Source organism: Megasphaera sp. AM44-1BH (genome assembly GCF_003467125.1).
Lineage (GTDB): Bacteria > Bacillota > Negativicutes > Veillonellales > Megasphaeraceae > Megasphaera.
Window position 1 is genome coordinate 1 of sequence record NZ_QSFA01000007.1, and the last position, 57,671, is coordinate 57,671.

General features: G+C 52.6%; 54 protein-coding genes, 1 tRNA gene and 1 other annotated feature (1 of these 56 running past the window's edge). Of the genes, 32 read left to right on the forward strand and 23 right to left on the reverse strand.

Features of this window, described 5'->3' with window-relative positions:
- The first annotated feature begins 63 nt into the window (after positions 1-63).
- The 8 genes from DW949_RS06240 (at position 64) to DW949_RS06270 (ending at position 5,817) form a co-directional block, all read left to right on the forward strand.
- On the forward strand, positions 64-489 hold the full coding sequence (locus DW949_RS06240) for a GNAT family N-acetyltransferase (protein WP_118022384.1): 426 nt from the start codon (positions 64-66) through the stop codon (positions 487-489).
- Positions 486-908, forward strand: a complete 423-nt coding sequence (locus tag DW949_RS06245; RefSeq protein WP_118022385.1) for a hypothetical protein — start codon at positions 486-488, stop codon at positions 906-908. The genes DW949_RS06240 and DW949_RS06245 overlap by 4 nt, the downstream gene beginning before the upstream one ends.
- 180 nt (positions 909-1,088) lie before the next feature.
- Positions 1,089-1,766, forward strand: a complete 678-nt coding sequence (locus DW949_RS06250) for a TVP38/TMEM64 family protein (RefSeq protein WP_118022386.1) — start codon at positions 1,089-1,091, stop codon at positions 1,764-1,766.
- A gap of 182 nt (positions 1,767-1,948) precedes the next feature.
- A complete protein-coding gene (locus tag DW949_RS06255) occupies positions 1,949-3,427 on the forward strand; it encodes an aldehyde dehydrogenase family protein (protein WP_118022387.1) in 1,479 nt (492 codons plus the stop codon).
- Between the two features lie 15 nt (positions 3,428-3,442).
- Positions 3,443-3,580, forward strand: coding sequence for a hypothetical protein (locus DW949_RS13625; protein WP_158570647.1), 138 nt, complete (start codon positions 3,443-3,445; stop codon positions 3,578-3,580).
- 124 nt (positions 3,581-3,704) lie between these two features.
- Entirely contained in the window at positions 3,705-4,253 is a 549-nt protein-coding gene (locus DW949_RS06260) for a methylated-DNA--[protein]-cysteine S-methyltransferase (protein WP_118022388.1), read from the forward strand.
- Between the two features lie 77 nt (positions 4,254-4,330).
- A complete protein-coding gene (locus tag DW949_RS06265; RefSeq protein ID WP_118022389.1) occupies positions 4,331-5,500 on the forward strand; it encodes a DNA polymerase IV in 1,170 nt (389 codons plus the stop codon).
- A 23-nt stretch (positions 5,501-5,523) separates the two neighbouring features.
- Positions 5,524-5,817 carry a hypothetical protein gene (locus DW949_RS06270; RefSeq protein WP_118022390.1) on the forward strand — a complete coding sequence of 98 codons (294 nt, stop codon included), beginning with the start codon at positions 5,524-5,526 and terminating at the stop codon, positions 5,815-5,817.
- Positions 5,818-6,255: 438 nt separating this feature from the next.
- Here DW949_RS06270 and nagB read toward each other — a convergent pair whose 3' ends face one another.
- From nagB to DW949_RS06305, 7 genes are all read right to left on the reverse strand, one after another.
- Positions 6,256-7,011, reverse strand: a complete 756-nt coding sequence (gene nagB / locus DW949_RS06275) for a glucosamine-6-phosphate deaminase (protein WP_118022391.1) — start codon at positions 7,009-7,011, stop codon at positions 6,256-6,258.
- A gap of 26 nt (positions 7,012-7,037) precedes the next feature.
- Positions 7,038-7,892, reverse strand: coding sequence for a MurR/RpiR family transcriptional regulator (locus DW949_RS06280; protein ID WP_118022392.1), 855 nt, complete (start codon positions 7,890-7,892; stop codon positions 7,038-7,040).
- Between the two features lie 5 nt (positions 7,893-7,897).
- Entirely contained in the window at positions 7,898-8,788 is an 891-nt protein-coding gene (locus DW949_RS06285) for an ROK family protein (protein WP_118022393.1), read from the reverse strand.
- Positions 8,789-8,797: 9 nt separating this feature from the next.
- Positions 8,798-9,934 carry a cyclically-permuted mutarotase family protein gene (locus DW949_RS06290; protein WP_199595779.1) on the reverse strand — a complete coding sequence of 379 codons (1,137 nt, stop codon included), beginning with the start codon at positions 9,932-9,934 and terminating at the stop codon, positions 8,798-8,800.
- Positions 9,935-9,974: 40 nt separating this feature from the next.
- Complete coding sequence (locus DW949_RS06295) at positions 9,975-11,459, reverse strand: sodium:solute symporter (RefSeq protein ID WP_118022394.1); 1,485 nt, start codon at positions 11,457-11,459, stop codon at positions 9,975-9,977.
- 100 nt (positions 11,460-11,559) lie between these two features.
- Positions 11,560-12,441 (reverse strand): N-acetylneuraminate lyase, encoded by an 882-nt coding sequence (locus DW949_RS06300; RefSeq protein ID WP_118022395.1) that lies wholly within the window; start codon positions 12,439-12,441, stop codon positions 11,560-11,562.
- Positions 12,442-12,501: 60 nt separating this feature from the next.
- Positions 12,502-13,167 carry an N-acetylmannosamine-6-phosphate 2-epimerase gene (locus tag DW949_RS06305; RefSeq protein WP_118022396.1) on the reverse strand — a complete coding sequence of 222 codons (666 nt, stop codon included), beginning with the start codon at positions 13,165-13,167 and terminating at the stop codon, positions 12,502-12,504.
- A gap of 263 nt (positions 13,168-13,430) precedes the next feature.
- On the opposite strand from DW949_RS06305, the gene nagA reads away from it, so the two are divergent.
- The 8 genes from nagA (at position 13,431) to DW949_RS06345 (ending at position 22,808) form a co-directional block, all read left to right on the forward strand.
- Positions 13,431-14,597: an N-acetylglucosamine-6-phosphate deacetylase gene (gene nagA / locus DW949_RS06310; RefSeq protein WP_233539509.1), complete on the forward strand. Its 1,167-nt coding sequence runs from the start codon at positions 13,431-13,433 to the stop codon at positions 14,595-14,597.
- Positions 14,572-15,765: a glycoside hydrolase family 3 N-terminal domain-containing protein gene (locus DW949_RS06315; RefSeq protein ID WP_118022398.1), complete on the forward strand. Its 1,194-nt coding sequence runs from the start codon at positions 14,572-14,574 to the stop codon at positions 15,763-15,765. Before nagA ends, DW949_RS06315 begins: the two co-directional genes overlap by 26 nt.
- Before the next feature lie 187 nt (positions 15,766-15,952).
- A complete protein-coding gene (locus tag DW949_RS06320; protein WP_233539510.1) occupies positions 15,953-17,797 on the forward strand; it encodes an alkaline phosphatase in 1,845 nt (614 codons plus the stop codon).
- 236 nt (positions 17,798-18,033) lie between these two features.
- Positions 18,034-18,231: a binding site (T-box leader), on the forward strand.
- Between the two features lie 68 nt (positions 18,232-18,299).
- Positions 18,300-19,448, forward strand: a complete 1,149-nt coding sequence (locus DW949_RS06325) for an ABC transporter substrate-binding protein (protein WP_118022399.1) — start codon at positions 18,300-18,302, stop codon at positions 19,446-19,448.
- Positions 19,449-19,484: 36 nt separating this feature from the next.
- The gene (locus DW949_RS06330) at positions 19,485-20,366 is read left to right on the forward strand and encodes a branched-chain amino acid ABC transporter permease (RefSeq protein WP_118022400.1); all 882 of its coding nucleotides are present in this window, start codon (positions 19,485-19,487) and stop codon (positions 20,364-20,366) included.
- The gene (locus DW949_RS06335) at positions 20,366-21,328 is read left to right on the forward strand and encodes a branched-chain amino acid ABC transporter permease (RefSeq protein ID WP_118022401.1); all 963 of its coding nucleotides are present in this window, start codon (positions 20,366-20,368) and stop codon (positions 21,326-21,328) included. Before DW949_RS06330 ends, DW949_RS06335 begins: the two co-directional genes overlap by 1 nt.
- On the forward strand, positions 21,328-22,095 hold the full coding sequence (locus tag DW949_RS06340) for an ABC transporter ATP-binding protein (protein ID WP_118022402.1): 768 nt from the start codon (positions 21,328-21,330) through the stop codon (positions 22,093-22,095). The genes DW949_RS06335 and DW949_RS06340 overlap by 1 nt, the downstream gene beginning before the upstream one ends.
- A complete protein-coding gene (locus tag DW949_RS06345) occupies positions 22,095-22,808 on the forward strand; it encodes an ABC transporter ATP-binding protein (RefSeq protein ID WP_118022403.1) in 714 nt (237 codons plus the stop codon). The genes DW949_RS06340 and DW949_RS06345 overlap by 1 nt, the downstream gene beginning before the upstream one ends.
- 130 nt (positions 22,809-22,938) lie before the next feature.
- Here DW949_RS06345 and DW949_RS06350 read toward each other — a convergent pair whose 3' ends face one another.
- From DW949_RS06350 to DW949_RS06365, 4 genes are all read right to left on the reverse strand, one after another.
- Positions 22,939-23,775 (reverse strand): Mrp/NBP35 family ATP-binding protein, encoded by an 837-nt coding sequence (locus DW949_RS06350; protein ID WP_118022404.1) that lies wholly within the window; start codon positions 23,773-23,775, stop codon positions 22,939-22,941.
- Positions 23,772-24,149 carry a DUF134 domain-containing protein gene (locus DW949_RS06355; RefSeq protein WP_118022405.1) on the reverse strand — a complete coding sequence of 126 codons (378 nt, stop codon included), beginning with the start codon at positions 24,147-24,149 and terminating at the stop codon, positions 23,772-23,774. The genes DW949_RS06350 and DW949_RS06355 overlap by 4 nt, the downstream gene beginning before the upstream one ends.
- A 179-nt stretch (positions 24,150-24,328) precedes the next feature.
- The gene (locus tag DW949_RS06360) at positions 24,329-24,850 is read right to left on the reverse strand and encodes a cysteine hydrolase family protein (protein ID WP_118022406.1); all 522 of its coding nucleotides are present in this window, start codon (positions 24,848-24,850) and stop codon (positions 24,329-24,331) included.
- A gap of 17 nt (positions 24,851-24,867) precedes the next feature.
- Positions 24,868-25,467: a thiamine phosphate synthase gene (locus DW949_RS06365; protein WP_118022407.1), complete on the reverse strand. Its 600-nt coding sequence runs from the start codon at positions 25,465-25,467 to the stop codon at positions 24,868-24,870.
- 377 nt (positions 25,468-25,844) lie between these two features.
- Between DW949_RS06365 and DW949_RS06370 the strand changes: the two genes are divergently transcribed.
- The 4 genes from DW949_RS06370 (at position 25,845) to DW949_RS06385 (ending at position 30,732) form a co-directional block, all read left to right on the forward strand.
- Positions 25,845-26,630 (forward strand): LuxR C-terminal-related transcriptional regulator, encoded by a 786-nt coding sequence (locus DW949_RS06370; protein WP_158570648.1) that lies wholly within the window; start codon positions 25,845-25,847, stop codon positions 26,628-26,630.
- A gap of 261 nt (positions 26,631-26,891) precedes the next feature.
- Positions 26,892-28,085, forward strand: coding sequence for a PLP-dependent aspartate aminotransferase family protein (locus DW949_RS06375; RefSeq protein WP_118022409.1), 1,194 nt, complete (start codon positions 26,892-26,894; stop codon positions 28,083-28,085).
- Between the two features lie 72 nt (positions 28,086-28,157).
- Complete coding sequence (locus tag DW949_RS06380) at positions 28,158-29,486, forward strand: branched-chain amino acid transport system II carrier protein (protein ID WP_233539511.1); 1,329 nt, start codon at positions 28,158-28,160, stop codon at positions 29,484-29,486.
- A gap of 31 nt (positions 29,487-29,517) precedes the next feature.
- The gene (locus DW949_RS06385; RefSeq protein WP_233539512.1) at positions 29,518-30,732 is read left to right on the forward strand and encodes a PLP-dependent aspartate aminotransferase family protein; all 1,215 of its coding nucleotides are present in this window, start codon (positions 29,518-29,520) and stop codon (positions 30,730-30,732) included.
- Positions 30,733-30,938: 206 nt separating this feature from the next.
- Here the strand turns inward: DW949_RS06385 and thiH are convergent, their stop codons facing one another.
- Genes thiH through thiS form a run of 3 tightly spaced genes read right to left on the reverse strand, consistent with a single transcriptional unit; the run spans position 30,939 to position 33,136 of the window.
- Entirely contained in the window at positions 30,939-32,102 is a 1,164-nt protein-coding gene (gene thiH, locus DW949_RS06390) for a 2-iminoacetate synthase ThiH (protein ID WP_118022412.1), read from the reverse strand.
- A 13-nt stretch (positions 32,103-32,115) separates the two neighbouring features.
- Complete coding sequence (locus DW949_RS06395; protein ID WP_118022413.1) at positions 32,116-32,886, reverse strand: thiazole synthase; 771 nt, start codon at positions 32,884-32,886, stop codon at positions 32,116-32,118.
- A gap of 55 nt (positions 32,887-32,941) precedes the next feature.
- Positions 32,942-33,136 (reverse strand): sulfur carrier protein ThiS, encoded by a 195-nt coding sequence (thiS, locus tag DW949_RS06400; RefSeq protein ID WP_118022414.1) that lies wholly within the window; start codon positions 33,134-33,136, stop codon positions 32,942-32,944.
- Positions 33,137-33,393: 257 nt separating this feature from the next.
- On the opposite strand from thiS, the gene DW949_RS06405 reads away from it, so the two are divergent.
- The 7 genes from DW949_RS06405 to DW949_RS06435 all read left to right on the forward strand — a co-directional run bounded on the left by DW949_RS06405 (position 33,394) and on the right by DW949_RS06435 (position 44,200).
- The gene (locus DW949_RS06405; protein ID WP_118022415.1) at positions 33,394-34,671 is read left to right on the forward strand and encodes a hexokinase; all 1,278 of its coding nucleotides are present in this window, start codon (positions 33,394-33,396) and stop codon (positions 34,669-34,671) included.
- Positions 34,672-34,799: 128 nt separating this feature from the next.
- Positions 34,800-36,197 carry a PLP-dependent aminotransferase family protein gene (locus DW949_RS06410; RefSeq protein ID WP_118022416.1) on the forward strand — a complete coding sequence of 466 codons (1,398 nt, stop codon included), beginning with the start codon at positions 34,800-34,802 and terminating at the stop codon, positions 36,195-36,197.
- Positions 36,197-37,462 (forward strand): DNA repair exonuclease, encoded by a 1,266-nt coding sequence (locus DW949_RS06415; protein ID WP_118022417.1) that lies wholly within the window; start codon positions 36,197-36,199, stop codon positions 37,460-37,462. Before DW949_RS06410 ends, DW949_RS06415 begins: the two co-directional genes overlap by 1 nt.
- A gap of 3 nt (positions 37,463-37,465) precedes the next feature.
- The gene (locus DW949_RS06420) at positions 37,466-40,453 is read left to right on the forward strand and encodes an AAA family ATPase (RefSeq protein WP_118022418.1); all 2,988 of its coding nucleotides are present in this window, start codon (positions 37,466-37,468) and stop codon (positions 40,451-40,453) included.
- Positions 40,454-40,782: 329 nt separating this feature from the next.
- On the forward strand, positions 40,783-41,751 hold the full coding sequence (locus DW949_RS06425) for a TAXI family TRAP transporter solute-binding subunit (protein ID WP_118022419.1): 969 nt from the start codon (positions 40,783-40,785) through the stop codon (positions 41,749-41,751).
- Between the two features lie 6 nt (positions 41,752-41,757).
- Positions 41,758-42,249, forward strand: a complete 492-nt coding sequence (locus DW949_RS06430; protein WP_118022420.1) for a DUF1850 domain-containing protein — start codon at positions 41,758-41,760, stop codon at positions 42,247-42,249.
- Between the two features lie 13 nt (positions 42,250-42,262).
- Positions 42,263-44,200, forward strand: coding sequence for a TRAP transporter permease (locus DW949_RS06435; protein WP_118022421.1), 1,938 nt, complete (start codon positions 42,263-42,265; stop codon positions 44,198-44,200).
- 97 nt (positions 44,201-44,297) lie between these two features.
- On the opposite strand, the gene murI is transcribed toward DW949_RS06435, so the two are convergent.
- A complete protein-coding gene (murI, locus tag DW949_RS06440) occupies positions 44,298-45,083 on the reverse strand; it encodes a glutamate racemase (RefSeq protein ID WP_118022422.1) in 786 nt (261 codons plus the stop codon).
- A gap of 225 nt (positions 45,084-45,308) precedes the next feature.
- On the opposite strand from murI, the gene DW949_RS06445 reads away from it, so the two are divergent.
- Positions 45,309-45,731 (forward strand): GNAT family N-acetyltransferase, encoded by a 423-nt coding sequence (locus DW949_RS06445; protein ID WP_118022423.1) that lies wholly within the window; start codon positions 45,309-45,311, stop codon positions 45,729-45,731.
- 76 nt (positions 45,732-45,807) lie between these two features.
- On the opposite strand, the gene DW949_RS06450 is transcribed toward DW949_RS06445, so the two are convergent.
- From DW949_RS06450 to DW949_RS06460, 3 genes are all read right to left on the reverse strand, one after another.
- Positions 45,808-46,731: a transketolase family protein gene (locus tag DW949_RS06450; protein WP_118022424.1), complete on the reverse strand. Its 924-nt coding sequence runs from the start codon at positions 46,729-46,731 to the stop codon at positions 45,808-45,810.
- A complete protein-coding gene (locus DW949_RS06455) occupies positions 46,731-47,549 on the reverse strand; it encodes a transketolase (RefSeq protein WP_118022425.1) in 819 nt (272 codons plus the stop codon). Before DW949_RS06455 ends, DW949_RS06450 begins: the two co-directional genes overlap by 1 nt.
- A 220-nt stretch (positions 47,550-47,769) precedes the next feature.
- Positions 47,770-47,845: transfer RNA gene (locus tag DW949_RS06460), tRNA-Thr, on the reverse strand.
- A gap of 224 nt (positions 47,846-48,069) precedes the next feature.
- Here DW949_RS06460 and DW949_RS06465 point away from each other — a divergent pair.
- Positions 48,070-48,255: a ferredoxin gene (locus DW949_RS06465; protein ID WP_118022426.1), complete on the forward strand. Its 186-nt coding sequence runs from the start codon at positions 48,070-48,072 to the stop codon at positions 48,253-48,255.
- Between the two features lie 178 nt (positions 48,256-48,433).
- On the opposite strand, the gene DW949_RS06470 is transcribed toward DW949_RS06465, so the two are convergent.
- The 4 genes from DW949_RS06470 to DW949_RS06485 all read right to left on the reverse strand — a co-directional run bounded on the left by DW949_RS06470 (position 48,434) and on the right by DW949_RS06485 (position 53,561).
- Entirely contained in the window at positions 48,434-49,945 is a 1,512-nt protein-coding gene (locus tag DW949_RS06470) for an NAD(P)/FAD-dependent oxidoreductase (RefSeq protein ID WP_118022427.1), read from the reverse strand.
- A gap of 92 nt (positions 49,946-50,037) precedes the next feature.
- The gene (locus DW949_RS06475; RefSeq protein WP_118022428.1) at positions 50,038-51,342 is read right to left on the reverse strand and encodes a hypothetical protein; all 1,305 of its coding nucleotides are present in this window, start codon (positions 51,340-51,342) and stop codon (positions 50,038-50,040) included.
- 136 nt (positions 51,343-51,478) lie between these two features.
- Positions 51,479-52,144 (reverse strand): HD domain-containing protein, encoded by a 666-nt coding sequence (locus DW949_RS06480; protein WP_118022429.1) that lies wholly within the window; start codon positions 52,142-52,144, stop codon positions 51,479-51,481.
- A 49-nt stretch (positions 52,145-52,193) separates the two neighbouring features.
- Positions 52,194-53,561, reverse strand: coding sequence for a PhoH family protein (locus DW949_RS06485; protein ID WP_118022430.1), 1,368 nt, complete (start codon positions 53,559-53,561; stop codon positions 52,194-52,196).
- 269 nt (positions 53,562-53,830) lie between these two features.
- On the opposite strand from DW949_RS06485, the gene DW949_RS06490 reads away from it, so the two are divergent.
- Positions 53,831-54,445, forward strand: a complete 615-nt coding sequence (locus tag DW949_RS06490) for a LysE/ArgO family amino acid transporter (protein ID WP_118022431.1) — start codon at positions 53,831-53,833, stop codon at positions 54,443-54,445.
- Positions 54,446-54,569: 124 nt separating this feature from the next.
- On the opposite strand, the gene DW949_RS06495 is transcribed toward DW949_RS06490, so the two are convergent.
- Positions 54,570-55,874 (reverse strand): hypothetical protein, encoded by a 1,305-nt coding sequence (locus DW949_RS06495; RefSeq protein WP_118022432.1) that lies wholly within the window; start codon positions 55,872-55,874, stop codon positions 54,570-54,572.
- Positions 55,875-56,290: 416 nt separating this feature from the next.
- Here DW949_RS06495 and DW949_RS06500 point away from each other — a divergent pair, with 416 nt between their 5' ends.
- Both DW949_RS06500 and DW949_RS06505 read left to right on the forward strand, forming a co-directional pair.
- Positions 56,291-57,418 (forward strand): hypothetical protein, encoded by a 1,128-nt coding sequence (locus DW949_RS06500; protein WP_118022433.1) that lies wholly within the window; start codon positions 56,291-56,293, stop codon positions 57,416-57,418.
- Between the two features lie 36 nt (positions 57,419-57,454).
- A protein-coding gene (locus tag DW949_RS06505) for an aspartate aminotransferase family protein (RefSeq protein ID WP_118022434.1) crosses the window boundary here: on the forward strand, positions 57,455-57,671 show its 5' portion. It continues 1,124 nt past the right edge of the window; the window shows 217 of its 1,341 coding nt (coding positions 1-217); its start codon is at positions 57,455-57,457; the stop codon falls past the right edge of the window.

Genomic DNA, 57,671 nt, shown 5'->3' on the forward strand with positions numbered 1-57,671 from the left:
TTGGACTAGGGGTGACCACACCACAAAATCTGGACTAATACCTTTTTTTTAGAAGGGAATATCATGATTCAAATACGTATGCAGCAGGGACTTTCACAAGACGCCCGGATTATCCGGCAGGAGGTATTTGTAGAAGAACAGGGATTTCATCATGAATTTGATGAAACCGATCAGACGGCATGGCATCTGGTGTTATATGAAAATGGGCATGCCGCTGGCTGCTGCCGGCTCTTTTCATCAGACAATCCCGATGTGTATATACTGGGCCGCCTGGCCGTACGGAAATCCTGCCGGGGCCGGCAGTACGGGGAGCGCCTGGTACGGGAAGCAGAGGCATGGCTGCGCGGCCGCCATGTGAAACGGCTGGCTCTGTCGGCACAGGTCCGGGTGCGCCCGTTTTATGAAAAACTGGGATATACCGCATCGGGTGACGAATATCTGGACGAGTATTGTCCTCATATCCACATGGAAAAGGAGTTGACAGAATGAGCCTGATATACTGGATCCCTTTTTTTATCATCGTCATTGGCAATATAGGTTATCACATGGTAGCAAAGGCAACGCCATCGGCAGCCCCGCCTTTCCTGGCCCTCAGTGTCACCTATCTGGTCAGTTTCCTCCTGTGTGCCGCTGCGTACGTGGTGACGGGAACTTCGCTGCGGCAGGATCTGCATACATTGAACTGGGCGAGCGCTGCCTGGGGACTGACGCTGGTGGCTGTCGAATTTGGTTATATCCTGTTATACCGGACTGGCTGGAAAATCAGTACAGCCTCACTCCTGGCCAATGTCAGCGTGGCGCTCCTTTTGGCAGGTATAGGCGTCCTGTTTTATAAAGACGTTCTGCTGCCCCGGCAGATCATCGGCATCATCCTGTGCCTGGCCGGCGTTTTTTTCCTGCGTCCATAAAGAAGGGGGACTCCACTAACCGCCAGCTGCCAGCCACTAACTGCTGTTCTTTCATCAAACATCAAACTGCAAACTATCTTTCCCCGGCCTGCGTGCCATCTATCCTTGCAGACCGGTGCTATTTAGTGTACAATTTTCTGTACAGAATAGTACTAGTAGTCAGAGAAATGAGAAGATAGCATGAATCAGGTACGGGCAGAAAAGGTAATCAAGCCGCTCATGGCGGTCGTCATCACCGGGATTTTTCTCGGGATCTACGTGATGATCCCGGCATTTTACAGTACGTTGTGGCAGCTCATGGTCAGCCGGGATATACAGGGTCTCTCGGCGTATATTGCCTCCTTTGGCAGTGCCGCCGTGCTGCTCATGATCCTGCTCATCGTCCTGACTAATATGACCGGCCTGCCGTCGGTGCAGTTCGTGACTGTCAATGGCATCCTCTTCGGTCTTCTTCCGGGGATCGTCATTTCCTGGATCGGCCAGGTGGCAGGCAATGTGCTGGCCTTTGTCGTCATGCGCTATGTGTTCCGCCGTACGGCCCGCCGTCTCGTGGCGCGGAGCCGCTTCATTGCCCGGCTCAACCGGCACATTACAGCCCGGACAGCCTTCTTCCTGCGGGCCATTCCCTATTCGCCCAATTTTGCCATTACGGCCTTGTGCGCCCTGAGCCGCATCGGCTTTACGGAGCATGGCATAGCGACTATAGCCGGAAAATTTCTGGCTATCTGCATCGAGGTCTGGATGGGATATGGCCTCATCCGTTTTGACTGGCATGACCTGCGGCTGGCCGCTGTCGCTGTCCTGCTCATGATGATTTTCATGGGTTACAAATGGTATGTGTGGAAACATAAAAACTAAATAGATTACATAATTAAGAAAAATAAGTCAATGTGATTTAAATGAATAAACACATTGACTTATTTTTATATGTATGATATTCTTGTTACATAACAAATAATTGTTTTCTAATTAAAATGATTATCATAAAACGTTTAACAGGATATCCCGGCATATTCCTGTTAAGAAAGGAAGTGTTTCTTATGTATACTGTTCCGCACTCCTCGTATGATTTATATATTGGTGGCAAATGGGTCCCTGCCAGCGATGGCGCCCGGTTCACGGCGTATAATCCTGCTGACGGGACGAAGCTGGCAGAGTGTGCCGAAGCGACAAAAGACGATGTCAACATGGCCGTAGCGGCAGCTCATAAAGCGTTCCCGGCATGGAAGATCACATCGCCCCAGAAACGGCAGGATCTGCTCCTTGCCATTGCTGATATCATCGAACAGAATGCCGATATGCTGGCTATGGTGGAAACGCTGGACAACGGCAAGCCCATCAGGGAAACGAAGAATATCGACATCCCCCTGGCAGTCGATCATTTCCGCTATTTTGCCGGCGTCGTCCGCAGTGAAGACGGCCGGGCGACGGTCATCGACGACCATACGCTGAGTCTCGTCATCCACGAGCCGATCGGTGTCGTCGGCCAGATCATCCCCTGGAATTTCCCCTTCCTCATGGCAGCGTGGAAACTGGCTCCGGCCCTGGCGGCAGGCTGCACCATCGTCCTCAAGCCGTCGAGTTCGACGTCCCTGAGCGTCCTCGAACTGATGCATCTCATCGGCGATGTCCTGCCGCCGGGCGTGGTCAACGTCATTACCGGCAAGGGCTCGCGGGCTGGCCAGTATATCCTCGATCATCCCGATATCCAGAAGCTGGCCTTTACGGGATCGACGGAAATCGGCCGCGACGTCTATGATGCGGCTATGAAGAAGCTGATTCCGGCTACGCTGGAACTGGGCGGCAAATCGGCCAATATTTACTTTGACGACTGCGACTGGGATATGGCTATGGATGGGGCCCAGCTGGGCATCCTGTTCAACCAGGGCCAGGTATGCTGCGCCGGATCGCGGATTTTCGTCCAGAAAGGCATTTATGACAAGTTCGTCTCGGATCTGGCTGACCGCTTCCGCCGCATCCGCGTAGGCCTGCCCTGGGAAGAAACGACCCAGATGGGCGCCCAGATAGACGAACGGCAGGTGAAGAAAATCCTCGATTATATCGAAATCGGGAAGCAGGAAGGAGCGCGCCTCGTCTGTGGCGGCAGGAAAGCGGCGGCTCCGGGGCTGGAAAAGGGAAGTTTCGTCGAACCGACTATATTTGCCGATGTCAGGAACGATATGCGCATTGCCCAGGAAGAGATCTTCGGGCCCGTCGTGTGCATCATCCCCTTTACCGATGAAGCAGAAGTCATCGCCATGGCCAACGACAGCGTATACGGACTGGGCGGCGCCGTCTGGACCCGTGATATCAACCGGGCCCTGCGGGTAGCCAAAGCGGTGGAAACGGGCCGTATGTGGGTCAATACGTACAATGCCCTGCCGGCAGGCACGCCCTTTGGCGGCTACAAGCTTTCCGGCATCGGTCGTGAAACGGACAAGACGACCATGCGGCACTATATGCAGACCAAGAACATCTATATCAACCTTGCGGAAACACCGTCGGGATTATATGAGTAACAGGAAAGGAGTATTATGGGCATACGAAATACGATTGTAGCACTATTGTTTGTCTGTCTGGCCTGCACGGCCGTATACGGGTTCATGACCGTAGAACGGCCGGGCGTACAGGCTGCGGCGCAGGCCAGTACCAAAGCGGATAAATCGAAATAACGGCATAGCCGGAACCGGGGCTGTCCCATGAAGTGTCATCTGTCATGGGGCAGCCCTCGTTGTCGTGTCCGCCGTGAAGTATGATATAATATGGGGTATAAAAGGCATGAAGGAGGTATACCTCATGGATTATACGACAGTATACGATTCCCCTTTGGGAACGATTCAGCTGGCAAGCGACGGAACACATCTCATCGGGCTCTGGCTCTGCGGGCAGAAATATGACCGGGCGACTCTTTCAGAGGAGTCCTGCCGGAACGATGACCTGCCCGTTTTTATACAGGTCCGGGACTGGCTGGACCGCTACTTTGCCGGAAAACGGCCGGCACCGTCGGAATTGCCGCTGAACCCCCGGGGCAGCGCCTTCCGCCAGCACGTGTGGCAGCTGCTGTGCCAGGTGCCGTACGGGCAGACGACGACTTACAGTGATCTGGCAGAACGCCTGGGGCAGATGACGGGGAAAAAAGAGAATCCTCACGCCGTCGGTGGCGCCGTAGGGCATAATCCCATTTCCCTGATCATTCCCTGTCACCGCGCCGTCGGTAAGAGCGGCAGTCTGACGGGCTATGCCGGCGGTCTCGATAAAAAAGTCTGGCTTCTGCGCCACGAAGGGGCCGATATGACCCGTCTCTTCCGGCCGGGGCAGAGAAAAAAGGCCGGTTCTGAGAAATAGGGAAATTTTTCACTTTTCCCCTATATTTCTGGAGTGGACTCGTTGTATAATGGTACCAGTAAAGGGAGGGAATGACATTGGCAAGGCGCTGGATTATGCACGTGGATATGGATGCTTTTTATGCCTCTGTCGAACAACGGGACAATCCGGCTCTGCGCGGTCATCCCGTCATCGTCGGGGGACTCGGTGAACGGGGAGTCGTGGCTACGGCCTCGTACGAAGCCCGGCGGTTCGGCGTCCATTCGGCTATGAGCACCCGCCAGGCACGGCGTCTCTGTCCTGACGGTATTTTCCTGCCTGTGCGCATGGCCCATTACCGGCGCATTTCTCATCAGATCCGCCTTATCTTATCTCACTATTCGCCCTTCATCGAACCGCTGGCACTGGATGAAGCCTTCCTGGATGTGTCGGGCATGAATCTCCAGTACCCGGATATCGTCGATATCGGCCGGGCCGTCAAGGAGGACATTCTGCGCATTACGGGCCTTGTGGCATCGGCAGGGATTGCGCCCAACAAGTTCCTGGCTAAATTGGCATCGGATCTGAAAAAGCCCGACGGCTTGATGTGGATTCCCTACGGAAAGGAACAGGAAATCCTGGCGCCCCTTCCCGTATCCCGTCTCTGGGGTGTCGGCCGGGTGACGGCGGGCCAGCTGGAAAAAGCCGGGTTCCATACCATCGGCGATATCATCCACGCCGGGCCTGATGCGCTCATCCCCATTGCCGGCCGGCAGGCACACCGCCTGTATGAGCTGGCCTGCGGCCGTGACAACCGCCAGCTGGAAGTGAGCCGCCGCCCCCAGTCTGTGGGCAACGAGCATACGTATGAACACGACCTGACGAGGGAAGAAGACGTGGACGAGCAGTTCCGCCTCCTGGCCAATGAAGTGGCCTGGCGGCTGCGGCAGAACCATCTCATGGGCCGTACCATTACGATCAAGGTGCGGTTTGCTTCCTTTGAGACGGTGACCCGGTCCCTGACGCTGGAGACCATAGGGACCTGTTCGGAAGAACAGCTCTATTTCGCCGCAAAACGGCTGTATCATAAGAAGGGTAAAAACGGCCCCATACGGCTCCTGGGCCTGTCGGTCAGCCAGCTCCAGCCCTATCAGGTACAGAGTGATTTATTTTCCGATGACGAAGAAACGAAGGCCAAGGTCACGGAAGCCATTGACAAACTGCAGCAGCGCTTTGGCCGCAAGGCGCTCATGAAAGGATTTCTCTGGGAAATGTCCCACGATAAATAGATAACGAGAAGGAGATTTGCTTTATGTCAGTATTTACAGTAGCAGCTCATACAGGTGATAACAATAACGGGTATATCCAGTATGACACGGAAACAAAAAAACTAACAGTCCATCTGAATGATGCAGAAAAAGAAAAGGAAGCCTATGATTTCCTGACTTCGGTCCGTTCATGGCATCGCTATGTCACCCTGTCCCAGTATGAAACGATTACGGCAGCGGCGACGGACAGTCTGGATATTCTGAAGCTGGCCCTGGGATATATATGGCTGCCCCTGGGCGTGCATATCGACTGGAGCCGCCCCGTCGAAGGCGTATAACCGGGACCACGTCCTGCACACGCAAAGAGGCCGTACCTTTCTGTGGATACCCCCACAAAGGTACGGCTTTTTTTGTATGTGCATAAGTAAATAAAAGTTATCCACAAAGTGTACACAGTTATGGTGCATAACTTCTGTTATCCTGTGGATATATCCGGCAGATGCCTGTTTACAGGCACGGATGGCAGTGGATATCTTTTTCTCTTTTTTGGTAAAATTGTGGATAACTCCTGGGGAACATGCGTTCAGCAGGGTTCGAAAAATTGCGATGAATGCGATAACCATGCGGATTTTACATATTTTACAATGGCATATTTTTTTTGTGTACAACCTGTGTGGATTTGTGGATAACCGGATATAGAAAAAGCGGGGTATCCCCACATAGACACGTGTACACGTGCAGGGGAATACCCCGCCCGAAGAGTATAGCACAGAGATTTATCCACAAATTTTATCACAGACCTGATCCGGCAGGAGCGATGCCGCTTCTTTATCCACAATGACCGTTGCGTCGCGGTGCAGCTGGAGGATACTGGCCGGCGCGCTGGGGCTGATGCTGCCGCAGACCGTGTTGTAGATGGCCTCGGCCTTGTTGCGGCCATTGGCCAGGAGTACGACTTTTTTGGCCAGCATGATGGTCTTGATGCCCATGCTGATGGCGTAGCGGGGGACTTCTTCTTCGGTCTGGAAGAAGCGGGAATTGGCCTGGATCGTTTCTTCGTCGAGGCGGACCTTGTGGGTCGTCGCTTCGAATTTGATGTCCGGTTCATTGAAGCCGATGTGGGCATTCTGACCGATGCCGAGGATCTGCAGGTCGATGCCGCCTTTCGCTTCGATGAGGGCGTCATAGCGCTTGCCTTCGGCTACGATATCTTTGGCCATGCCGTCGGGGATATAAATATTTTCCGGCTTTATGTTGATGAAATCGAAGAAATTGTGATGCATGAAGTAGTGATAGCTCTGGGGATTGTCGGGAGCCATGCCGATGTATTCGTCGAGATTGAATGTCGTGACCTGGGAAAAATCGAGGCCGATCATTTCGTGGACGGCAATCAGTTTTTTATACATGGACAGAGGCGTACTGCCCGTGGCCAGACCGAGGACGCTGTCCGGTTTGAGGTATATCTGGCCGGCCACAATCTTGGCGGCTTCTGTACTCATTTCATCATAGGAATTGGTAACGATCACACGCATCGTACGTGCCTCCTTTTATGGTATGCTTAATGGCCGAGACGCAGCAGGTTGACGGCGTCGGCTGTTCGCTGTTTATTCTTGACAGAGGGTTCAGGCCGTTCTTTGACGACCTGTGTATAGATCAGATCGATGATAAATACCTGGGTCAGCTTGGTGACGATGGAACCCGTTTCCAGCATCGTTTCCCGTGTCTTATAGGAAATGCACAGGTCGGCGCAGTCCCGGAGCTCAGACCCCGTACTGGCCGTGATGGCAATCAGGTGGGCGCCGTTCTGCCGGGCCAGACGGGCGGCCTGGACGATTTCTTTCGAGGCGCCGGAATGGCTGATGGCGATGACGACGTCACCGGGATGGATGAGGGCCATGTGCAGCATGATGAGATGGCTGTTGTCCAGTCCCAGGGCATCGATGCCGATACGCTGGAATTTGTAGGCCGAATCGTCGGCGACGAAGCCGGAATTTCCCAGGCCGATGAAATACACGCGGTGCCCGCCGGTCAGCAGGCGGACTGTCTGGGCGATGACCTCTTCATCGAGGTTTTCCACGGTCTGGCGGAGCGTATCTATGCCGATGGACATGAGCTTTTTGGCCGTCGTCATGATGGACTCGTCGGCGGTGATATTGTGGCTGATGATGGTCTTCTGCTGGCTGCGCCGTGACAGTTCTTCGGCCAGGCTGAGCTTGAAATGCTGCAGGCTGCAAAAGCCCATTTTGCGCACGAAACGGGTGATGGTCGATTCGCTGATGCCGCTCTTTCTGGCCAGGCTGGCGATGGGGGTCGTGCAAAACTGGTCGCCGTGGAGGCGGATGTATTCCATGAGGGTACGGTCTGATTTTGATGGTTTGAAGCCGGGATGGTCCAGCTGTTCCAAGATATTCATAGGCGTTACTCCTGAGAAAGTTGCTGACGGAGATGATAGAGGGCGCCCAGCATGCCGGCCCTATTGCCCAGACGGGCAAAGGCGATGCGGGCCGGTTCATACATGGCCGGCGGCAGCTGCCGGGATACGTAACGTTCCAGAAGGGGACGGAATACGCCTTCCTGGGCCATGATGCCGCCACCCAGGATGACGACCTGGGGCTGCAGTACGGTGATGACGTTGCCTATGGCGACGGCTATGTCACGGGACAGGTCGTCAATGGCCCTGAGGGCATCCGTATCGCCTTTGGCGGCCATAGAAAAGACGGCTTTGCCATCGAGTTCGTCCGGGCTGACTCCTTTGGCCGCGGCGACGTCGCGGACCAGACGGGTAGCCGATGCCAGGTCGTGGAGCCGGCCGCCGGGCACGCGCATGTAGGCGATTTCACCGGCACTGCAGCCGGCGCCGTGGATGATATGGCCGTCATAGATGGCACAGCCGCCGATGCTGGTGCCGATGGTCATCATAAAGGCCGACGTACAGCCTTTTCCGGCGCCGAGCCAGAGTTCGCCCAGGGCAGCGCAGTTGACGTCATTTTCTACGGCACAGGGGATGTGGAATTCCCCTTCCAGTATTTCTTTCCATTCCGTTCCCGTATAATCGGGGATGGAATCGGCCAGGGCATAGAATATCCGTCCCTTTTGGGGATCGACCATACCCGCTGTAGAAAGGGCGATGCCCAAAAGCGGCCCTGTTTCCATATACTGGCGGATCAGCTGGCGGACCGTGCGGACGATGCCGGGACCGCCGCCCTGATGGGCATGGGTCGGTGTGCTCTTCGTTTCTATTAGCTGGCCATCGGCAGAAGCCAGTCCGTATTTGATGGCCGTACCGCCAATGTCAATGCAGATATACATGAGTGTCTCCTATTCGTTCATGATGAATCCTTCGTAGATGCGGTTGCTGCGTACGCCGGGCTTGATTTCTCCATTGAGGGAAATGAGCTTGTCTTTCAGGAGCACCAGCCCCTGGCCGCAGGGGGCCGCAAAGGGGATATCGCCGGCAGAGCGCCAGGCATCGCTGCGGACGTTGTAGACGAGGATGCGGCGGTTCCAGTTGAAATCGGTACTTTCCCGGCCAAAGTAAGCCGTTTTGTAGGCGGCAAGTTCTGCGCCTGTAAGATGGGACAGATGGGCGACGGCGTCGTCATAGACGGCTTTGTTGAAACCGCCGATGACCAGCATTTCCTCTTCATTCAGGCCGACGGCCCGGGCCCCCAGGAGGGAGATGCCCTGGCCGTCTATGGCGCAATCGGCCAGTTTGTGCCAGGTGCGGGTCGTCAGGTCGTAGCCGTAGCCGTCGGTATAGGCCGTATCGCTGCCGCCGCTGAAGACGCACAGGGTCTGGCCCAGCAGTTGGGCGACGCTCTGTTCACGGGCCTTTTCGGGGAAATCGGCCAGCCGTTCCAGTGTGCCCGTTTTTAGGTCATAGGCGTAGAAATTACGGCTCAGGCTGCCATCCTGTTTTCCCAGTCCCAGGAAGAGGGTCTGGCCTTTCAGGGCGGCGATGCCATTCTGGAAGGTAAAGGGCAGGGTACCGGCTTTCTGGTAGTGCAGTTTCCCCTGATTGTCGCAGGTGAGAAGGGTGATGGCTCTGGCAGCGTCTGCATCGGGGCTGCCTCCGATGTAATACACGCCGTCAGCCGAGGTGACCGACGCGCCGTAAGCAGCCGGGAAGGGCAGGACCTGATGGTCCGTTTCGATGAGGCCCTTGTCTGTCGCCTTCATGGCGTAGATGTCGGGATAGGTCACTTTGGCGCCGCCTGCAGCAGGACTGCCGTCAGGGAAATTGGCACCGCCACCGGCAATGATATAGCCGTGGCTGGTACCGGCAATCATGCCGGCAACGCCGATATTTTCTTTCTGTCCGAACGCCGGTGACAAGGTGCCGGCAGACTGCCAGCGTATCTGCGGAGAGCCGGTCTGTTCCGGCGCGGCAAAAGACAGGGATGTCGAAAGGGTCAGGGCCAGTGCGGCCGCGGCAATAGCATTTTTTTTCATCATACGATACCTCCTTGGAGATGTCAAATCAGATACGGACTTTCTAATCGGCTGTCGTTCCTTCCGGTGCCGTATAGTCTTTATTCGTCAGGCGGCTGACGATGGTGCCTGCTACCAGCGAGAGGATGATGGTGATTGCCGTATAGGACCAGAACGAGACGGAAGGGACGAAGTATTTCAGATACATGACGACGGCCGTAGAACAGATGAAGCCGACGAATGCGCCTTTGGCATTGGCGCGCTTGCTGAATGCGCCCAGGACGAACATGCCGGCCAGCGAGCCCAGGGCCAGGCCGATGAAGCTGTTGAACCATTCGTAGGCCGAGTGGATGTCGCTGACGGCCATGATCATGGCGACGATGATGGACAGGATGCCGATGCCCAGAGAGACGAGCTTGGCGATGCGCGTCTGTTTCTGGCTGTCCAGGTCCGGGTTGAGGACGGACTGGATATCGAGGACCCAGCTGGTGGCGACGGAATTGATGCCCGTAGACAGGGTGGACTGGGATGCGGCGTAAATAGCGGCCAGGAGGATACCCGTAATGCCGGCCGGCAGTTCATACGTAATATAGGAGGCAAACACCAGGTCCTGACGGCTGGTCATGAGCAGGTCCGGATTCTGCTGATAGAATACGTAGAGGCTCGTACCGACGAGGTAGAAGACGGTGGCGGCAAAAATAGACAGGGCCCCGTTGCCGAGGGTCATTTTATTCAGCTGTTTGATGTCCGTCGTCGTCGTGAACCGCTGTACGATATCCTGACTGGAGACGTAGGAAGCAAAGGTAGCCAGGCCGCCGCCGATGAAGACGATGAAGACGCTCGTCGAAAGGATATCCGGGCTCATCCATACTTCGTTCTGGAACATGAATTTGTGGCCCGTCGTCAGCGTATCCATGATGGTGCCGAAGCCGCCATGGATGTCGCCGATCATGACGACCAGGGTCAGAGCGATACCGAAGATGAGGACCATGCCCTGGATGAAATCGGTGTAGAGGACGGCTTTCAGGCCGCCGGAATAGGAATAAATGATGGCGATGACGCCCATGACGACAATCAGGATATTGACATCGATGCCGGTCAGTTCGGCCAGTGCGATGGACGGCAGGTACATGATGATGGACATGCGGCCCAGCTGGTAGATGATGAACATAGAAGCCCCCAGGATGCGGAGGTTTTTGCTTTCAAAGCGTTTCTGCAGATAGTGGTAGGCCGTGTCGATTTCCAGGTGGCTGTAGATGGGCAGGAAATACTTGATGGTCAGCGGAATGGCGATGAGCATGCCCAACTGGGCCCACCAGAGAATCCACGAGCCTTTATACGAATTGCCCGGCAGGGATAAGAAGGAAATCGGGCTGAGAAGGGTGGCGAAGATGGAGACGCAGGTAACCCACCAGGGGATGGTGCCGTCGCCCTTGAAAAATTCCTTGCCTTTCATTTCTTTCTTGGAAAAATAGAGGCCGGCCAGCAGGACGCCTACCAGATATAAGACTAAAACAACGGTATCGATCCAGGTAAATCCTTCGTGCATAGGTGTGTCCTCCTTTAAATGCAGTCCCGGATACAGAAAAAGCGCCAGAAGTTTCCGGCGCTTATCTGCAATGGAAACGGGAGTGAGTGGAATCAGTGTATCAGAAATATTTCTTATAGATTTCTTTGGCCCGTGCTACCATTTCCGGGGTATATTTCTTCATGGGTTCACGGCAGTAACCGGCATCGACGCCGGCTTCCTGGAGCAGCAGCTTGATCGTGCCGTAGAGGCCGTTGTCGAGGATGTCCGTAATGAGGTCGTTGGTGACATGCTGTACTTCCAGGGCTTCCGTGATTTTCTGTGCCTTGGCCAGTTCGAAGATCTGGCGGCCGCGGCGTCCGTTGATGTTGTACGTGGAGCCGATGGCGCCATCGACGCCGAGGACCGTGGCCGGCAGGAGCATTTCGTCGAACCCGGCATAAATCAGTTTATCCGGGAAGGTCTTGCGGATGCGTTCCAGGAGATAGAAGTCAGCCTGGGTGAATTTGACGCCGACGATTTTCGGATTGGCGAAGAGTTCGCCGAACTGGCTCAGGCTCATATCGACGCCGGTCAGGAAGGGGATGGAGTAAATGATCATGCGGTTATCGACGGCGCCGATGATGGTGTTGTAGTAATTTTTGATTTCGTCGAAGGTAAATTTATAGTAGAACGGCGTGACGGCGCTGATGGCATCGTAGCCTAAATCGGTGACGAATTTTGCCAGTTCCACCGATTCCTTCAGGTTGACCGAGCCGACCTGGGCTATGAGGGTCAGGGCATCTTTGGCTTCGTCTTTGGCGATTTCAAAAATGCGTTTCTTTTCATCCGTAGACAGCATGAAGTTTTCTCCCGTGCTGCCGCCTACATACAGGCCGTCCATGTGGTTGACGTCGATGTTGTAGCGGATAATCTGGCGCAGGCCTTTTTCATTGATATTTCCCTGTTCATCAAAGGAAACGAGCAGTGCGGAAAACAGTCCTTTTAAATCTCTCTGTGACATAATGCATCCTCCTTGGTAGTGCGTGTACTACTTGTGATTTATATGTGATTTATATATGATTTATTTCAATATATCGACGAATTTTTTGGCAATGAGCTGGGGCCGGGTAATGGCCGAGCCGACTATGGCACCAAAGGCGCCACATTCATAAACCCGTCTGAGGTCGTCCGGCGTGTTGATGCGGCCTTCGGCAAAGACCGGGATGGAAAGCTGACCGGCCATGCGGGCGACGAGGCCGTAGTCCGGACCTTCAAAGGACGGCGTGTAGGGCGTGTAGCCGGACATGGTGGTGGATACGCAGTCAAAGCCGATTTTTTCGGCATTCAGGCCTTCGGCGTCGCTAGAAATATCGGCCAGGGCCAGGCGGCCGCCGGCGTGTATCTGATTTACCAGATCGGCGAGTTTTTCGTCACCGGGACGCTTGCGCAGTGTCGCGTCGAGGGCGATGATTTCACAGGTCGTATCGAGCAGTTCGGCGATTTCCTGATGGGTCGGGGTGATATAGATTTCCGAATCGTCAAAATTCCGTTTGATGAGGCCGATGACAGGAAGTCCCGTCACCGTTTTGATTTCCCGGATGTCGCCGGTACTCTGGGCCCGGATGCCGACGGCGCCGGCCTGTTTGGCAGCCAGAGCCATGCGGCCCATGATGAATGAGCTATGAAGCGGTTCATCAGGCAGTGCCTGACACGAAATAATCAGTTTTCCTTTAAATTGTTCCAGCATGTTGTTCCTCCTTGCTATGACAGTCCTATGGTGTCTGCTGAACAGATATTTTATGAAATTTAGTACACCAGAAGTATAGCATTTGTCCATCAAAAACGCAATAATATTTCATATAAAATATTTTAACCATCAATTTATGAAATTTATTTTCTTAAAAGTGAAAAGATGGTACAATAGAGATGACAAGTATGAGCCATATGATATACTGTAAACGGTATGCAGATGACCCATATCTGCCACAGATAATATGCATAGGAGTGAATATGATGAAAGCGATTATAGATGGGATGATCGTCCTGCCCGATGCCATTGTGGGCGGACATATTTTGTTGTACGAAGGGGATAGGATTACCGATATCGTGCCCCGCAAGGGATTTCACCTGGGCCAGTGCACCGACCTCATTGATGCCAATGGCGGATTTGTCGTGCCGGGATTCATCAATGAACACATCCACGGCTGTGCCGGTGCCGATACGATGGATGAAAATGAAGAAGCTCTGGCGACAATCCAGTCGGTGCTGCCGAAGACGGGGGTGACGTCCTTCCTGCCGACGACCATGACCTATGACCGGCCCCGCATCGAACGGGCCCTCAGCCGTATCCGCAGGGCAAAGAAGAACCACGGCGCCCGGATCCTGGGAGCTCATATGGAAGGGCCCTTCATCAGCACGGCTTACAAAGGGGCCCAGAAGGAGTCGAATATAGCTCAGGCCGATTTTTCCTGGATCGAACCGTATGAAGACGTGGTGAAAATCATCACACTGGCGCCGGAAACGCTGAAGGACAAGACGTTCCTGAAAGAGTGCGCCAATCATGACATTATCGTCTCTGTCGGCCACAGCGGCGCTACGTATGAACAGGTCATGGACTGCATGGAAAAGAGTTCCTTTTATCACATAACCCACATGTATAATGCCATGACGCCGCTCCACCACCGCCGGCCGGGCATTGTCGGGGCGGCCCTGCTCGATCCGAAGGCCCACTGTGAGCTCATCTGTGATAATCTCCACGTCCACCCGGCGGCGCAGAAGCTGGTGTACCGCATGAAAGGACGGGACGGCATCATCCTCATCACGGATTCGCTGCGGGCCTGCCTGCTGCCCGATGGGGAATCGGAGCTGGGCGGCCAGAAAGTATTCGTGAAAAACGGAGAAGCCCGGCTGGAAGACGGGACGCTGGCCGGTAGCATTGCCGCCATGAATCAGGTCGTCCTGAATTTCCTGGTAAACAGTGGCGCAACCCTTCCCGAAGCCGTTGCTATGGCGACGGTGAACCCGGCCAGAGACCTGGGCGTCTATGACCGGATCGGCTCTCTGGAAAAAGGGAAACTGGCCGATATAGCCATTCTCGATAGTGAAGATTTCCACGTCAAACAGACACTGATAGGTGGCGAACTGGTATACAATGAAGAACAGGAACAGGCACAGTAAAACCATATATATCCTCGCCGTGCTGGCTGTCCTGGTAGTCATCGGTGCAGGTGTCTTAATCTGGCAGAGCCGTTCCCGGACGGATGGAACGGCAGCGGCGACGGGCCGCACGGGTACGGAGACCGTATCCACTCTGGATGAACAGGCAAGGGAAAAAGTCCGGTCCATGAGCCCGCAGCAGCGGGTAGGCCAGCTCATGATGATCGGCATCCAGGGGACGACCGTCGATCAGGATGCGGCCTATCAGATTGCCCAGTACCATATGGGCAATGTCATCCTCTTTGACCGCAATATGCAATCGACACAGCAGGTAAAAGACCTGAATGCGGCCCTGGCACGGCAGATACGCCGCCAGAGCCAGGATATACCGCCCTTTATTGCCGTCGATCAGGAAGGCGGCTTTGTCCTGCGCATGCGCGATGCTTTTCCCCGCGTGCCCAGTGAACAGCAGCTGGGAGAAAACGGCGACCCCGCAGCGGCCCGGACCTGGGCCGTGACGACGGGGAAAAAGCTGAAAGAGCTGGGGTTCAACCTGAATTTTGCCCCCGTCGTCGATCTCGGATCTGCCTCGGAACGGTCGTACAGCCGTGATCCGGCCGTCGTCACCTCCTTTGCCCGGCAGGCCGTAGAAGGCTATGAAGAGGCGAAAATCTGGTGTGCTCTCAAACACTTTCCCGGCATCGGGAAGGTCCGGACAGATCCCCATCTTGACGGAGACCAGGTTGCGGCCAGCCGGGACGAACTTCTGGCGGCCGATATGAAGCCCTTTGCTGATCTTATCGGTCAGGTGCCCCACGACAAGATGTTCATCATGGTGTCCAACGTCACCTTCCCGGCCCTCGATCCGAAGCTTCCGGCCTGTGTCTCCCAGCCAATCATGACGGGCATATTGCGCCAGCAGTTTGGCTATGGGGGACTTATCCTGTCCGATGACATGGAAATGGGTGCCATGGCCAAACACTATGCCTTTTCCGATATGGGCGTCATGGCCATCCGGGCCGGCGCCAATATAGTCCTCGTCTGCCACGACTACGGCCATGAACAGGAAACCTATGCCGGTCTTTTGAAGGCTTATGAAAATGATGAATCGTTCCGCAAGCTCGTCGATGAAAAAGTGACGCGTATTGTCCGGACCAAACTGGCCGGCGGGGAAGCGGGATATATGTAATGTACCTGCCATGGGGACAGCGGCTTTGTTTTTGTTTTTCCAGGCAGCCGGGATGATAATTGACAGAAATTATACAGAAAAATGACAGAATTTATAACATGGACCTCGTATAATGACCATGCGATACATTAGAAAAAAGCAATGCCAGGTCATGCTGCAAAAGCGCATGAAATCAGGAGGTCATGGTATGAAAAAGACATGGTTAAAACGTGCAATTCTTTCGATGATGGTCTGCGGTTCTGCTTTCGGGATCATTCCCGGTGTGCAGGCGGCAAACGTACGCATTCTGCCCGTAGATAACGCAAAGTTTCTGGCAGGGGCGAAGTTTGATTTTGATGTAGAAGTCAGTCAGGCGAAAAACCTGAAAAACGTGAACATCACCATCAACAATCAGCCGGCAGATAAATTCTTCGGAAAAGATCTGAAGGCGACGAATCTGGACAACGGGGTCATTTCCTACCGCGTGAACAACGTGAATTTCCCCAAAGCCGGCAGCTACACGGTGCAGGCTTCGGCAACGGATGATACGGGCCGCAATGTAAGCAATGCCCGCTATACAGTCGTCCAGGAAAAAGCCCAGAAACAGGCGAAAAACGTCATCCTCTTCGTCGGCGACGGCATGTCCCTTCAGGCCCGCGAAATGGCACGTATCATCTCCAAAGGCATGACCAATGGGAAATATAACGACCTGCTGGCTATGGAAAAGATGCCCCACAACTGTCTGATCACGACCAGCGGCTATGATTCCCTGACGACAGACAGCGCCAACTCGGCATCGGCCTATGCGACAGGTCATAAATCGGTTGTCAACGCCATGGGCGTATATGAAGATTCGACAAAAGATCCCTTTGACGATCCCCGCGTAGAAAACATCAGTGAAATCGTCAAACGGTCCCGCGGCATGTCCGTAGGTATCATTACCCAGGCCGAATCGACGGACGCCACACCGGCTGCCATGGTCGGCCATACGCGCCGCCGGGCCAACCAGGATTACCTGGCTTCGGAATATCTGGAAGATTACCACCGTCCGGATGTCATCATGGGTGGCGGTTCCAGCCGGTATATCCCCCAGAGCGAATCGGGATCCAAGCGTCATGATAACCAGAACGTCATCCAGGAATTCAAAGACAAAGGCTATACCTTCGTCACGACGTCCAAAGAAATGATGGCAGCACCGTCCAATAAACCGCTCCTGGGATTATTCAAGCCGGGGACGATGAATGTCTATATCGACCGGGAAATGCTTAAAAATCCTGAAGTATTAGGGAAATATACGGACCAGCCGAATCTGGTCAACATGACGAAAAAATCTCTCGACATCCTCAGCCAGAATCCGAAAGGCTTCTTTGCCATGATCGAAGGCGCTTCCATCGATAAACAGCTCCATGCCATGGACTGGCAGCGGGCTACGTACGATACGATCGAATTCGATAAGGCCATCGAATACGCCCAGAAATGGAATAAAGAACACGGCGACAACACGCTGATCATCGTCGTGGCAGACCATGCCCACGGTGCATCCATTACCGGTACGTATCATGAACGGGATGGCAAGAAAGGTCTGGCAGCGGTCCGCACCTATGCCGACTCTATCTTCCCGACATTCAAGGATGCCAATCACGACGGATTCCCGGACAACCCCGATCCCGATGTAACGCTGGCTATCCAGTATGCCAACCATCCGGCTTATTATGAAAACTTCCACTTCCAGCAGAAACCGACCCTGCCGACGATTACTGAAAAAGTCACGAAGCAGGAAGCCCAGCAGATCGGTGACAAGACGGAATACCATCAGGTATCGACCGTCGTTGCCAAAGCCAACCCGGCCCGTCATCATGACGGCGACCCCGTCGAACTCGTTCCAGCCAACATTCCCGATACCATCGGCGATGAATGTCATGCAGCCGACGATGTGCCCCTGAATGCAGAAGGCCCCGGTTCGGAATACTTTAACGGCGTCATGGATAATACGGAAGTCTTCTTCGGTATTATGCGTGCCCTGGGCATCGATGCCACAAAAACCGTAAAATAACCGTCTCCTTATATAGATACAATGGAAAAGAAGCTGTCCACGAAGTAGCCTTTCTTCGTGGACAGCTTCTTTTTGGATAAACATACAAAAAGCGTAAAACGATTAACTATAACCTATGAGAATAGAAAATAGGAAACATGATAAACAATCAGAATAATAATCCTTGACAGAGGAAAAAAACGCCTTATAATGTTGCCATGCAAGTCAAACAGACATGCAGACCAATACAACAACCCATATATACGATGAGCGAGAGCAAAAAGTGTGGCGTCTACTTTTTCAGAGAGTCCGTGGCTGGTGTGAACGGATAAAGCCGTCAGGCGAATATATCACTCGTGAGTACTTTTCCTGAAAAGAGTAAGGAAAAGCGGATATCCCGTTATCGATACACCAAAGGATAATGCAGGGTGGTACCGCGTACAAACGCCCCTGTTTCTGCCGGAACCGGCGGAAACAGGAGCATTTTTTTATATGGGAATGAGAAGGGGAGAGTGGAGTAATCATGAAACACACATTTTTAAAACAAATTGTTGTTGCAGGACTGGCCGTCATGACGGCCGTATCCATCGCCGGCTGCGGGGGCAGCAAAGACGGGGACAGTAATGGCAAGTCGGCCAAAATCGGATTTATCACGGCTTATACCGGCCCTGGCGCAGCTTACGGGCAGGCCATGAAAGAAGGGGTAGACCTGGCCGTAGATGAAATCAATAAGGATCCCAATACGAAAGTCAAGATCGACCTCAAGACCTATGATACCAAGCTGGATAAGACAGAAGCCATCAACGCGACCAAGAAAGCCATCGAACAGGATAAGGTCCTGGCCATCGAAGGGCCGATGACGACGGGCGAAATCATGGCAGCCGGCCCGATTGCCCAGCAGGACAAAGTCGTCTGCTTTACCACCGGCGGGACCGGCCCGGATGTAACGAACATCGGCGATTATATTTTCCGCAACGCCATCCCGGGCAAACTGGCTATTCCCCAGACGGTAAAGAAAGCGCAGCAGAAATTAGGCTTCAAGAAAGTAGCTCTTTTATATTCCAACAATAACGACCAGATGGTCGGTGAAAGCAAAATTTATCAGCAGGTCTTTGCTGATAACGGCATAGAAGTCGTCGATACGGAAACCTTTGCCGATAAGGACACGGATTTCTCGGCACAGCTGACGAAAATCCAGGCTGCCAATCCTGACGTCATCGCCGTGGCCGGCCTCTATCAGGAAGGCGCCCTCATTGCCAAGAAAGCCCGTGAAATGGGGATGAACCAGCCGATTATCGGCAATAATGGATTCAACAGCCCGGAATACATCAAACAGGCCGGCGCCGCTGCCGACGGCACCATGGTAGCAACACCGTGGAATCCGGAACGGCAGAGCGAAAAAGCCCAGAATTTCCGCAAAGCCTTCGTTGCCAAATACGGACATGAACCGGATCAGTTCGCTGCCCAGGCTTATGACGCCATGTACATCATCCACGAAGCCGTAGAAAAATCGGGTACGACGACGAACCGCAAGAAGTTCCGCGATGCTCTGGCTCAGATCACGAACTTTGAAGGCGCAACTGGCGTGTTTTCTTTCGATGATCACCGCGACCCGTCTATGGATCTGGACGTACTGGTCATCAAAGACGGCAAATGGACGCCGTTACAGTAATCGTTCTTTCGTTTTACAGATAGAGGGGTATATATCGTGTTTTTTCAGCAGCTTATTAATGGATTGAATCTTGGCAGTGCCTATGCTGTCATTGCCATTGGCTATACGCTGGTTTTCGGGGTGTTGAACATCATCAATATGGCCCATGGCGAAATCTTCATGTTCGGTGCCTTTATCGGCCTGATGCTGGTAACGGCTGCCGGAGCCAATATATTCGTAGCTCTCATCGGTGCCATGCTGGGCGGGGCGGTCCTGGGATTCCTGCTGGAATACCTGGCACTGCGTCCCCTGCGCCGCCGCAAGGTGACCCACCTGGCACCGCTTATCAGTACTATTGGCGTATCGATTTTCCTGGAAAGTCTGGCCCTCAAAATCTGGGGGCCCCAGACCCAGTCTTTCCCGCCCCAGTTTGAAGGGGCGCTCATGGATGCCGGCCTGTTCAAAGTATCCATGATTCAGATCGTCGGGTTCTGTACGGCTATCGTCCTGATGGTGCTGCTGACACTGTTGCTGGATAAGACGAAAATCGGCAAGGCAGTCAAGGCGACGTCGGAAAATATCGAAACGGCAGGCCTCCTGGGCATCAATACGAGCCGCATCATCACCTTTACGGTCATGCTGGCATCTTCCCTGGGGGCGGCGGCCGGTGTCCTCGTCGGTCTTTCCTTCAATGCCATCGAACCGACCATGGGCATGACCATGAGCTTTAAAGGCCTGGCCGTACTCATTATGGGCGGCCTGGGCAATATCCGCGGTGCCATGATGGGCGGCTTCATTCTCGGCATTGCCGAAGTATTCAGCGTCGCCTATGGCGCGTCGTCGTATCGCGATGCCGTTGCTTTCGGCATCATCATTCTCATCTTGTTCTTCCGGCCCGAAGGGCTCTTTTCCAAGGCCGGCAAAGGAGGCAGACCGTAATGGACGAAATACTGAACGGCTATGTCCTGCAGGTCGTCGTGTTTTCCTGCATCAATATTATATTGGCATTGTCTGTCTATATGACATTATGCACTGGCCAGATGTCTCTGGGTAATGCCGGTTTCATGAGTGTCGGTGCCTATACGTCGGCCATACTGACCATGCAGGCCGGACTTCCCATGCCGGCTGCCATCGTCCTTGGCGGTATCATGGCCGCTGTGGTCGCTCTCATCGTCGGTATTCCGACGACGCGGCTGCGCGGCATGTATCTGGCTATAGCCACTCTGGGATTTGGTGAAGTCGTCCGCGTCCTGGCCCTGAATCTGAAGATTACCAACGGCGCTCTTGGCCTTTCGGGAATTCCTTCCATGGCCAATACCCTGGGCGATCTGGCCAGCGACCTCCTCGATGTCCTCGATATAGATACCCAGACCGGCGGCCAGCTGCTCATGTGCCTCGTCTTGCTGATTGTCGTCGTGGCTATCCTCTGGTTCTGGCGTCGTCTGGAACGCTCCCGCATCGGCCGGGCTTTTGCCGCCGTCAAAGCCGACGAACACGCGGCGGAACTTTCGGGTATTCCTATTGTATATTATAAAATGATGTCCTTTTTATTCAGCGCATTCTTTGCCGGAGTCGCCGGGGCTCTCTTTGCCCATACGGCCAATTTCATCAGCCCGACTGATTTCTCATGGCACAAAGTCGTCAATGCCCTGTTGTACTGCGTATTCGGCGGCAGCAATGTCATGTGGGGTTCGCCTCTGGGCGCGGTCATCCTGACCGTACTGCCGGAATTGCTGCGCGACCTGGCGGAATATCGGGATATGCTCTACGGCATCATGCTGGTAGCGCTCATGGCCTTCCGGCCCGACGGCATCCTGTCCTACGATGTCCTGAAACGGATGACACGGAAACGGCCGGCCCATGCCGTTCCGGAACGGGCTGCGAAAGAAGGTGACCGGTAATGCTTCTGGAATTACAGCATGTCATCAAACGGTTCGGCGGCGTCACGGCTTCTTCTGATATTTCCTTTTCCGTGGAAGAAGGCCAGATTTATGGCATTATCGGTCCTAATGGCGCCGGCAAGACGACTCTGTTCAATCTTATTACCGGCGTATATCAGGTATCGGAAGGGGATATCCTCTTTCAGGGCACGTCCATTGAAGGAAAGAAGCCTCATGAAATCACGGCCCTGGGCATTGCCCGGACGTTCCAGAATATCCGCCTCTTTCCCCAGATGACGGTCCTTGAAAACTGCCTGGTCGGCTGCCATACCCAGCTTCATTCCGGTATCCTGGCCAGCGTGTTCCATACGAAAGGCCAGAGACAGGAAGAACAGGAAGCACGGCAGCGGGCCATGGATTTCCTGAAGTTCGTAGGTCTTGAGAAAGATGCCTGTACGATTGCGTCCAGTCTGCCCTATGGCAAGCAGCGCAAGCTGGAAATTGCCCGTGCCATGTCCACCCATCCCAAGCTGCTCCTCCTCGATGAACCGGCAGCGGGCATGAATGACAGTGAAACGGCGGCACTGGGTACGCTCATCCGGGGCCTGCGCGATACGTATCACGTGAGCATCGTCCTCATTGAACACGATATGAATCTCATGATGGATTTGTGCGACCGCCTGGTAGTCATCAATTTTGGCAAAAAACTGGCCGAAGGAACGCCGGCGGAAATCCAGAATAATCCTGCCGTTATCGAAGCCTATCTGGGAAAGGAGGATGAAGGATAATGCTCCTGGAATTAAAAAATATCGTAGCCGGATACGGCAGCATCATGGCCCTCAAGGGCATCAGCCTGTCCGTACGGGAAGGCAGTATCGTTTCCCTCATCGGTGCCAATGGCGCCGGGAAATCGACGACCATGAGGACCATTATGGGGCTGGTGTCTCTCAGAGAAGGGGAAATCCGCTTTAAAGGGGCGCCTCTTTCGGGGACGAAACCCTATCAGGTCGTCCATGAAGGCATATCCCTCGTACCGGAAGGCCGGCAGATCCTGCAGAATATGAGCGTCGAAGAAAATCTGTATCTCGGCGCCTACCAGCGCAGTGACAAAGACGGCATCGCCGCAGATCTGAAAAAGGTCTACGAACGCTTTCCTCGTCTGGAAGAACGAAAAAAGCAGTTTGGCGGGACGTTGTCCGGCGGCGAACAGCAGATGCTGGCCATCGGGCGTGCCGTCATGGCCCGGCCGGAACTGCTCCTCCTCGACGAACCGTCCATGGGGCTGGCCCCCATCGTCGTGCAGGAAATCTTTGATGTCATCAAGGATATCAATGACAGCGGCACGACCATCCTCCTGGTGGAACAAAATGCCCGGAAGGCCCTGCAGATTGCCGACTATGCCTACGTTATGGAAACGGGGCACATCGTCCTGGAGGGAACAGCGGCAGACGTAGCGGCCAATCCCCAGGTCACAGCGGCATACCTGGGCGGCAAAAAGTAATACCGCCATTTTGCAGATGTACCTGTACCGGAAGGGGGATATCATCTTTTCCAGTACGACAAAGGCTTCCGTACTATGAGCTTTGGACTCATAGTACGGAAGCCTTTGTTTTTTTGCCGGAAAACGGGATTTATTTACCCAGCACACCTTCGAGGAAGGCAGCCGTATCGGACAGGTAGTCGGCCTTGTAGCTTTCGATGTCGCCTTTATCACAGTGGGCGGCAAAGGCCGGGTCGATAGGCAGTTTGGCCGTATGGCTGATGCCATATTTCTGAGCCGATTCATCGACGCGGCTCGGGCCGTAGATTTCTACTTTTTCATGACAGTTCGGGCATTCGAAGTAACTCATGTTTTCGATGAGGCCGAGGACGGGGATGTGCATCAGTTCGGACATCTTCAGGGCCTTTTCGACAATCAGGGAAACCAGTTCCTGCGGCGATGTAACGACGAGGATGCCATCGACGGGCAGGCTCTGGAATACGGTCAGGGGGACATCGCCCGTTCCCGGAGGCATATCGACGAACATGTAGTCGATGTCGCCCCAGAGTACGTCGGTCCAGAACTGTTTGACCGCCCCGGAAATGACCGGTCCTCTCCATACGACAGGCGAGGCCGAATCTTCCAGGAGGACATTCATGGACATGACTTCGATGCCGCCTTTGGTGACGACAGGATTGATACCGGCTTCACTGCCCGTAGCCCGGTCGGTGATACCGAATACTTTCGGGATGGAAGGGCCGGTGATATCGGCATCGAGGATAGCTGTCTTAAAGCCACGGCGGTGCATCTGGACGGCCATGAGGGAAGTGACCAGGGATTTACCGACGCCGCCTTTGCCACTGACGACGGCGATGACGTGTTTGACATGGGTGCCTTCGTGGGGCTTTGCCAGCAGGCTCTGTGGTTCCGTACGGCTTTCGCAGTTGCTGGCGCAGCTGGAACAGTCGTGATTACAGTTTTCACTCATTGTGTATCATGCTCCTTTTGTGGGATCGTATCCCTTTTTTCGCGGACAGCCCGGCAGAATGGGTTACAGCACGAGCCGGCGCGTTCACAAACCTGGATTTTACCGCCCTGGATGAGCAGGCGTCTGCCGTAAACCAGCGCTAAAGCTACTTTATGACGGGCCGATTCATAGATTCCCGTTACGGTCGTACGGCCTACATCCATCTGTACAGCGGCCTGTTCCTGTGTCAGGCCGACCAGATCCATGAGGCGGATGACTTCGTATTCATCGACGGTCATTACAATAGTATCACAATCATTTTGCTTTCCGTCGGGAGTAAATGATTCCTGACGGGGCAGAGAACAGACACGGCGGCAGCGTTGGGGACGCGGCATACAAACTCCTCCTTTCACCATGACGATATAGAGCATGGCGTACCATACTCTGTCTTTATTATACTGGTGATGATGACATATGTCAAAACATAAATACATATAATATAGATAAAATAGAATACAAATACCGGATGCGATGACGCAAAAAGCAGACCGCCGGAAAGACGGTCTGGCCTGGATCAGATAATGTCGATATGACAGCGTTTCATGGCGCGCAGGGCTTCAGCATGGCTTTCGGGCGTGACGCCGGCACAGCAGTCGCTCTGGACGGCGATTTCCTTTTCCGGGAAATAGGCTTTTAAGAGCATGGCGTTGGAAATGACGCAGATATCCGTACACAGTCCCATGAGGACGAGACGGTCGTAGGGCGCCGCTTCTTCGACGAGCTGGGTGCAGCCGAATGTCGGTTTTTCCAGAACCGGTGCCATGAGCGTGTACGGCAGAAGGGCCCGGCAGATCTGCCAGCCATGGGTATCGCGGATACAATGGGGAACGGGGAGCTTACGCCCTTCCTGCGTATCCAGATAGTCTTCGCCGTGAGTATCCTGGGTAAAGATAAAATCCGTTTCCCGGGATTCATCTTTTTTGGCAGCCTGAAGAATGGCTTCGATGCGCGGTACGATGAGAGGTGCCTCTTTCGTACCCAGAGCCCCGTCGATGAAATCGTTTTGCATGTCGATGATAATATAGGCTTGTTTCATGAAATAGGACATCCTTTCTATTGCATGGCCTGACGCAGTCTCTGTACATATCCAGGTACGTCATCACAGGTCATGAGGCCGGTCATGACACAGACGCCGGCGATGGGAATACCGGCAAGCTGTGGCAGCGTTTCCGGTGTAATACCGCCTAGGGCATATACGGGAACGTGGACGGCACTGGTAATATTGCGCAGCTCCTCAAGGCCGATAGGCGGCTGGTCCGGCTTGCACGGTGTCGGCAGTACATGGCTGGCAATGATGTAATGAGCGCCCAGTTCTTCTGCCAGACGGGCTTCATCGGCACTGTGTACGGAAACTCCCAGACTGGTCATATAATAGGTAATCGCCGTATGGGACTGCAAATAGTCCAGTGGGCATTGGAAACGGGGGATATGGAGTTTGACGCCGACGCGGCCGAAATAATTGAGGACACACCGTTTCTGGTGCAGATTGCACAGGCGCTGCATTTTTTTTGCGTAATTTGTGTATTCTTCTTCATCGAGACCTTTTTCACGCAAAATAATGCTGTCAATATCAGAAGCGGCTATCTGCTCCATATGGTCCCAGTAGTTTTGTCTGCATAACTCACGGTTCGTTACAGCAATCAATTTCAACACAATATATCACCTTTGTCCTTTATACTGTCCTAACTGTTAACAATATAATCTATTATACCGTTATTTTCATGGAGTATCAATAAATTATCCTCCATATTATGAGGTAAACTCATAAAAAAAGGAAAAATTCCATATCAAATTACGATAAATTAATGCATATATCGCATAGATGACTATTCATAACCATATGAAATAAATAACGGATATATGAAACTTTATTTTTTTTGTAAACATAATATAATGTATAATATACGAACAGTGATTGTATCATGTGATATAAGTATGATAGAATGAAATTCTAGGAGATGCATGAAAGTACAGATTGGGACCGGTGCTGCCCGGGTCGGGAACAGGACTGGCAGATGGAAGGTGGCTGTATGTTGACGAATTCAGAATGGCTGGGAATCAATGAATTATCCCTGCTGATCCACGGTACGGATGCGGTGCAGGATATGGAGAGGTATTTTTTGGAAGCCCTGCGCAATATCGTTCCCTTTGAACGGGCGGCTTTTTTTCTCTTTCATGAAGACGCAGAGGGGCAGCTTGTCCTGCAATCGCCGGTCTTTATCAACATGGATCCGGAGATTGTCAAAGCCTATGGCAGGCTGATCAATACAAACGGCATCTGCCGCCGCGTCATCAGTCTGCGCCGTACTATGGCCTACCGCAGCAGTGATCTTGTCACGCCCGATGAACAGGCGACCGATGCCGTTTCGGAAGTGCGGACGGCCTTTCTGCTGCCCAACGATGTCCAGTTTTATAGTGGCATCGTCCTGACCGACGAATGGAAACTGCTGGGGGAAGTCATTCTCTACCGGACGGCCCGGCAGCGGGATTTTACCGATAATGAGATTGAAATACTGGACCGGCTGAAGGATCATCTGGCTATCCGCCTGCGTCATGAACGGACCGGAGCGGCCGGGGCTGAATTGCCGGCAGAGCCGGAATACGCCCAGCTTACGGCGCTGGGACTGACGCCCAGGGAAAGCGAGATTGCCAGTCTGGTCATGCAGCAGTATTCGACGGAAGATATCAGCCGCAGACTGGTCATCAGCCAGTATACAACCAAAAAGCATCTTCATCATATTTTTACAAAACTCGGCGTGCGCAGCCGGATGCAGCTCATAGAAGCCATCCGGACCTGGCAGCGCATGCAGGCATAGCATACGGGAAACGACCTGGACTGTCCTATTAAGCTTTTTTTGCTTGATGGGGCAGTCTTTTTTTTCATAAAAGGAGTATAAGAAGAGTGCAAAAGGAGTATATAGCATTGGAATTACTCCTAAAATGCTACTACATATACGCCACTTGATGCATATATTTTTAAGGACAATGACGATATAATAAAGATAACAAAAAGACAATTGACGATTCCGGAAAAGTCATACAACAAATCATCTGTATTTTGAAAGGAGATCATCATCATGGCCAGAGGTACTGCTACGACGTATATGCATACGGGAACAGGGGAAATGTGCTATGAAATGAATAAGGCACTGACCGTGCCGGAAACGTTCCCTATTTATTTGTCATCGGCCTATATTTTTGATTCCATTGAACCCATGGATAAAATCTGTGATGAAGGGGCACCGGGATACGCCTATTTCCGCCTGGGAAATCCTAATGCCGACGCGGCATCGCGGATCCTGGCAGCCGGTGACGGGACGGAAACGGGCCTGGTCTTTTCTTCCGGCATGGCAGCCATCACGACGTCCCTTCTGGCAGTACTCAGACCGGGAGATCACGTACTGGCTTCTCCCGTACTGTACGGGGAAACGTTCTATTTCTTAAAGCATGAACTGTCCAAGTGGGGTGTCGAAACGACGTTCATCGATTTCGATACACAGAAGCCGGAAGACTATATCAAACCCAATACGAAGGTCATTTACGGGGAAACCATTGCCAATCCGCTCATGTCCGTCCCGGACCTCGGTCATCTGGCAGAGGTGGCCCATGCCAACGGCGCCCTGCTCTTTATCGATAATACCTTTGCTACGTCTATCGTGGCCAAACCGGCGAAATTCGGGGCCGACCTCGTTTTATACAGTGCGACGAAATACCTGGGTGGCCATGACGATATCGTAGGCGGCGCGGCGCTGGGGTCGAAAAAGCTGATTGATACGATCCGCTTCTATCTCGGCCTGTACGGCGGCAATCTGGGTGCGACGGAATCGTGGCTCCTGGCCCGCAGCCTGCGGACGCTGCCGCTTCGCGTGCAGAAAATGAGCCAGAACGGGCTGGCTCTGGCGAAGTTTTTTGAACAGCATCCCAAAGTAGAAAAAGTCTACTATCCGGGACTGGATTCGTCTCCCAGCAAAGAACTGGCAGACAAGCAGTTTGAAGGCAACGGATATGGCGGTATGCTCAGCGTCAATTTCAAAGGCGGTATGGAACTGATCGACAAACTCATTGCCAATCTGAAACTGGTTCATTTCGTGCCGACACTGGCCGGTACGTGCACGACTCTGACCTATCCGCCGAAAGCATCCCACCGCGACCTATCGGCAGATGAACTGGCGGCGATTGGCATCATGTACGGTCAGATCCGCCTGTCTTCCGGCCTGGAAGACACAGACGATCTCCTGAACGATTTCGATCAGGCGCTGGCAAAATTATAAGTTCCGTTTTCGCGTGTCCCCTGCCCGGCCCGGCAAGCGGAAGGGCCGGATGGGGATGATAAGGAGGTATGTATGATGAGCGGCAATTCTTCTCCCGGTAACGGCAGTATCAAGATTCTCGATATTTTCATCCTCGGTTTTGCTTTCTTTGCTACTTACTTCGGGGCAGGCAACCTCATTTTCCCGCCCCAGCTGGGCCTCAATAGCGGCTCTGCTGTATTTGCCGGCCTGTCCGGCCTGACGCTTTCCGGTATCTTCCTTCCTATATTCACCTTGATTGTCATCGGGCTGAACGGCGATGTCCATGCCATTACGGATCATGTCGGCAAGTATACGTATAATGTCCTGCTGGCGGCCCTGATGTTTGTGTGCACCTTCGTTTCCATTCCCCGGACGTGCGCCACGGCTATCCAGCTCGGCGTACAGGGCAATGTGCCGGGAGCACCGTTCATTCCGTTGGTCATCATATATTTCATTATATGCTTCTTCTTTGTTAAAGATAAGAATAACGTCATGGACCGTATGGGCCGCTATCTGACGCCTCTTCTGGCACTCATCCTGGTCATCGTTTCCATTATGGGTATCGTCCATCCCCTGGGAACGCCTATTGAACCACAGGTAGCGAAACCGTTCGTCAATGCCTTCCTGGGCGGATATAACACAGGCGATGTCCTGGTCAGCTTTATTATGGCAGCCGTATTCATCAGCTCGATTAAAGGAAAAGGCTATACGACTATTGCCCAGCGCAATAAGGTCCTCATCTATTGCGGCATCGTCGCCTTCGTCCTGCTTCTCATCATCTACGGGTCGTTGCTGTATATGGGTGCCTGTGTCAGCGGTGATTATCCGCAGTCTATCGGCCGGGCGGAACTGCTCGTCGCTATTATCCAGCGCGTCGGCACGTGGGTCATGGTCCCCATGGGCATAGCCGTCGTCCTGGCCTGCCTGACTACGGCTATCGGCCAGGTAGCAGCCGTTGCGGAATTTACCAGCACCGTTACGGGCAAGGTCAGCTATAAAAAAGTAGCCGTCGCATGCAGCATCCTTTCGGCTCTTACAGCTCTTCTCGGCGTCGATGGCATCGTCACCTACGTCGGCTGGATTTTTGGCGTATGTTATCCGCCGTGCCTGGCACTGCTCGTCCTGGGCGTCCTGGTGAAGGTCGTACCGAATGACGGTGCTTATAAAGGATCGGTATATCTGGTTACTATTTATGCGCTGCTGGAATCCCTGCCGGGCCTGTCCGGTCTTGGCTTTGCCAAAGCTATTGTGGCAGCAACACCGCTTTCGACGTTTGGATTCGGCTGGATTACGCCGTTTATCATCGGGTTTGTCATCGGTGCCGTAGTCTATAAGGCAACGGGACACGATAAAGCCGTCGTAGGGACGACGGGGGAATAAGTAAAATTTATGATGAAGAGGGGATATGAACATGAGTTTAAGTGTAATGCGCCATCCTGATTTTGACAGAACGAAATACGGGCCGTCTACGGTCAACATTCATGCCGGAGAACTGCGGGATGCCTACGGTGCCTTAGTGCCGCCCATTTATCAGACTTCGACTTTTTATTTCGACTCCACAGACGACGCTGTCAAGGCATGCGATGATTATGCCAAAAGCTTTGCCTACAGCCGTATTACCAATCCCAGCAATGACTATTTTGAAAAAAAGATAGCCGCCGCCGAACATGGTCTCGGTGCCGTGTCGTATGCATCGGGCATGGGAGCTGTGGCAGGGGCCATCTTCATGAGTGTCCGCGCTGGCGACCATGCGCTGTTCTGCAAGGCCAAATACTCCGGTACGGAAGATATTACCCGCGATTTCCTGCCCCGGTTCGGCGTAGAAGTGGGAGATTTTGACCCGCAGGATCTGGATACACTGGAAGAGGGCATCAAGGACAATACGAAGCTCATTTACGTCGAATCACCGGCGAATCCGACTATGGTCATGGCGGATATTGCAGCCATTTCTGCCATTGCCCACAAGCACGGCATCAAAGTCGGGGTCGATAATACCTTTGCCACACCGTACAATACGAATCCTCTCGACCTGGGAGCCGACTGGGTCGTACAGAGCGTGACCAAGTACATCGGCGGTCACGGCGACCTTCTGGGGGGAGCGGTCATTTCCAACGATGAAGGATTCCTGCGCGACTGCCGCCTCGGCACGCTCATGCACTTTGGCGCCGTCATGGCACCGCAGATTGCTTTCCTGGCCACGCGGGGGCTCAAGACGCTGACTGTACGCATGAAACAATACAATGCCAATGCCCTTCAGATTGCGCAGTATCTGGAACAGCATCCGAAGATTGACATTGTCCGCTACCCCTTCCTGCCGTCCAATCCACAGTATGAGCTGGCAAAACAGCAGATGCGCGGCGGTGGCGGTATGCTGAGTTTCGATGTCAAAGGCGGACTGGAAGCGGGCAAGACCTTCATCAATCACCTCAGATTGTGCACCCTGGCCGTCAGCCTGGGCGACACGGAAACGCTGGTAGAACAGGCGGCAGCCATGACACACACCATGATTCCCAGAGAAGTGCGGGAAGCTGCCGGTATTACAGACGGTATGATCCGCATGTCTGTCGGGCTGGAAGATCCGGAAGATATCATCGCCGATCTGGAACAGGCACTGGCTACGGTCTGACCGGACGTGCATAATACAACTAAAGTTAACGTATTGATACTCCCTGAGGGGACCATAGGAAGCCATGCAAAAAAGGATTGCAGCACGACTGGGTGCGGCAATCCTTTTTTGCTATCCCTGCCAGGTGGATAGGGCTGGCAGGAAAATTGGATATGTTTAGTATATGGCAAAACGCCGGCCGGATATTCCGGCGTCTGCAAACAAGGTTATAAGTAAATGTATTCGCTCGTAATCGGCTGGAGGCCCATGCTTTTGATTGCGGCGTACATTTCATCGAAAGGACGGTTGTCCGTGATTTCAAACTGTTCATCGCCTTTTTCACTGCCGTCATCTTCCAGATGGCCGCCGATGCCGACACAGACGCTGGCCGATACTTTGGTGGCAGCGATTTTCATGATGGCATTGCGGTATTTGGCGCTTTCACGGCTGGAAACGACGATGCAGGCGTAGGGCAGGAACAGACGGTACGCACAGATGATCTGGGTCAGTTTCCGTTCATCTACGTCCTTCGGATTGATTTTATCATTGTTGATGATCGGGCACAGGCGCGGGCAGGAGAGGGAAATTTCCGCGTGAGGATATTTCCGCTGCATCAGATAGGCGTGCATGCCTGTCGCTACGGCGTCTTTCTGATAGTCGTCGAGCCCTAAGAGAGCCGCGAAGCCGACGCCGCGCATACCGCCGAGGATAGCCCGTTCCTGGGCGTAGAAGCGATACGGGAAAATACGCTTGTTGCCTGCCAGGTGCAGTGTTTCGTATTTATCGGAATTATACGTTTCCTGGAAGACCGTGACGTAATCGGCGCCGCATTCGTGGAGATATTTGTAGTCATCGGAATTGACCGGATAGATTTCCATGTTGATGGCACGGAAATACTGGCGGGCGATTTTGACGGCGTTGCCGATGTATTTGATATCGCTCATCTTGGGGCTTTCGCCGGTGAGCATGATGACTTCTTCGATGCCAGCATCGGCGATGTTCTTGCATTCCCGGTGCAGTTCTTCGTCCGACAGGCGGGCCCGCTTGATCTTGTTGTGGGAATTGAACCCGCAGTAGATACAGTAATTGTCGCAATAGTTGGCAAAATAAATCGGCGTGATGACGGAAATGTTATTGCCAAAATGACGGCGCGTGACGATGTGGGCTTTCTGGGCCATTTCTTCCAGGTAGGGAGCGGCGGCCGTAGAAAGGAGTGCCATGAAATCGTGCGGGTCGAGGCGCATCTTGCTGAGGGCCAGTTCGACGTCCTTGCTGGTAAAGTCTTCATCGCGGAAGGCGTCATGATAGCGGAGGACCTGGCTGAGCATGTCCGAATCGAGCACTTCCATGCCGGGCAGATATTTCATATGATCGATACGTTTCTGTTCCATAAGAAAGCCTCCCTTAGTCCCCTAAAAATCCTGTCAGCGGATCAGAAGCCGAAGCCGTTTCCCGTACGCGTCCCATACCGGCGAGGTAGGCGGCACGGCCGGCTTCGATGGCTTTGCGGAATGCCTGGGCCATGAGCGGCAGGTTGCCGGCTGTGGCGATAGCCGTATTGGCCATGATGGCAGCGGCGCCCATTTCCATGGCTTCGCAGGCCTGGGACGGACGGCCGATACCGGCATCGACGATGACGGGAAGGTCGATTTCATCGATGAGAATCTGGATGAAGTCACGCGTGCTCAGGCCTTTATTGGTGCCGATAGGAGATGCCAGGGGCATGATGGCGGCGGCACCGGCATCGGCGAGAGCCCGGGCAGCGTACAGATCCGGATACATATAGGGCAGGACGATAAACCCTTCTTTGGCGAGTATTTCCGTCGCTTTTATCGTTTCGGCATTGTCCGGAAGCAGGTATTTGGAGTCGCGCATGACTTCGATTTTGATGAAATCCCCGCAGCCGATTTCACGGGAAAGGCGGGCGATGCGGACGGCTTCTTCGGCCGTACGGGCGCTCGAGGTATTGGGAAGCAGCGTAACGCCTTTGGGGATAAAATCGAGGATATTGTCTTTCTGTCCTGCTTCTACGCGGCGCAGAGCCATGGTGACGATCTGGGCACCTGCCTGATCGACGGCAGCTTTAATCAGATCGACTGAAAATTTACCGGAACCTAAGATAAAGCGGGATGTAAATTCATGACCGCCAAGTACGAGTTTGTCATCATTTGCCATGGGAAACACTCCTTAACATCATAAAATAGAATGAAAAAGCCGTATGTTGTCCGTATCAGCCGCCACCTACGAAATGGACGATTTCCATAGAATCGCCATCGTGGAGGATTACGTCGGCATAGGTCCTGCGCGGTACGATGGTACCATTCAGTTCGATGGCGATGCGGTCGCAGCGATAGCCTTCTTTTTCGAGGAACGCCTGAAGATTCTGTCCGGCCGCGGCCACGTCATTGCCGTTTATCCTGACCATACTGGATCTCCTTTCCGCGTGGGGAATAGAAAAAATAAAAAAGCCGCACGAAGAATTACACCCAAGGTGGTGTACCCCTTCGTGCGGCCTCTTTCGGTCTCACTCTACGTCCCATTATAGTGGATTATCGAAAATTGTCAATGTACAATGTATCACAAAATAGCATAAGAGACAAAAATTTTACATAGTCATATCCTGCGTATCCTGTATGTAGTATAATATTTATAACGATAGCGAAACAGACAGGGGGATTCTATATGGGCTGTAAAGCAAGTGGAAACTGGATGAATATTGCGCAGCATTTTTATTGGAGTGACGAACAGCTGCAATATTTTGCGGCAGCATTCCGACAGCAGCTGGAAGCAGCGGAAACAGGCGCCCCGTCGTCCCTTTCTTCCCTGCCGTCGTATATGGACCTGCCTGACGGCAGGGAGAAGGGAACCTATCTGGCACTGGATTTTGGCGGGACCAATGTGCGTGCATCCCGCATCCGCCTTTTGGGAGGACACTGTTTTATTATCGATAAAATCGTGTCCCATCCTCTCCGCAAAGAAGGAGAATACGATTATACGACGAAGGAAACGCAGGCGGAGCAACTTTTTGATTTCATTGCCTCTTGTGTGGAAGAAGCGGCCGGTGGCAATATAGACTGTGCCCTGGGACATACCTTTTCGTACGCCGTCTGCCAGTCCGACTGCCATGACGCGCGCCTGGCCCAGTGGTCCAAGGAAATGGCCGTTTCCGGTGTGGAAGGAGAGTATATCAACCAATTGCTGAAGGAGGCGCTCCGGCGCCGCGGCCTCGACCAGATCCGTCCGGTAGCGCTGATCAATGATACGACGGCGGTACTCCTGGCGGCGGCCTATCAGTACCGTCATACCCATATCGGCGTCATCTGCGGCACGGGTTTTAATATCTGTTTTTATGAACCAAAGCAATCGATGGCCATCAATCTGGAAGCCGGCGATTTCGATGGAATGCCGCGGAACAAGTGGGATGAACGGGTAGATGAAGCAACACGGCTTCCCGGGCACCACATGCTGGAAAAAATGATCAGTGGCGCCTATCTCGGACCGATTTACCGGGAGACTTTGAAGACCTATTTTAATACCGACGATATTCCGCCGTGCACGACGCCGGAAATGAACCGGATCGTAACGGCGGGAAATCCCGATGATGCCCGTCTGCGCCTGAGCCGGCTGCTGAACCGCATCATCGCTCCGGCCGACGTCGAACCGCTGCGTAATCTGGCCGGGACTATTCTCGTGCGGACTGCCCAGCTTTCCGGTGCTGCCTGCTATGGCATCCTGCAGCATCTGTATCCCAAGGGTCATATTGCGCGGCAGTCCATTGCCATCGAAGGGGGACTCCTGAGCCATATCCGGGGAGGGCTCCTCATGTTTGATGACGCTCTGTATGGTTGCGCTGCCCGGAACGGGCGTTCCCGGCAGCAGGGGATTCCTGTAGAAGCGGCACTGATTTACGACGGACCGTCGGTCGGGGCGGCCATTGCAGCGGCCGTAGCCGATAACTGACAGAATCTGGCTGCTTTGGCAGGGTTTCTCTTATAAATGTGACGATCTGCTCTTTTCACCAGAACTGTTTTTCGATACAATAAAGGGTAGGCTTATCGTAAATTTGTTTCAATCCTGACGGGGGACATATGCTGCAGATCGATACTCATAGCAAAATACCGTACTATGTACAAATATATACGTATTACCGTGATGAAATCACGGCCCGGCGGATGCCGGCGGGGATGAAAATGGCGTCTGTACGCGAATTAGCCCAGCGGGCCGGCGTCAGCAAGATGACCGTTGAAAAAGCCTATTATCAGCTTGCCAGCGAGGGATATATCATCCGCCGCACCAAGGCGCGGTACGAAGTCGCCGATATTGCCTTCCCGCAGAAAAAGGAACGGCCTGTGTACCGGCAGCAGGAAAAACAGGAAACACTGCCGCCAGTCGTCTATGATTTTGGCAGTGGCGACATGGACATGGAACGCTTCCCTATGGCGGTCTGGCGCAAATTGATGAGCCGCGTCCTGAGTGAGCCGGCGTACCTTCTGGCCAATCAGGATGAGCAGGGGGCTCCCGTCCTGCGGCAGGCACTGAGCGAATACGTCTATCAGAGCCGCGGCGTCCATGCTGACCCGGAATCCATCCTCATCGGATCGGGGACGATACCGCTGCTGGCTGTCCTTACCAGCCTGCTCCAGCCGGACTTTGAGCGCATTGCCGTAGAGGAACCGGGATTCCGACTGGGACGGGAGTTATTCCGCAGCCGTGGCTTTTCCCTGCAGCCTGTGCCGGTACGGGACGGACTGCTGGACATGGATATACTAAAACAGAGCGGCGCGCGCCTGGTGTATGTCAGCCCGTCCCATCAGTTCCCTACAGGGACGGTCATGCCGGCCGGGATGCGCTATGACCTGCTTCATTGGGCCGGCGATTACGACGGCATGATCGTCGAAGACGATTATGACAGTGAGTTGCGGTATTATGGCCGCCCCGTGCCGGCCCTGCAGGGAATGGACAAGGCCGGCCGCGTCATCTACATGGGGGCGCTGTCCAAAGTGCTGCCGCCTTTTGTGCGCCTCAGTTATATGGTCCTTCCGCCGCCGCTTCTTATGCGGTACAGGGAAAGCCGCGCTTTATTCCGTCAGGGGTCTTCTGTGCTGGAACAATGTGTCCTGGCCGAATATATCCGCAGCGGGGAACTGGCCCGGCAGGTGCGGCGTCTGCGCAAAGACTATCAGGAAAAGGGAGAGCTCATGGAGCGGTTCCTGGTGAAAGCCTTTGGGGACCGCATCCGCGTCAGCCGCATCGTATCCGGCGTCTATTGCCACATTACCCTGAAAAGCCAGGATACGGAGGAACGGTTATTGAAAAAGGCAGCAGAAAAAGGCTGCCGTGTCTTATCGGTACAATCGTTTTATGAAAACCGGAATCTGGAGACAGAAAAAGAATTTCTTCTGAGTTTTTCCAAAATTCCCGGCGGCCAGCTGAAAGACGCTGTGGGAGCACTAAAAACAGCCTGGTCAGAGAAAGAAGGAGACTAATGGCCAAAAGTTTGCGTTTTATACATTGCGGGGATCTGCATCTGGGCAGTCCCTTTCATGATATTGCCATGGTCGATGAACGCTGGCAGCGTATCGTCGGCAAGGCGCCGGTCCGGGCCTTTCAGAAAATCGTCCAGACGGCGATTGATAAAGAAGTCGATGCCGTGCTGATTGCCGGTGATGTCTATACCAGCAGCAGCCACAACCTGACGGCACAGCTCGACTATGTGCGCCTTTTGCACAAGCTGGCCCAGCATCACATACAGGTGTTTGCCGTACTGGGCAATCACGATCCGCTGGAAGCCTGGAAGGCGCGGATTCCCTTTCCGCCCAATGTACACGTCTTTGGCACGGAAAAGGTCGAACGGATTCCCCTCATCGTAGACGGGGAAGAACTGGCTGCCGTATACGGCCAGAGTTATGCCAAAAGCGAGCAGCGGGACAATCTGGCCTGGAACTTCCGCAGGACTGCTGCCGACCGCTATGCCATCGGGCTCCTTCATACCCAGGTCGGCACTGCCCAGTCGCCGTATGCCCCGTGCAGTATGACCGACCTGAAAGAAAGCGGTATGGATTACTGGGCCCTGGGACACGTGCACAAGCACCAGGTCCTGTCAGAGAAGCCTTATGTCGTCTATGCCGGCAATCCCCAGGGGCTCGATTGCACAGAGACGGGGCCGAGGGGCTGCTACTATGTGGAAGTGGGCCCGTACGGAACGGTGCATATGGAATTCATCGACACCAGCATCGTCCGCTGGGAATCGGCCGATGTGCCGATCGACAACGCCGAATCGGTTTCGGAACTGCGCGATGCTGTGCGCTTTACTAAAGAAAAAGTGCGCCGGGAATGTGGCAAACCCACTTTCCTCACAATCAATTTTACCGGCTCGGGCAGTATGTACCAGGTCATCAATAATCCGGAAGCGACACAATACTGGATTGATGCCTGGCGGGAAGAAGAAGCCGGAAAATATGCCTTCGTCATGGTACAGCGGCTGCGCAACATGGCCCGCCCCAGGATCAATGCCGGTGAACGGAGCAAACTGCCCGATACGGTAGGGGATTACCTCAACGTATCAGACAAACTCGATGCGCTGCCGCAGGAAGAAAAGCTGAAGGTCCTGCGTGATATCTTGTCACAGCGGCCGGAATTTGAACGCCTGGGAGCGTACGGAAAGAGCATTTCTGACGAACGGATCCTGGAAGCGTTCGAAAAAGCCAAATGGCTGGGCATGCAGAAGCTGCTGGAAGATAGAAGAGGATAAGATATGAAAATTATACAGATGAATTTAGATGATTTCGGTATTTATCATAATGTATCCTGGACGCCGCCGGAAAAAGGCCTGATTGTCATGCATGGCCAGAACGAAAGCGGCAAGACGACGCTGATGAAATACGTGCGCTCCATGTTTTTTGGCTATCCCCGGGGTGAATGGAAGGGGTATTTCGGACACATGGATATACGCCGGGAAGACGGCCATGAATACCGGATTTACCGGAACGAAAAAGAGTCCTATATTGCCGATGGCGACGAAGTGATCCACGAAGAACCGGCAACGCTCTGGTGGCACAGTCTGGAACGGGGCACCTATGACAAGATTTTTGCCATGGGGCTCGAAGACCTGCAGGGGTTTAAGATTCTCTCCAATGAAGAAGTGCGGAGCCATTTTTTCAGCATTGAAGGCGGCGTCCGCATGGGGGCCGTGCGCCGTGATTTTACGCGGCAGATGGGAGAGCTGCTCGTCGCGTCCCATCAGGGAAAGAAACCCATCAACGTCCTGTTGCAGGAACAGCGCGAGTTCGACCGCAAAATCCACGAGCTGTCGTATGATGAAGACGAATTTGCATCGCTGCAGGAAAAAGAACGGCAGACCCATGAGATCGAGAAACGGTTGCGCCTGAGCATTGAAGAAACGAAGCAGCAGATTGAAAAAGTAGCCATGCCGCTGGCGGCCTGGGACGTGTACAAGCGGGGCCAGGATGCCATGAAACACATGCAGGAACTGGCCGACGTGTCACAGTTCCCTGCCGACGGGGCTCAGCGCTGGGAAGAACTGGAACGTAAAATCAGGGAAATCAATGAAAAAATAAAGGAATTGGAAGCGGCCAGCCGCAAAGGGCCGGCTTTCAAACAGGAATGGAACCGATGGGTCATCTGTGGTTCCCAGATTGATGAACTGTATCATAACATGCCCCAGTGGCAGCAGGGACAGGAAGAACTGACGGATCATGAAGACAAGGAAATGGACTGGCAGTACGACGAAAATAAGTACAGCCAGACCCTTGCCGGATGGACCGGAGGGCAGGTCCCCGAACAGGCTGACTGGAACCGGGCCCTGACGCTGGCCCACAATCTGGAAACGTATACCAGGGAAGAAGAAAAATGGCAGGCTGCCCGGCCGAAAGATGTCAGTGCCTCGCTTAAGACCGGCGAGTCTGACGGGACGCAGCGGACGCCTGAAGAATGGCAGGAACTGGGAAAATCGGTCGTCACCATCCAGGATACGCTCATAGAGCGGGAAAAGACGCAGGAACTGCTGCGCCTGCTGAAGGAAGACCCGGCAGAAACGAGCCATGGCTTTCTGGCGCTGGGCCTGCTTTTTCTGCTGGCTGCGGCAGGACTTGCAGCATCGGTCGTTCTCTACGAGTTCGATCTCATGATAGCCGGCGGTGCCGCTGTCCTGTGCGTACTGCTGGCCCTTGCTGCCTTTGCCAAACAGCGGTCGGATGGACGGCGTGTGCCGCGGCGCATCAGTGAACTGGAAGGCCAGCTGGCCACATTGCAGACCCGCCTTTCGGCCATGGCGGATGATGCGGGCCTGGAAATTTCTACAGACGAGGACAATGCGGCCTGGAATCAGATGCTCGACGGCGTCCGCAAGGAATACATGGACTGGAAGACGAGAGAATCCCAGGATGCCTGGAAAAAAGAACAGCAGGTCATGTACGATGCCATTTACCAGAAATGGCAACAGGAAGGCAAAGGCTGGGCGGATAAGCTGGAAAACTGCCGTAATGCCTGGAAGGCCTGGCAGCAGACGACAGGGTTCACCGGACTGGAAACGGGAGATGTCCAGGCTGCAAAAGAAGCCTGGGATGCATACCAGCATGCCCGTACGTCTCTGAAGGAATGGAAGAAACGCAAAGAAGATATCCTGACCCGCATCAGCCGCCTGAAGGACAGTGCCGAACAGATTTTCCGCGAAGTCGGCGTCAGTGAGGACGTATCGCCGGAAGGCATCGAACGGGTCTACCAGATGTGGCAGAAAATCCGCGTCCAGGCAGAAGTTGCCAGGGAACAGGACCGGCAGCAGGAAGAACGGAAACAGGAACTGGCAAAATGGCAGAAAGAACGGGATATACGCCGTCATCAGGAAGAAGAAATCCTGAAAGAAACGGGCTCCCAGACGGCAGGGGAATTCCGCAGCAAAGTTTTGAAATTCCGTCAGTTCCATCAGTATAAAGAAGTATATGAACAATCGGAAGCCCATATCAAGCTCATCGCCAAGACGCCCAAGAATCTGGCCCAGCTCCGTCATGAATTAAAGATACACGACTGCCAGACCTGGAAAGACGAAAAATCCTATTATGAACGCAAAATTGCCGACACGGAAAAGAAACTGGCCGCTGTAGCCGAAAAGAGAGGCAGCATCGTCGAACGGCTCAGTCAGATGGCAAAGAGTGAAGAATCAGGCCGGCTGCTGCAGGAAAAGCAGAACCGGAAGACGGAACTCGACCGGAAGACCGACGACTGGCTGACCTTCTTGTATGCCCAGTATATGCTCGGTGAAGCCCAGAATTATTATGAACGGGTGCGCCAGCCGCTGGTGATCCGCCAGGCCGGCGATTATCTCCACCTCATGACCCAGGGCCGCTATACCCTTCAGGCCAGCTTTGACGGGCGGCAGCTCTATGCCGTCGATGGGACGGGCCGGCGTATCCCCGAAAAGGAATGGAGCAGCGGCACCGGCGACCAGGTATACCTGGCTATCCGCATGAGTCTGGCCATGGCCTTTTCCAAGCAGATCGAACCGATGCCGATCATCCTCGACGATATCCTCGTCCGTTTCGACGAACAACGGCAGAAAGAAGCCATCCGTTTCCTGGCCGATCTGGGCAGGAAAGAACAGATATTCCTCTTTACGTGCTCCATGGAAACGCGGAAGCTGGCAGAAGAAGTACAGAAACTGCTGGCGGGGGAAACGGATACGATTCATTTGTTCGAAATTGAACAGGGAACAATTGCATCGGCGTAATGGACAAAAAACAGAAAAATTAGTTTGTACTTACGAACAGGGAGAAATTTGTATTTATGCAAATTTCTCCTTTTTTCATGAGATTAAATTTTACTATGCGGAAACCGACTAGCTTATTTTACCATATGATAGGAAATTACCATTACTTAAACGTTTAATCTAGAAGAATAATTTTTTAGAAAAAATTTATTGACAAGACATAACTATACATTTATAATTTTCGTATAAGGAAAACAGAATGCAGAATGAGGCAAGGGGGCCGTACAAATCGAGGATGGGTTTGGAGGCCTTTTTTTGTCCAGGAACGCAAATTTTGGGAGGGATGCAATATGAAGTTCAGTTCGCTCAAGAAAGTATTGGCCATTGGTCTGGCCGCTGTCGTAGTCGTAGGGGCTCTCGCCGGATGTGGGGATAATAAAGCCGGTGCCCAGAAGAAGTTTTTGAATATTGGCACCGGTGGTACGGCCGGTACGTATTATCCCATCGGCGGTGCCATGGCTGAAATCCTGAATAAGAACATCGAAGGCATGAATGCCACTGCCCAGAGTACGGGCGCTTCCGTTGCCAATATCAATATGTTGAAAGACGGATCCATCGACCTGGCCATCATTCAGAACGATATCACCTATTATGCTGCCAACGGCACCGAAATGTTTAAGGATAAGAAAGTCGATAATCTCCGCGGTATTGCCGCCCTGTATCCGGAAACATGCCAGGCTGTCACCCTTGAATCGTCGGGTATCAAGACCATTGCCGATCTGAAAGGCAAACGCGTTTCCGTAGGCGCGGCCGGCAGTGGTGTAGAAGCCAATGCCCGTCAGATCCTGGCTGCCTATGGCCTGACCTACGATGACATCCAGGTCCAGTACCTGTCCTTCGGTGAAAGCTCCAGTGCCCTGAAAGACGGCAACGTTGATGCGGCATTCCTGACGGCCGGTTTCCCGACGGCTGCTGTACAGGATCTGGCATCCCAGAATAAGATCCGCATCCTGGCTGTCGATCCCGATAAAGCCGATCAGCTCATTTCCCAGTATCCGTTCTACACCAAGACGGTCATCCCGGCAGGTACCTATGCCGGCTTTGATGAAGATGTATCGACTGTTTCCGTCATGGCTATGCTCGTGGCATCGGATAAAGTCGATGATCAGATGGGCTATGATATCGCCAAGGCACTCTTTACCAACCTGGACCGCCTGAAAGAAGCTCATTCTGTCGGCAAGCTCATCACCAAGGAAGGCGCGCTGAAAGGTATGCCGATTCCGATGAATGCTGGCGCTGAAAAATTCTTTAAAGAATAATCCTGTATGCGCATCAGGATTCTGACGGGAGGTTATCTGCTGTGCCTGCTCCTCTTCGTCCTGTCACCGGTACTGCTTCAGCCGTGGCTCTTCCTCTACGGAGGTGGATCCCGGCTGCTGGACCGGCCGGCCCGGGCGGGTATGGCAGTGACCATCCGTTTTATTCATTCCGTGCAGAAAACGCCTGTCTGGGAATACCTCAGCGTCAACGACCAGGCTGATGGCTTCTGCCTTCATAAAACGAAGTACCAGTCTTTCGGCGTCGGACTGCCGTTTATGGAAAGCGATGGAACATTCCGCCACGAAGGTGATTATTTCATCATGGACCATATGGAACGGCATTTTCCGCAGCTTCATCTGCGGACAGGCGTTGGCACACAACTGACCGTCACTATAGACGATACGACGTGCCCCGTATATCAATACCTGCCCGATGGCAGTGCTGTGGATATCAGGGTAGCCCCGTTGTACCAGTATATGCGGGATATGGTCAGGTAAGGGAGAGAGAAGTATGAGTGAAAAATCGACGGAACAACTCGCCGATGAGGTGTTGAAAAAATATGATAATGAATCCAATACGATAAACTACAAGGGATTTATGGCCAAAGTTGTTTCGGCCATTGCCATTACGTTTTCCGTATTTCAGCTGTATACCGGTGCGTTCGGCGTGCTCGATGCCCAACTGCAGCGAGCTGTACATCTGGGCTTTGGCATGGCGCTGATATTTCTGCTCTATCCGACGCGGAAAAAATGGCTGAAAAGCGGCAAAATCCATCCGCTGGATATCCTGCTGGCTATCCTGGGGGCGGCTTCGCCGGCCTACATCGTCCTGGAATACCAGCAACTCGTGCTGCGTTCCGGTACGGTGACGACGACTGACTTCATCGTAGGCGGTATAGGCATCCTGCTGATTCTGGAAGCGACGCGGCGGGCCGTAGGGAAACCGATGCTCTGCGTGGTGCTGGCCTTTCTGGCCTATGCGTTCGCTGGTCCCTATATGCCGGGCGTCCTGGCTCATCGGGGGCTGACACCGGAACAACTGGTGGGACACCTGTATTTTACGACGGAAGGCGTATTTGGTATTCCACTTGGCGTATCGTCTACCTTTATTTTCCTGTTCATTTTATTCGGGGCCTATCTGGAAGCGACGGGCCTGGGAAAATTCTTCATTGACCTGGCCAACGCCATTGCCGGCTGGTCCAGCGGCGGTCCGGCCAAAGTCGCCGTCATTTCCAGTGCTCTCATGGGGACCGTATCGGGCAGTTCCGTTGCCAACGTCGTCGGGACAGGCAGTTTCACCATTCCTATGATGAAGAAATTAGGCTATCATAAGAATTTCGCCGGTGCCGTAGAAGCGGCATCATCCACAGGGGGACAGCTCATGCCGCCGGTTATGGGGGCTGCGGCCTTCCTCATGGCAGAATTTGTCGGCGTTCCCTATATTGATATCGTCAAGGCAGCCGTTATTCCGGCATTATTATATTTTACAGGTATCTGTCTTGGCGTTCACTTCGAAGCGAAACGCAACAATCTGAAAGGCGTTCCCCGCTCGCAGCTGCCCAAGATCTGGACCATCCTGAAAGAACGGGGCCATCTGGCTCTGCCGCTCATCGCGATTGTCTACCTTCTGGTTGCCGGCTATTCGCCCATGCGGGCGGCTCTGGTTGCCATCATCATGTCCATTGCGGCATCCTTTGTCCGCAAGGCCACGCGCATGAAGCCCATCCAGATCATCCAGGGGCTGGAAAAAGGCGCCAAAGGCGTCCTCGGCGTACTCATTGCCTGCGCGGCAGCCGGTATCATCATCGGCGTCGTTACCAAGACCGGTGTGGGGCTGAAACTGGCATCGGCCCTGATTGACCTGTCTGGCGGTATGCTGTTTCCGACCATGTTCTTTACCATGATTACGGCCCTCATACTGGGCATGGGCGTACCGACAACGGCAAACTACGTCATCACGGCGACGATTGCCGCTCCTGCCCTGGTAAAACTGGGCGTTCCCGTTCTTGCGGCGCATATGTTTGTTTTCTATTTCGGGATTATTGCCGATATCACTCCGCCAGTAGCCCTGGCAGCTTATGCAGGAGCCGGCATCAGTGGCGGCAATCCCCTCATGACCGGGGTCAACGCGTCCAAATTGGCCATAGCGGCCTTTATCATTCCGTATATCTTTGTCGTATCGCCGGTCCTCCTCATGATCCAGGCGACGCCCGTAGAAATGGTTATGGCGACGGTTACGGCCGTACTGGGCATGATAGGCCTCAGCTCGTCTATGATCGGGTATCTGGCAGATCACTGCAACGTTCCCGTACGGGTACTGCTGTTTGTGGCAGGCCTGCTCATGATTGTGCCGGGCAGCATCACCGATGGCATCGGCATCGTCATTTTCGGCAGCATCCTCTTCTGGCAGATGAGGATGAAAAAGAAAAAAGCGGCTATTGCCGGCTGAAACTAAATAGAACGAAAACAGGAGCTGTCTTCTCAATCGGGGGAAGACAGCTCCTGTTTTATTTGTGGCAGACCGGGACCTGCCATATTGCAAAATATCAGATGATAGTGTAGACCCGTTCCAGCTGGTCCAGATAGGCGTCAATGCGCTGCAATTCATGAGGCTCTGTGACGGCCTTTCCCGAATAATAATATTCGACGGTCTGAGGCAGGTATTCCAGCCCTTTGCGGTAATCGAGCTGGCGGATGAGTTCGCGGATCGTCCCTTCATTGCCATCGACAAAGCGGACGTGGTCTGGCAGGATGCGGCGCAGCGTTTCTTTAAAATAATTGAAATGGGTGCAGCCCAGGACGAGATTGGCATACTTGCTGAAATCATACGGGGCGAACTGACGACGGATATATTCTTCGACAGCCGGCGAAGAAAAATCCATGTGCTCTGCGAATTCTACGAGATCCGGCATGGCCAGAAGGTCTACCAGACTTTCTGTATCGTATTTTTCGATGAGCTCTTTGATTTTATGTCCCCGTACGGTAATCGGCGTGGCAATGACCAGGACGCGGTTGCGCTGTGTATCCATATCGAGCGCTTTCTTGGCAGCCGGTTCCATCCCGATAATGGGGATTTTATACTGGTGGCGCAGTTCCCGCACGGCCACGCTGGTAGCGGTATTGCAGGCGACGACGATGGCCTTGACATCTTTGGTCATGAGAAAGGAAAAGGCATCGCTGACGTACTGGAATACCTGTTCTGTCGTCTTTGTCCCATAAGGTACATTGTCTTCATCGGCGAAAAAGATGAATTGTTCATGAGGGAGTACTTTCATGGCATGATGGAGGACGCTGAGCCCGCCTATGCCGGAATCGAAAAATGCAATTTTCATATAAAAGACCTCGGATTTCCTGGAAATTATACTATATCAGCGTATATATTATAGCACGGCGCGGGACGGGGAGAAATAATTTTACTTGCAAATTTCGTATATCTTAGTCTTTATTCTCATAGGTAAATGCTGGCAGGGAAAGGATTTTTCCTGATATAATGGAAACAGGAAGGCCGTATAGATAAATGGCAGTTCAAACACATTTGGAAAAAGAGAGGTACTACCATGTTTAGAAAAGGTACGATTCACGACCTTCAGGGCGTTTATGAGCTCATTTGCCAGCTCGTCCGGCGGGAACTGGACAGAGACATGTTTGCCCGGGTTTATGCAGAACAGATGGAAAATGATGATTACTACTGCCTCGTTGCTGAAAACGATGGAAAGCTATATGCCGTATTGAATTTGCGGTTTGACAGACAATTGCATCACTGCGGAAACTGTGCGGAAATCGTGGAATTTTTTGTCAGTGAAGCCGCGCGCAGCCAGGGAACCGGAGCTCAGATGGTGCGCCTGGCCGAAGAAGAAGCAGTAAAACGGCAGTGCGTCCTCATAGAAGTGACCAGCAATAAGGCCCGTGTCCATGCCCACCGCTTTTATATGCGGGAAGGGATGGAGCAGACCCACGCGAAATTTGTCCGGGAATTTTAAATACGAAAAAAGCAGCAGATATGGGAAGAAGATTCCCGTACCTGCTGTTTTTTTGTGTGTATAGAAGCTAAGACGTTTATGCCAGTATCCTCCGGGCGGCAGCGGCGATATCCTCTGCGGTGAGACCGTATTTTTTCAGAAGGTCTTCGGAGGAGCCCGATTCACCGAATGTGTCCTGTACGCCGATGAATTCCTGACGGACCGGATAGCGTCGCACGAGCGTTTCGGCTACGGCAGAACCGAGGCCGCCGAGAACGGTACCTTCTTCTGCCGTGACGATGTGTCCGGTTTTGCGGGCCGCATATTCGATGAGATCGGCATCGATGGGCTTGATGGTCGGCATATTGATGACCATGGCTTCCAGCCCGTCCTGACGCAGCTGATCTGCAGCGGAGAGGGCAGCTGCTGTCATGCGCCCTGTCCCTATGAGGGCTACGTCGATGCCGTCGCGGAGAATCTGCCCTTTTCCCCATTGGAAGGTGCTTCCGGCTGGATGGATATCGGGAACGGCATCTTTGCCCAGGCGGATATATACCGGGCCTTTATGGGCGACGGCGGCCTTGACGGCTTCTTCCGTTTCCCAGGCGTCCGATGGGACGATGACCGAAAGATTGGGCAGGCTGCGCATGAGCGCAATGTCTTCGATGGCCTGATGGGTTGCGCCGTCACTGCCAATGGTCAGGCCACCGTGGCTGACGATGATCTTTACGTTGAGATTGGGCAGACAAATCGAGTTGCGGGTGATTTCCAGTCCCCGTTCCGTGAACAGCGCGTATGAGCCGGCCAGTGGAATCTTTCCGACGGCAGCCAGACCGGCGGCGGTACCCATCAGGTCCTGTTCGGAAATACCGACATTGAAGAATCGTTCCGGTGCTTTATTTTTGAATTTTTCTGCCCGTGTCGAAGAGGCGATATCGGCATCGACGACGACGACATCGGGATTTTTATAGATTTCCGTTTCCAGGACATGACCGTAAGCGTCCCGTGTAGACATAGTCATTATGATTCACCTTCCAATTCTTCCAGCGCCTTTTTCGTTTCGGCGGCATCGAGTGTTTTATTATGCCAGGCGGCTTTGTTTTCCATGAAATCGACGCCTTTGCCCTTGATGGTTTCGGCGATGATGACCGTCGGCATGCCTTTCGTTTCCCCGGCTTCCTTCAGAGCTGCCCGGATTTCATCAAAATCATGGCCGTTGATGGTGATGGTATGCCAATGGAAATCGCGGAATTTATCGGCAATGGGCATGATATTCATGACCTCTTCCGACGCGCCGCTGAGCTGTAATTTATTATGGTCGATGATGAGCGTCAGGTTATCCAGCTTGAAATGGGCGCTGGTCATAGCCGCTTCCCAGATGATGCCTTCTTCGATTTCCCCATCGCCGCAGATGACGTAGGTGCGCCAGCCGGCATGATCGAGACGGGCTCCCAGTGCCATGCCGTTGCCGGCAGACAGGCCCTGTCCCAGCGACCCCGTGGACATATCGATACCCGGCGTGCGGTTCATATCGGGTACGCCCTGAAGCATGGCGCCGCATTTCCTGAGATTCCACAATTCCTCTTCTGGAAAGAAACCATGCATCATAAGCGTCGCATAGAGAGCTGGTGCGGCATGGCCTTTGGAGAGAATGAGCCGGTCGCGGCCGGGCCAGTGAGGTTCCTGGGGCCGGACATGCATGAATTCCCCGTATAAAACCTGCAGGATTTCCACAATGGAAAGAGAACCACCGGGATGGCCGGCACCGGCAGCAGCCAGCATCTTGACGACATATTCACGCACAGCCGTAGAGCGCCGTGCGAGTTCTTCATTTGTCATAAAATCATCTCCAGTCAACAATAGTATCACCTATATGTACAGCATAGTACTTTTTGCCATAGGCGTAAAGGGTGGAAGACGGATGAGGGTGAAATTGTGTATGTAAAACTGCCGTCATTGAAGAAATACGGAATGAAATATCGCTATTATATCGGTCGAGACAATCGGAAGGAGCATGATATAAAAAAAGGCTTCCGATTTCTCGGAAGCCTTTTTTTATTGGAGCCACTTATCGGATTCGAACCAACGACCCTCTCATTACGAATGAGATGCTCTACCAGCTGAGCTAAAGTGGCACATGACTGTACCTGAACGGTACTTTACTAGTATATCCATTTCGTGACGTTTTGTCAAGGGGTAAAAAATTGAAAAAAATCGATGTATTTGCATTTTTGTTATATTTACAACGTACAATCAACGCGGCGCAGGGTATACTATACGTGTAAAGAGGAAACGGTGATGAACCGGAATACGACAAGTCCTCTACATGATATATGTATCGCGAAAGGAGCGATGACTTATGAAATTCAAAGTAAATGATTCCTGTATCTCTTGTGGTATGTGCGCCGGTTCCTGCCCGGAAGTATTCCATATGGCTGATTCCGGTATGGCTGAAGCGATTCCCGATGATGTAGCTCCGGAACTCGAAGAATCTGCCAAAGACGCAATGAACAACTGTCCGGCAGGCGCTATCGAAGAAGCCTGAGAACGAACGATGCAGGATGTGCGGTATCAGCAGGAGCGCTGATACCGTGCCAATATAAAGTGAGACTCCGGTAATATACAACAGAGGCTGTAACAAATGGGTTTTGGGACCTGTTTTGTTGCAGCCTCTGTTTCATTTTTGGTGAATCATGATGAATCCTGGCCGGTAAGACCGGGTATTATTTTTTTTCGTAATAGTACCGTGTCCACATGGTAACTTCGGAAAGGGACGGATGGGGCGTCATGGTCTCACTCAGGGTATAGACGCTGCGCGGATCCAGCGTGCGTGTAAGAGGGAGGCTGCGCAGGTACTGTGCGTCTGCGGAGGCAATATCCCGGTGGAGAGGCTGTACCGTGTGGGTACCACACATAAGAAGGTTGACAAAGGGCTGGATGAGGATGGACGCTTCATGGCCCACGATGTGGGCGCCGAGAATCTGTTTACTCGTTTTGTCGATGATGAGCTTGATGAAGCCATCATCAGAGGCGCCCGGTTCGTATCCCAGTGCATATCCTTTGGCCGCGGCGGAGTAGTGGTTGACGGCCGTTTCTACGTCATGGCCCTGTTTCTGTGCCCCTTCTTCAGTAAGCCCCACATGGGCCGTTTCCGGATAGGTATAGGTGACGGCCGGTACGGCGTCGTACTGGGCCCAGCGCCAGTTTTCACGGGGCATATGGGAAAAGAGGTTATGGGCAATGATTTCGGCTTCGTAATTGGCTTTGTGGCGGAAGGGCGCCCTGCCATTGACATCGCCCAGGGCCCAGATGCCCTCTGCGCTGGTTTCGAGAAATTCATTGGTCAGGATATAACCGCGGCTGTCGAGACGGACATCGGTATGTTCCAGATGCAGCAGCTCTGTCATAGGGCGGATGCCGGGGGCCACGAGGATTTCTTCTGCCCGTACTTCTGCCGTCGTACCGTCTGTACGGTTGCGGATGGTCAGGACCTTTTCATCGCCTTCGCTCCGTACAGATAGGGTATCCTGATTCAGACGGACATCGATGTGGCGGTTCTGGAACTGGCGCAGCATGAACGCTGAGATTTCTGGTTCTTCTTTCGGCAGGAGGCGGACGTTGTGCTGGACGATGGTGACCTGGGTACCGGCCGCTTCAAAGACATGGGAAAATTCGCAGCCGATGGGTCCGCCGCCGATGACGATCAGGCTCTTATAGGGTTTATCCGGGAATTTGGGGCCAAAGAATGTTTCCGACGTAATATAACCGCATTCTTCAAGGCCGGGGAGTGCGGGAATGTTCGTCCGTCCGCCAGTCCCGATAAAAATCTGCCGGCCTTCCAGTTCTTCTGAAGAGCCGTCTGTTTTTGTCACGGCAATCGTTTTTTTGCCGGTAAACGAGGCCGTGCCGTTATACGTATCGACGTCAGGGAACTGGTCATAATAAGTCTGAATAGCCGGGCTTTCGTCTATTTTCTGCCACAACCTGCGGGCCATTGTATCCCAGTCCAGCGTGGCGTTTTCTGCTGTGACCCCGATACGGGCGCCTTCCCGTATTTCGCAGAGCAGATTGGCTGCCGTCACCATGACCTTCGTCGGGATGCATCCCCGGTTCAGGCAGGTGCCGCCGAACCGGCCCCGTTCGATGATGGCAATATGTTTATGCTGACCGATTGCGGCATCGGCAATGATGTTGGCTGCTCCGGTGCCGATGATAATGACATCGTATTGTTTCATGAAAACCCTCCTTGTATATGGAACTTTGTATATAGTAAGTGTACGTAAAAAAACGCCTTCCTGTCAATGAGGCAGGAAGAGGTTTTTGATAATTAGTGTGTTTCCGGCAGGCTCTGGGAAAATATCCATTCCAGTGCCGGCTTCATCGTGTACGCATACAGCCATGTGTACCGGTGGCTGCCGCCTTTGTAAATCGTAAGATAGTGATTGCAGTCTGGTTCAATCAGGGAAGCGGCTCCGGCCTGCAGCTGTGCGGCTGGTACATCGGCATCCAGTGTCTGGCGATCGACTTTGGTACCGGTTTTTTCCAGATTCCCCAGTATTTCCGTCATGCTCGGGTAGGCACCGGCATCGCCTTCACAGATGACCGTCCAGAGCGGCTGGCTGGCAAGAGGAGCCGTAACGGCGGCATTCCATTTGCAGGCGATGAGATACGATGCGGCAAAGAAGTGAGGATATTTGACATCCATGGCAATCGATGTCATGCCGCCCATGGACTGGCCTGTGTTGTATATGCGCCGTGTATCAATGGAATAAGTCTGGCAGAGAGACTGGATGAGGTGGATCGTACGATCCAGTTCCGGTCCGTAGTCGTAATTGTCATCGACGATGACCGTGTCGTACTGGGGTGCCAGGACGAAGCAGGGATGACTGGACTGCCATTCGGGCGATGCGAAGGTGACGGCTCCCAGTCCCTGGACGAGCGTGGCTTTGACGTCCGGTGAGACGACGCCGGCATCATGCATGAAAAGGACGAGGGGATATTTCTTTTGTGGATCGTAGTTTTCCGGAACATAGAGATTATATTTTAATACAGCATTCTGCTGCTGGCTGTCCGTAAAGGTCCCCTGGATAAAATCTTCGACGATCAGATCCCTGGATTTAGAAGTTTCTATCCTTTCCTCCGGCCCATAGAGAGCGCCCGATGCCGTTTTTACAAATCCCGTCTGGCTGACGGTTGCCTTCATGACGGGAAGTGGGCTGGGATTACCGTGGCTTCCCAGCTGGGGGCCGCCGCCGTGGCCTTTTTTCTGACGGTCTTTGACGGGGCCGTCTTCCGGATGAGGATCGACAGAGGAATCGACGAGAGGCAGGGACTGGAGCTGGAGTACGACATAGTTCCCTGATTCCGTGCTGGCAGTTGTTTTTTCTGCTGCCGTGTTTGTATAGACTTTTTCAATCGTCCGGCCATCGACGGTATAGTCGGAAGGGGAAAGGGAAGACGAAAGAACCGGCGCATCGTACTGGACGATGACATGAGAGACGTGTTCACCATCTCCTGTAACTTCCCCGATGGCTTCAGCACCGGTAATATGATTGGCAGCAAAAGACGTGCTGCCCAGTGAGAGACACAGCATGACAGCGGCGCCCAGCCGGCGCCAGGATTTCCATTTCATTTGCATAGGACCTTCTTTTCTGATGACAGGTAAAACTAATAACATATATCAATAGACCTTAGTATACACAGAAAAGATGGCGGTTTCGTCACAGTACAGACACAGTTCATTGCGGACTGTCTGACGAAACGGACTATCAGCTGATTTTGCTGCCGTTGGCTTTCATCTTGAAGCGCAGGCCCAGGACTTCGGCGGCCCGTTTGTACATGAGCAGGCGCTGGAGAAAAATTTCGAAATAATCCATAAGGAAACATATGCCTTCATCGAGTTCGACTTCCAGCGTAATAATCCGCTTCTGTACGTCTACGTGCAGTGTCGAGGACAGGGCGGCATAATTGACCCGGTCATGCTTATCAAACGTTTCCGGGACGGTATTGCGCACCCGGCTGCGGCGCACGTCGCTTTTATCAGCCAGGATGAGGGCTGCCGAGACGGGATCGACGGCCGTGCCGTTCGATTCATCGTGCTGGCCGATGGCAGAGATGATAATGGCGATATCTTCCAGAGGGGCTCCCCAGCTGCGCAGGAACTGGAATGCCATGAGCGCTCCTGTCTGGGCATGGCTGGCGCGGTTGATGCTGTTGCCCAGATCGTGCATGTACCCGGCGATACGGGCCAGTTCTACCGTATGGTCGTCGTATCCGAGCTTTTTCAATAGTTTGCCTGCTGTCATAGCGACTTTGGCTGTATGCTTGCCGGAATGATCGGTATAACCCAGGGCTCCCAGTACACGGTTTCCCTGTTCCAGATATATGTTCAATTCTTTCGCGTGAGTAATATTTTCATAGGTAAATTTCTTCATGTATCATTTATTGACAGAACTGATCCGTCCAGTCCTTCTCCTTTTCGTATTAGGAAAGCCGTAATATGGCATCGAGGGCCAGTTCCGACCGTTCACATTCTCCCGGAAGCATGGTGACCTGCCAGCAAAGGGGGCTTTCCTTCATTTTTTCTGCCGCATACATGAGGCCGTTGGTCCGTTCATCCAGGAATGGCCGGTCAATCTGGTTGGGATCGCCGAGAAGAATGATTTTGGTGCCTTTCCCGACGCGGGTAATGATGCCTTTGACCTGGTTGGGGGTCATGTTCTGGGCTTCGTCGATAATAAGGTAGGTTTTTTCAAGAGAACGGCCGCGGATAAAATTGAGAGCTTCTGCCTGAATGATCTGCCGGTCAAAGATTTCGTCGATCCGCTCGGCCAGCTCCTGTTCGTTTTCATAGCGCAGGTCTTCGTTGCCATCGACGAGCTGTTCCAGATTGTCGCGGATAGGGCGCAACAGGGGCGCTATTTTTTCCTGTTCATCGCCAGGCAGGAATCCGATATCCGTATCAAACTGGGCATTGGGACGGCAGATGAGGATGCGGCGGTATTCCCGGGTAGGGTGATTGACGATTTTTTCCAGGCCTACGGCAAGGGAATAAAATGTTTTGGCAGTACCAGCCTGGCCTTTGATGATGACCAGAGGCGCTTCATCGGCGGGGCGCATGAGTGCTTCCTGCAGGAAATACTGACCGGCGTTGCGCGGGCGGACACCGTAGGGCGCTGCATCAGCATATAAAAGTGGTACAGCCCGGCCGTGACGGATACATCCCAGGTGGGTCTTATTCCGTGAGGCATCGGCCCGGAGGAGAAGAAATTCGTTTTCGTACAGGGGTGGATGCAGAGTCTGGCCATCGGGGCCGAGCTGGTAGAGTGCGGCCGGATCGATGCCATCGGCGCGGAACGAGGCGAATGCATCTTCTGCCACGTACCAGTCGATGCGGCCCAGATAGGGCTGCTGGTGGACGTTGATCTGTTCCGTGCTGAAATCCTGGGCTTCGATACCGAGAACCTGTGCTTTCAGACGAAGCAGCAGGTCTTTGGTTACCAGTATAGGTTCCAGGCTGCGCAGATGGCAGCATACTTTCAGGATGCGGTTGTCTGAACGGTCGTCGGGAAGCGAGTCGGGCAGTTCTTCATGGATACAGTTGGTTTCGACGCGGAGCGTACCGCCGTTGGAAAGAGGTACTCCAGTGAGCAGATTGCCTGCAAGCCGCAGCCGTTCCAGAATGCGGATTGCCTGCCGGGCGTTGTAACCCCGTTCTCCCTCTGCTTTTTTCAGTCCGTCCAGTTCTTCCAGGACGACTAAGGGCAGTACGAGATGATTTTCTTCAAAACATTGCAATGCATACGGTGCCTGGATCAGGACATTCGTGTCCAGTACATACGTTTTTGCCATGAAAATCCCCACCTTTGCCTGTGATTTGTTTACTTTTTCATCATAGGTGGTAAACATACAGGGACGATAAAGGTTGTGTAAAGAATCGGTAAGGCCCTGTAAGACATGACACGTTAATTACTATATGTGTGACTAATATGCAGTTTACAGAAACGTTGTAAAGGCTCAATCCACGTTGACAGCCAGAGAGCGTATCAGGTAAACTAAATAAAGTTGTGTATTATAGTGACGCAGAAATAGAGAAGTTCTGCTGACAGAGGAGGCGTATTATGACTTTTTTCCTTCAGGGACTGACACTGGGGCTGGCATATGTGGCTCCCATTGGCATGCAGAACCTGTTTGTGATTAATGCAGCCTTGAACAGTACGCGCCGCCGGGCCTTGCTGACGGCTTGTATTGTCATTTTTTTTGACATTTCTTTGTCACTGGCCTGCTTTTTTGGCGTAGGCAGGCTGTTACAATTATTTCCGGCATTACAACTGGTCATTCTGGGAATCGGCAGCCTGATCGTTCTTTACATCGGTCTGTGCCTCATCCGCTCCAGACAGGAAACGGCGGCCGAATTAAAACCACTTTCCGTACGCAAAACGATTTCCGAAGCCTGTATCGTGACCTGGTTCAATCCCCAGGCTATTTTAGATGGCACCATGCTTCTCGGAGCCTTTCAGGTTACTCTTTCCTGGGCTGAATTCTCGCCTTTTATCAGTGGGGTCATGCTGGCTTCTTTCCTCTGGTTTACCGGACTGACACTTGTCATTTCCTGTTTCCGCAGTCGGTTCAGCGCCCGGATCCTCCGTGGAATCAACATCGTCTGTGGCACAGTTATTATTGGATATGGCATCCAATTGCTACTGCATTTTGGGCAAATGATAGGACTTGTCTGATTGGCAAGGCTTTTTTGTAAGTACAATGCAATGAACAAATGAAAAAGGACTGTTCTATCACATGAAACATGACTTATGTGGCAGAACAGTCCTTTTTGTATGCCTTAGATAAATAAACTGTGTATTATAACTTAAATTGCAAAATACGGCTGGGGCGTCCTGTTTTGCGTTGATATTTTTTGCCTACTTCAAAGCAGTATCCTTTTTCCAATAGCTTATTAATCATGCGGGCTGCTGACCGGGGCGTGATTTTCAGGAAATCTGCAATTTCTGCTGTTGTGAATTCATTTTTCCCGGCCTGAAGGATGAACGAATGGAGATGACTGATTGTCAGTGCGCCAATGCCGGTCCGTTGGCTGATTTCCAGAAATTCATTGGAAATATTAGGGTGCGGTTCCGGCTGCCGATCAATAGGGGTGTATATGTGATGCAGGTCATAGACGAGATAAATACGGTTACCGCCACCGTGACGTGCCCGGTTCAATCCGATACGGGCATGATATTGTGCTTCTATGGCCGTTTTGCCGAACCCGATACTGACACTGATAGTGCTGGCTGTATTTTCCCGGATAGTTTCAAACATGGAGAAATCTTCTAGTCCCCTTGTCCGTCGTTCAATGATATCCCGGGAGGTGAAAAACATAAATAATTGTTCCGTAACGTGAAAGACAGGAGATTCAATTTCTACAGATAAATCATAGATGTGTTTGATGACGTTGACATTTTCCAGCATGCCCTGATATTCATTGCGTTCTGTATAAGGCAGTCTGTCGTTTTTGAAATCATCAATGCCGACGTAAATAATGACAAACTGGCTGTCCCGGCTGACCGTAAACAAATAGGTCGTATATACTTTCTGCAGGCTGTTGTAAATATCCAGTAAAGTGGGGACGACACAGGCTACGGGATAGCCCAGTTTTTTTAACGGTTCATATACTTTGGCATATTTTGTCAGACAGGCAATATCCTTATTAAAACGACATTGGGCTTTGAAAAATTGGAGTGTCTCTTCAATATAGGCTTCATTAAAATCATACACAGGAGCAAAGACAATGTGGGTCTGATCGAGGGGAATGCCCAGTTCTTCATAAATATCGAAGACGAGCTGGTGATCCTGTATATCGGTTACCAGATGATAGATATTATGCCCCTGCAAGGTAAGCTGAAACAAATAATTCAGACAGCCTGCGTGGGAATGTTCGACAAATTCCCAGGGAATGCTGGGAGTTATCTTGGTTTGGGTATAGAGCTTTGCTGTTTCTCCCAAAAACAAAAGCTGGTCGAATTCCTGCTGCCGCCCTTCGATGCAGAACGGAATATCAAAAATGGCATCGTAAATAATCGGTGTAATTTCTATCTGGGAAAATTGTCCGACAAGTTTGGTTAAAAGATGAGTATGGGTCTTGGGTACAATAAAAGCAAGTTTCAATGCGATTCCTCCTTATAAACAAAGAAAAAATATGGAAGATACAAAGAAATTTAAGTTTTAGTCATAATAATAGCCTATTAAAGACACTTGAAATGAATTATTCTATGAACATAGAAATGGAAATAATATAAAGAATAGAAACAAAGGGACAATAAAATATAAAACAACTTTGCTGGTATACGAAATTGTCCTTATATATGTATTGTAAATCAAGCTTCGGGGAGCGTAAATACCGAACAGGTAATTTGATAAAAAGATAGCTATGCCGTATATTCCGGAGTATGGCTTTTCATTATTTCACATGATATATATCATAATGATTTAGGGCGGAGCGATAATTGTACACGATAGCGCTGTCAGCAGGATATCTTTTGCACTTTTCATGACAAAATGTATTAGAGAAAGGACGTGACGATATGGAAAAGGCGAAGACGAGTTGGACGAAATATGTTATTCCCGGTTTTGTTTTTCAACAAGTAGTCATTGGCGGCGGTTATGGTACAGGTGCTGAGATTGCGCAATTTTTTGGGACGCAGGGACTATTGGGTGGTTTTTTGGCACAGATGATTACGATGGTTGTCTGGACACTGATGTGTGTGATTACCTTTGAATTCGTCCGTATTTTTAAGACCTATGATTATGGATCTCTCATGAAACAGCTTCTCGGACGGGGTGCTATCCTGTATGAAGTATGTTACTGGGCCATGATGGTCATCATTATGGGCGTCGTCTGTGCCAGTGCTGGCAGTATGCTCAACAGTCTTACCGGGCTTTCAAAATGGTTTGGTATTGGAATCCTTTCGGCTGGTATGGTGATTTTGATCTTGAAAGGAACGGCAACGATTGAAAAGGCACTTACCTTGTGGGGATATGTTCTGTATGCCGTATACATCCTTTTCATGGCTGTCGTTTTCTACAAATTCGGCGGAGCCATTGCCAATGAATTCGCCAGGGCGGAAATTGGAGGCGACTGGTGGTTCAATGGCCTGCGGTATTCCTTCTATAATCTTGTCGTTGTCGCCGTGGTATTATACACGGTACGGGATTTAAAAACCCGCAAAGAAGCTGTCGTGTGTGGAATTATTTCCGGAATCTTTGGCATTATTCCGACCGTATTGCTCCTACTGGTGATGGGCTGCAATTTTACGGCAGCTATCCAGGCAGAAATACCTGTTGCAGTCGTTTTCGAAGAATTGAATATGCTGTGGCTTTATATTCTCTTCGAAAGCGTACTCCTGGGTACGCTCATCGCGACTGGCACCGGCTTTATCAAAGCCGTGGATGACCGTGTGGAAATTGCATATAAACGGGCGAAAGGCTATGTACCACGCTGGGTACGTCCGACCATTGCGGTGGGTCTTACCGCTCTGGGGGTCGTTGTGTCTACCTTTGGGCTGATTCCGCTTATTGCTCAGGGCTATGGCATTATATGCTGGGGGTTCTTCCTCTTCTTTGCACTGCCTATGCTCACGATTGGCTTATATAAAATTAACAGTCATGATCCAGATGCTGAAATTGAAGCGGAAATGTATAACGAGAATTAACGTACCGGATTTTGGAGGAGAAGGAGCTGAAAGAGTATGAAACAGATGGCGTGTCAGGAATGGGTAAACCGGGATGCAGAAGTTGTTGCAACTTGCCAGCATCTTTCGTATTTTCCTCTTGTAGTAGAATCTGCACAGGGGGATATTGTGACCGATAAAGATGGCAACCGTTTTATTGACTTCCTTACGAGTGCATCATCGCTGAATCTGGGAAGCTGCCATCCGGAAATCATGTCTGCCGTACAAGAGCAAT

What these genes read in the sequence shown, in the direction of transcription:
- DW949_RS06240 (WP_118022384.1), top strand. Translation starts at nt 64, where the DNA reads ATGATTCAAATACGTATGCAGCAGGGACTTTCACAAGACGCCCGGATT.
- DW949_RS06245 (WP_118022385.1), top strand. Translation starts at nt 486, where the DNA reads ATGAGCCTGATATACTGGATCCCTTTTTTTATCATCGTCATTGGCAAT.
- DW949_RS06250 (WP_118022386.1), top strand. Translation starts at nt 1,089, where the DNA reads ATGAATCAGGTACGGGCAGAAAAGGTAATCAAGCCGCTCATGGCGGTC.
- DW949_RS06255 (WP_118022387.1), top strand. Translation starts at nt 1,949, where the DNA reads ATGTATACTGTTCCGCACTCCTCGTATGATTTATATATTGGTGGCAAA.
- DW949_RS13625 (WP_158570647.1), top strand. Translation starts at nt 3,443, where the DNA reads ATGGGCATACGAAATACGATTGTAGCACTATTGTTTGTCTGTCTGGCC.
- DW949_RS06260 (WP_118022388.1), top strand. Translation starts at nt 3,705, where the DNA reads ATGGATTATACGACAGTATACGATTCCCCTTTGGGAACGATTCAGCTG.
- DW949_RS06270 (WP_118022390.1), top strand. Translation starts at nt 5,524, where the DNA reads ATGTCAGTATTTACAGTAGCAGCTCATACAGGTGATAACAATAACGGG.
- nagB (WP_118022391.1), bottom strand. Translation starts at nt 7,011, where the DNA reads ATGCGTGTGATCGTTACCAATTCCTATGATGAAATGAGTACAGAAGCC.
- DW949_RS06280 (WP_118022392.1), bottom strand. Translation starts at nt 7,892, where the DNA reads ATGAATATCTTGGAACAGCTGGACCATCCCGGCTTCAAACCATCAAAA.
- DW949_RS06285 (WP_118022393.1), bottom strand. Translation starts at nt 8,788, where the DNA reads ATGTATATCTGCATTGACATTGGCGGTACGGCCATCAAATACGGACTG.
- DW949_RS06290 (WP_199595779.1), bottom strand. Translation starts at nt 9,934, where the DNA reads ATGATGAAAAAAAATGCTATTGCCGCGGCCGCACTGGCCCTGACCCTT.
- DW949_RS06295 (WP_118022394.1), bottom strand. Translation starts at nt 11,459, where the DNA reads ATGCACGAAGGATTTACCTGGATCGATACCGTTGTTTTAGTCTTATAT.
- DW949_RS06300 (WP_118022395.1), bottom strand. Translation starts at nt 12,441, where the DNA reads ATGTCACAGAGAGATTTAAAAGGACTGTTTTCCGCACTGCTCGTTTCC.
- DW949_RS06305 (WP_118022396.1), bottom strand. Translation starts at nt 13,167, where the DNA reads ATGCTGGAACAATTTAAAGGAAAACTGATTATTTCGTGTCAGGCACTG.
- nagA (WP_233539509.1), top strand. Translation starts at nt 13,431, where the DNA reads ATGATGAAAGCGATTATAGATGGGATGATCGTCCTGCCCGATGCCATT.
- DW949_RS06315 (WP_118022398.1), top strand. Translation starts at nt 14,572, where the DNA reads ATGAAGAACAGGAACAGGCACAGTAAAACCATATATATCCTCGCCGTG.
- DW949_RS06320 (WP_233539510.1), top strand. Translation starts at nt 15,953, where the DNA reads ATGAAAAAGACATGGTTAAAACGTGCAATTCTTTCGATGATGGTCTGC.
- DW949_RS06325 (WP_118022399.1), top strand. Translation starts at nt 18,300, where the DNA reads ATGAAACACACATTTTTAAAACAAATTGTTGTTGCAGGACTGGCCGTC.
- DW949_RS06335 (WP_118022401.1), top strand. Translation starts at nt 20,366, where the DNA reads ATGGACGAAATACTGAACGGCTATGTCCTGCAGGTCGTCGTGTTTTCC.
- DW949_RS06340 (WP_118022402.1), top strand. Translation starts at nt 21,328, where the DNA reads ATGCTTCTGGAATTACAGCATGTCATCAAACGGTTCGGCGGCGTCACG.
- DW949_RS06345 (WP_118022403.1), top strand. Translation starts at nt 22,095, where the DNA reads ATGCTCCTGGAATTAAAAAATATCGTAGCCGGATACGGCAGCATCATG.
- DW949_RS06350 (WP_118022404.1), bottom strand. Translation starts at nt 23,775, where the DNA reads ATGAGTGAAAACTGTAATCACGACTGTTCCAGCTGCGCCAGCAACTGC.
- DW949_RS06355 (WP_118022405.1), bottom strand. Translation starts at nt 24,149, where the DNA reads ATGCCGCGTCCCCAACGCTGCCGCCGTGTCTGTTCTCTGCCCCGTCAG.
- DW949_RS06360 (WP_118022406.1), bottom strand. Translation starts at nt 24,850, where the DNA reads ATGAAACAAGCCTATATTATCATCGACATGCAAAACGATTTCATCGAC.
- DW949_RS06370 (WP_158570648.1), top strand. Translation starts at nt 25,845, where the DNA reads ATGTTGACGAATTCAGAATGGCTGGGAATCAATGAATTATCCCTGCTG.
- DW949_RS06375 (WP_118022409.1), top strand. Translation starts at nt 26,892, where the DNA reads ATGGCCAGAGGTACTGCTACGACGTATATGCATACGGGAACAGGGGAA.
- DW949_RS06380 (WP_233539511.1), top strand. Translation starts at nt 28,158, where the DNA reads ATGATGAGCGGCAATTCTTCTCCCGGTAACGGCAGTATCAAGATTCTC.
- DW949_RS06385 (WP_233539512.1), top strand. Translation starts at nt 29,518, where the DNA reads ATGAGTTTAAGTGTAATGCGCCATCCTGATTTTGACAGAACGAAATAC.
- thiH (WP_118022412.1), bottom strand. Translation starts at nt 32,102, where the DNA reads ATGGAACAGAAACGTATCGATCATATGAAATATCTGCCCGGCATGGAA.
- DW949_RS06395 (WP_118022413.1), bottom strand. Translation starts at nt 32,886, where the DNA reads ATGGCAAATGATGACAAACTCGTACTTGGCGGTCATGAATTTACATCC.
- thiS (WP_118022414.1), bottom strand. Translation starts at nt 33,136, where the DNA reads ATGGTCAGGATAAACGGCAATGACGTGGCCGCGGCCGGACAGAATCTT.
- DW949_RS06405 (WP_118022415.1), top strand. Translation starts at nt 33,394, where the DNA reads ATGGGCTGTAAAGCAAGTGGAAACTGGATGAATATTGCGCAGCATTTT.
- DW949_RS06410 (WP_118022416.1), top strand. Translation starts at nt 34,800, where the DNA reads ATGCTGCAGATCGATACTCATAGCAAAATACCGTACTATGTACAAATA.
- DW949_RS06415 (WP_118022417.1), top strand. Translation starts at nt 36,197, where the DNA reads ATGGCCAAAAGTTTGCGTTTTATACATTGCGGGGATCTGCATCTGGGC.
- DW949_RS06420 (WP_118022418.1), top strand. Translation starts at nt 37,466, where the DNA reads ATGAAAATTATACAGATGAATTTAGATGATTTCGGTATTTATCATAAT.
- DW949_RS06425 (WP_118022419.1), top strand. Translation starts at nt 40,783, where the DNA reads ATGAAGTTCAGTTCGCTCAAGAAAGTATTGGCCATTGGTCTGGCCGCT.
- DW949_RS06430 (WP_118022420.1), top strand. Translation starts at nt 41,758, where the DNA reads ATGCGCATCAGGATTCTGACGGGAGGTTATCTGCTGTGCCTGCTCCTC.
- DW949_RS06435 (WP_118022421.1), top strand. Translation starts at nt 42,263, where the DNA reads ATGAGTGAAAAATCGACGGAACAACTCGCCGATGAGGTGTTGAAAAAA.
- murI (WP_118022422.1), bottom strand. Translation starts at nt 45,083, where the DNA reads ATGAAAATTGCATTTTTCGATTCCGGCATAGGCGGGCTCAGCGTCCTC.
- DW949_RS06445 (WP_118022423.1), top strand. Translation starts at nt 45,309, where the DNA reads ATGTTTAGAAAAGGTACGATTCACGACCTTCAGGGCGTTTATGAGCTC.
- DW949_RS06450 (WP_118022424.1), bottom strand. Translation starts at nt 46,731, where the DNA reads ATGACTATGTCTACACGGGACGCTTACGGTCATGTCCTGGAAACGGAA.
- DW949_RS06455 (WP_118022425.1), bottom strand. Translation starts at nt 47,549, where the DNA reads ATGACAAATGAAGAACTCGCACGGCGCTCTACGGCTGTGCGTGAATAT.
- DW949_RS06465 (WP_118022426.1), top strand. Translation starts at nt 48,070, where the DNA reads ATGAAATTCAAAGTAAATGATTCCTGTATCTCTTGTGGTATGTGCGCC.
- DW949_RS06470 (WP_118022427.1), bottom strand. Translation starts at nt 49,945, where the DNA reads ATGAAACAATACGATGTCATTATCATCGGCACCGGAGCAGCCAACATC.
- DW949_RS06475 (WP_118022428.1), bottom strand. Translation starts at nt 51,342, where the DNA reads ATGAAATGGAAATCCTGGCGCCGGCTGGGCGCCGCTGTCATGCTGTGT.
- DW949_RS06480 (WP_118022429.1), bottom strand. Translation starts at nt 52,144, where the DNA reads ATGAAGAAATTTACCTATGAAAATATTACTCACGCGAAAGAATTGAAC.
- DW949_RS06485 (WP_118022430.1), bottom strand. Translation starts at nt 53,561, where the DNA reads ATGGCAAAAACGTATGTACTGGACACGAATGTCCTGATCCAGGCACCG.
- DW949_RS06490 (WP_118022431.1), top strand. Translation starts at nt 53,831, where the DNA reads ATGACTTTTTTCCTTCAGGGACTGACACTGGGGCTGGCATATGTGGCT.
- DW949_RS06500 (WP_118022433.1), top strand. Translation starts at nt 56,291, where the DNA reads ATGGAAAAGGCGAAGACGAGTTGGACGAAATATGTTATTCCCGGTTTT.